Below are 57671 nucleotides of genomic sequence, written 5' to 3'. Positions count from 1 at the left end.
CAACCAGGCGCAGCCACTGGCTGCGTTGGTCGGCCGGTGGCGCGATAGCCGCCAGCGTGGCGGCTGCTGCATTGATGATTGCGCAGCCCGCAGGCGATGTGGAGCGCATGACCGCATCGACCACCCGACAAGCCAGCGCGATAGCCAGCGCGCCGCCGGCAATCAGGTCGGTCGCGCCTGCCGCCGTGCCGCCGTGGTTGAGCGGCAATTCCGCCGGGTTGCTCAGCCAGCAGGCTTCCGCGACCCTGGGTGCGCCGTTCGGCGGTAACCAGGCGATGTATCCGCGGCGCCTGTCTGCCTATCCGTCGATGCAGCGGTACCGAACCCTCGACAACAATGATGGCAGCTATCTGCTGCTGCTCGATCCCCGGCAGGGTGCGCCTGATACCTCGCGTGAGAACGCTGCCGCGCAATAACGCGGGGTTGGGCCGATTTCCCGTTCTTGCCGTCCGCCGATTGCACTCATCGACCGGGCCTGTGCCCGTGGCCGGCGTATGCCAGACAGAAGCCGATATTTCCGCCGCGTTCCGGCTGAAGTCAAAACCCCAAGGAGGAGTCCATGAATCGTTCCATCTTGCGCACCTTGGCGTGCGCGGCCGTACTCGCCTTCGCCGCGATCGGCACGGTGCAGGCGCAGGCACCCACGGCGACCGCGGCGCTGCCGGATTTCACCGGCATCGTTCAGAAAAACGCACCCGCCGTGGTGCACGTGGAAGCCAAGTACAGCGGCGAGAACCCGTCGCTGCAGCAATCCATGGGCGGCCAGGCCATGCCAGGCATGCCGGACGACCAGCAGGCCGAGATTCTGCGTCGTTTTTTCGGCATGCCGATGATGCCGTCGCCGCAAGAACAGAAACACACCTCGCTCGGTTCGGGTTTCATCATTTCCCCGGACGGCTACATCCTCACCAACAACCACGTGGTCGACCATGCGGACAAGGTCACCGTGCGTCTGCAGGATCGACGCACCCTGACGGCCAAAGTGGTCGGCACCGACCCCACCTATGACATCGCCTTGCTCAAGGTCGACGCCGGCAGCAGCCTGCCGGCCGTCCACATCGGTGATTCGCGCACGCTGAAGCCGGGTCAATGGGTGCTGGCGATCGGCTCGCCGTTCGGCTTCGACTACACCGTGACCCAGGGCATCGTCAGCGCGGTGGGGCGCAATCTCGGCGGACAGGATCAGCCCTACACCTCGTTCATCCAGACCGACGTGCCGATCAACCGCGGCAATTCCGGCGGCCCGCTGTTCGACTTGCAGGGGCGCGTGGTCGGCATCAATTCGCAGATCTATTCCAACACTGGCGACTATCTCGGCGTGTCGTTCTCGATCCCGATCGACGTGGCGATGAACGCGGTGCAGCAGCTCAAGAGCAAGGGTTACGTGTCGCGTGGCCAACTCGGCGTGACCATGACCACCGTCAGCGAAGACATCGTCAAGGCGTTCAAGCTGGACAATGGTGCCGGTGCCGCCGTCGTCGACGTGACCCCGGACAGCGGCGCGGCCAAGGCCGGCATCCAGCCCGGCGACATCATCCTGTCCTACAACGGCCAGGTGCTGCATCAGGCTTCGGATCTCCCGCCGCTGGTCGGCCTGACCAAGCCGGGCAGCAAGGTGCCGGTGGAAATTCTGCGCAACGGCAAGAAGCAGACCTTGCAGGTGACCATCAGCGAAGCCAAGCGTGACCAGAACGCGGTGAACAATCAGAGTGCTTCCTCATCGGAACACAGCGGCTCGGCCGCGCTGGGCCTCACCGTGGAGTCGCTCGACAGCGACACTCGCAAGCAGCTCGGCCTGAAGGCAGGGCAGGGTGTGGTGATCAGCGATATCACCGGTCCGGTGGCGGCGCAGGCTGGCCTGCGTCCGGGCGACGTGATCACCATGGTCAACCAGCAGAAGATCGGCAGCGTGGCCGAGTTCAAGGCAGCGACGAAAGACGTGAAACCCGGCAGCACGGTGCTGTTGCTGGTGCACCGCGACGATCGGAGCAACTTCATCGGCCTGACCGTGCCGGACAGCAAATAGTCCCTTGCCAGCCAGCGCGTCACGATGGCAAAGCGGGCGTTCATCCATGCCGGATGGCGCCCGCTTTGCATTGGCTCGTGCATGGCAACGGCGGGTTCCATGCGATAATGCGGGGTTAGCGTCGCCCAATGGCGATGCGCTGTCACGCATGGTGCGTGGTGGCAAGCTCCCAGCTCGACAGGCCGCCAGCGCTCCATGGAATTGATCCGCAACTTCTCCATCATCGCCCACATCGACCACGGCAAATCGACCCTGGCCGATCGCATCATCCATCTGTGCGGCGGCCTGGCCACGCGCGAGATGGAAGCGCAGGTGCTGGACAACAATCCGATCGAGCGCGAGCGCGGCATCACCATCAAGGCGCAGTCGGTGTCGTTGCCGTACACCGCGCGCAATGGCAAGACCTACCAGCTCAATTTCATCGACACGCCCGGTCACGTCGACTTCTCCTACGAAGTCAGCCGCTCGCTGGCCGCCTGCGAGGGCGCGCTGCTGGTGGTGGATGCGGCACAGGGCGTCGAGGCGCAGTCCGTCGCCAACTGCTACACCGCCGTGGAGATGGGCCTGGAAGTGGTGCCGGTGCTGAACAAGATCGACCTGCCCACTGCCGACATCGAGAAAGTGAAAGGCGAGATCGAGGCGGTGATCGGCATCGACGCCACCGATGCGGTGGCGATCAGTGCGAAGACCGGCCTCAACGTGGTCGAGGTGCTGGAGGCGATCGTCGCGCGCATCCCGCCGCCCAAGCCGCGCGATACCGATCGGCTGCAGGCGCTGATCATCGATTCCTGGTTCGACAACTACCTCGGCGTGGTATCGCTGGTGCGCGTGATGCAGGGCGAGATCAAGCCCGGCGACAAGCTGCTGGTGATGTCTACCGGGCGCACCCACGAGGTGGACGACGTCGGTGTGTTCACGCCCAAGCGCAAGAAGCTGGACAAGCTCGGCGCCGGCGAAGTGGGCTGGATCAACGCCTCGATCAAGGACGTGCACGGCGCACCGGTGGGCGACACGCTGACCCACGCCGGCAAGCCCGCCGACAAGGCGCTGCCCGGCTTCCAGACCATGCAGCCGCGCGTGTTCGCCGGCCTGTTTCCGGTGTCGTCGGACGACTTCCCGGCGATGCGCGAGGCGCTGGACAAACTGCGCCTCAACGACGCCGCGCTGTTCTTCGAGCCGGAGTCGTCCGAGGCGATGGGCTTCGGCTTCCGCTGCGGCTTCCTCGGCATGCTGCACATGGAGATCGTGCAGGAGCGGCTGGAGCGCGAATACGACCTGAACCTGATCACCACCGCGCCCACCGTGGTGTACGAGGTGCTCAAGACCGACGGCTCGATCCTGATGCTGGACAACCCGGCCAAGCTGCCGACCAACTCCAGCCTGGTGCAGGAAATCCGCGAGCCGATCATCGTCGCCAATATCCTCACGCCGCCGGACTACATCGGCAACGTGATCACCCTGTGCGAGGAGAAGCGCGGCGTGCAGCGTTCGATCCAGTACCTGGCGACCCAGGTGCAGATCAGCTACGAGATGCCGCTGGCCGAGGTGGTGATGGATTTCTTCGACCGGCTGAAATCCGTGTCGCGCGGCTACGCCTCGATGGATTATCACTTCGAGCGCTTCGAGGCCGGCCCGTTCGTGCGGGTGGACGTGCTGATCAACGGCGAGCGCGTCGACGCGCTGAGCCTGATCCTGCATCGCAGCCACGCCGACCGCAAAGGTCGCGAACTGGTCGAGCGGATGAAGGACCTGATCCCGCGCCAGCAGTTCGACGTGGCGATCCAGGCGGCGATCGGCGCGCAGATCGTGGCGCGATCCACCGTGAAAGCGTTGCGCAAGAATGTGCTGGCCAAATGCTATGGCGGCGATGTCAGCCGCAAGAAGAAATTGCTGGAGAAGCAGAAGGAAGGCAAGAAGCGCATGAAGCAAGTGGGTCGGGTGGAGATCCCGCAGGAAGCCTTCCTGGCCGTTTTGAGAGTCGATAAATAGTTTGTCCGCAGGAGCAACACATGGATTTTGATTTTTCGGCGATTCTGCTTGGCCTCACCGTGCTGTTCGGCGTGGTGTGGGGTCTGGACAGACTGTTCCTGTACCGCAGGCGCAAGACCCGCCTCGACGCAGCCGGCGAGGAATATCGCGACCCGATGCCGGTGGACTGGGCGCGCTCGCTGTTCCCGGTGGTGCTGGTGGTGTTGCTGCTGCGTTCGTTCGTGGCCGAGCCGTTTCGCATTCCATCCGGTTCGATGATGCCGACGCTGGACGTGGGCGATTTCATCCTGGTCAACAAGTTCGCCTACGGCCTGCGCCTGCCGGCGTTCAACAACAAGTTCGTCGACCTGGGCGAGCCCAAGCGTGGCGACGTGGTCGTGTTCCGTTTTCCCGGCTACCTGTGCCATGACGGCGACAAACTGGTACGCAGCGGCGACATGAGCTGTAACGATCCGCATGCCCCGGTGCAGCAGCAGAACTGGATCAAGCGGGTGATCGGCCTGCCCGGCGACAGCATCGAAGTGCATGGCGCCGATCTTTGGGTCAACGGCCAGCCGGTGACCGCCGACGAAATCGGTCCGTACGAGGGCAATCCGCAGCGCAGCGTGGATCAAACCATGCTGGGCATGGGTGCCACGGTCTGGAACGAGCACCTGAAGCGTGAGGACGGCAGCGCCGTCAATCACCTGATCGCACGGATGCCCGCCTACACCACGCCCAATTCGATCCCGAACGACCGCGTGCCCTCGAAGGTGCCTGCAGGTTGCTACCTGGTGATGGGCGACAACCGCAACGACAGCCTCGACAGCCGCTGGTGGGGCTGCATGCCGGAGAAAAATCTCGCCGGCAAGGCTTTCCTGATCTGGATGAGCTGGAAGGGTTGGGGCACCGGCGGGGTGGACTTCTCGCGGATCGGCACGGTCATCCATTGACCGGATGCCGCTCCAGTCGACCAGGTCCGGACACGTCAGGCTCAACAGTGCGAGAATCCGCTGGCACAATCGGCGCATCGACCCGTACGGGCGCCCTTTGATGCGAAGGGGAATCACTTTGGAGGCATGGCCGTTTGCGGCCATGTTTCACGTAATCGACAGATCGGCACGCCGCGCAGGCGGCCTAGCGAGGGGACTATGAAATCCAAGCAGTCGGGTGTCACCTTGATCGGGTTTCTGATCATCATGGCCATCGTGGCCTTCCTGGCCTACATGGCCATGAAACTGTTGCCGTCGTACTCCGAGTTTCTCGGCGTAACCAAGGCGATGAACCAGATCGCGACCGAGGGCACCAATGGCAAGTCGCTGGACGCAATCCGCCACGAGCTGATGTTCAAGATGAACTTCCAGTACGTCGACGACGCCACCATCAAGCCGGCGAACATCACCATCGTGCGCCAATCCGGGGGCGCCAATGAGTTGCGCGTGGCCTACCAGAAGCAGATTCCGTTCATGTACAACATCGACTTCCTGCTCCACTTCGAGAAGAACGTGCCGCTGCAGGGCAATGTAGGGCAGTAACTTTTGGAACTGAATTACCGCTTTCGCGATCCGGCGCTGACCGAGCTGGCGCTGACCCACCGCAGCATCGGCAAGCCGAACAACGAGCGGCTGGAGTTTCTCGGCGACGCCCTGCTCGGCGCGATCATCGCCGAGATGTTGTACGAGGCGCATCCGAAGGCCAGCGAAGGCGAGCTGTCGCGGCTGCGGGCGCAACTGGTCAACGGCCAGGCGCTGGCCGTGGTGGCGCGTGAGCTGGATCTGGGCGACGGGCTGAAACTCGGGCCGGGCGAACTGAAGAGCGGCGGGTTCCGGCGCGATTCGATCCTGGCCGACGCGTTCGAGGCACTGGTGGCCGCGGTCTACCTGGACGGCGGTTTCGATGCCTGCCGCGACACCGTGCGCGGGCTGTTCAACGAACGCATCGTCGCGTTGCGCCGATCCTCCAAGGACGCCAAGACGCGACTGCAGGAATGGCTGCAGGCCAAGGGCCTGCCGCTGCCGCAGTACGAGCTGGTCGCCAGCCATGGCGAGGATCACGCCAAGACGTTCGATGTCAGCTGCACCATCGTCGAGCCGCTGCCGCTCACCGCAGCGGCCCAGGCCGGCAACCGCCGCGCAGCCGAGCAGGACGCCGCCGAGAGCGTGCTCAACCAGTTGCTGGAACAGCAGCGCAATCCCTGATTTTCACCTTTTGCCGAAGCGCCCGCCGGACCGGCGGGACGTGGCGTGGCGGACCGTCCGCCGCAGCCGCTTTCGGCGAAGCACTACACTTGTCATCCGACCCGCCGAGCACTTCACGTCATGAACCACGAACTGGACACCGCCGCCGGCACCCTGCCGCATGAGAATTTCCGATGCGGCATGGTCGCGCTGGCCGGACGACCGAACGTGGGCAAGTCGACTCTGCTCAACGCCCTGATCGGTTTTCGCCTGTCGATCATCAGCCCGCGGCCGCAGACCACCCGCCATCGCATCCTCGGCATCAATACCAGCGAGGCCGGGCAGATCATGTATGTCGATACACCCGGCCTGCATCGCGGCGCCAAGAAGGCGATGAACCGCAGCCTCAACCGTGCCGCGCGTTCGGCGATCAGCGACGTCGACCTGGTGGTGCAGGTGATCGAGGCCGGCCGCTTCACCGACGAGGACGAGGCGCTGTACGCCGCGCTGGTCGAGCAGTCGTCGCCGCGCCTGCTGGTGATCAACAAGGTCGACCTCAACAAGGACAAGACGGTGATGCTGCCGTTCGTGGCCGAGCTGGTGGCCAGACACAGCTACGACGAAATCCACTACGTCAGCGCGCTCAAGGGGCAAGGGCTGAAGGAGCTGGAACAGGCGATCCTGAAGCGCCTGCCGGTGCAGCCGCCGGTATACGGCGAAGACGAAGTCACCGACCGCAGCGAGCGCTTCCTCGCCGCCGAGATGGTGCGCGAGCAGCTGATGCTGCGGCTCGACCAGGAGCTGCCGTACGCCACCACGGTCGAGATCGAGCAGTTCAACGACCGTCCCGACGGCATCGCCGAGATCCACGCGATCATCTGGGTCGAGCGCGACGGCCAGAAGGCCATCGTGATCGGCAACGGCGGCGCCCAGCTCAAGGCCATCGGCACCAGCGCCCGCCGCCACATGGAGCGCATGTTCGAGCGTAAAGTGTTCCTCAAGCTGTGGGTGAAGGTGCGCGAGGGCTGGGTCGACGACGAGAACATGCTGAAGAAATTCGGCTATACGGATTGAGAGCGGGAAACAGGGAACAGGGAACGGGTAAGAGCAAGCTGCCGCGCGCTATCGTGTTTTCCATTCCCCATTCCCCATTCCCCGTTCCCCGTTCCCCGCCCCTGACCCATGCGCCTCGAACAGCAACCCGGCTACGTCCTGCATGCGCGCCCCTATCGCGAGACGTCGCTGCTGCTCGAATGCCTGACTCGTGAGCATGGCCGGCTCGGCGTGGTGGCGCGCGGCGTGCGCGGCGAACGCTCGCGCCTGCGCCGGGCCCAGCTGGAGCCGTTCCAGCCGTTGGCAATGGACCTGCTGCTGCGCGGCGAGATGGCCACGCTGACCGGAGTCGAAACGGTAGGCACGCCATCGCGCCTGCCCGGCGATGCCGGCCTGGCCGGGCTGTATCTCAACGAGCTGGTGGTGCGTCTGACCGGCCGGCAGGATCCGGTTTCCGCGTTGTTCGATGCCTACGCACAGACCCTGACGCGGCTGGCCGCTGGTGAATCGCTGGCGTGGAGCCTGCGCCGTTTCGAGCGCGATCTGCTGGAGGCGATCGGCTACGGCCTGCAGTTGCACCACGATTCGAACGATGGCGAGGCGCTGGTGCCGGAGGCATCCTATCGTTATCTGGTCGAACAGGGCGCCGTGCGCTGCGCCGCCAGTCATCCGCAGGCATTGCGCGGCAGCGATCTGCTCGCGCTGGCGCAGGACCGGATGCCCGACAACGCCGGGCTGAAAAGCCTCCGCGACATGATGCGCGAGATCATCCGTTTTCATCTCGGTGGCGGCGAGTTGCGCGCCTGGCGGGTGCTGGCCATGGCGGTGTCGCGTCGTCCGGACACCGAACGCTAGGTTCGGCGACCCACGCGCTTCTCCGCCGCGCGGACCCTAGCCGTCCAGCGCCTGCAGTGTGGCCCGCAACGCCTTGCGAAAACGCGCCAGTACGCCGGTGGTCACGGCGCGGTGCGGCAGCCGCTTCTGCAGCAGAACGACCTGGACCGACAACGTCGTGGCACCGCAGAAGCCGCAGGACGAGCGCAGCCGATGCAGGCGCTCGCCGAACCGGTCCGGCTCGCGGCTCACCGCCTCGAGTTCCCGATCGAGCAGGATCAGCTCCTCACGCAGCAGCAGCCGCAGTGCGCGCATCGTGACGGGGTCGCCCGAGGTGGCCAGCGCGGCGTGATCATCCAGCATGCCGGCGTCGCTGCGGTCCGGTTGCGCCAGCGCCAAGGTGCGTTGCAGGTCGGCCAGGCTGCAAGGCTTCAGCAGCAACTCGCTGAAGCCGGCGGCAAGCAGCGCCGAGCGCTCGGCCGGTTCCAGCTCGGCACTGGTGGCGACGGCGATGCCATCGGCCGAACGGGCCTGGCCATCGTTGCGCAGCGCGGTGAGAATCTGCAGCGCGCCGGCCCCCGGCATGCGGCAATCCAGCAGCAGCAGGTCGAACGCCTGCTCGCGGGCAAATTGCAGTGCTGCGCTGCCTTCGGTGCAGATCTCCACCTGCGCCCCCAGCGAACGCATGCCGTCACCGAGGAAACGGCAGCTGGCCGGATCGTCGTCCGCCACCAGGACCCTGGGGCAGGCCGATTCGGCGGAATGGAAACGGTCGCAAAGCGGGCTGGTCATGACGAAATCCTTGTCGTTCAGCTTAATTTGGCAGAATGGCCCGACATGCGTCCGACATCAAGCCACCTTTTTCTGTGTTGCTGCCTGCTGCTGGCGATCGGCTGGAGCCTGCCCGCGCGCGCGGATGTGCTGCTGACGGCGAAGTCGGTCAGCATGCCCGGGGTACGCTTGCAGGCGGTTACCGTCAGCCTCGCCGAAGATCCCGCCGGCGGGCTTCATCTGCAATTGCATGCCGACCGGGCGGATGTTCCGGCGATGGGATGGCGGCGGCTGGGGCTGACCCTCGATGGCAACCTGCGGCGGGACGATCGCCTGCGCTGGATCCTCGACGGCAACGTGCAACTGGCCGGTGCGCCGGGTGGTGCGCTCAGCGATGCCCAGGCGAACATCGTGCTCAGCCAGGCGGCCAACACCTTGTTGGTCGATCTCGTCCAGAACAAGGCGCACGCAAGTACCGCGTTGCCGCTGGACCAGCCCACGCATGCGCAGATCAAGCTGGACAATCTCCCCGCCGGCTGGCTGCAGGGACTGCTCGGCACGGTCTGGTCGGGCCGAACCACCGGGGGGCGGGTGGACGCCGAACTGGCACTGGATCTGCGCGACAACGGCGTGCAGTCCTCCGGCCAGTTCACGCTCGACGACGTCGGTTTCGATACGCCCAGCGGCACGCTCGCCGGGCAACAACTGAACGGCTCGGGCCGGTTCAGCCTCGATACCACGAACGGTCCGGCCCGGATGGATCTGGACGCCAGCCTGCGTGGCGGTGAGCTTCTGCTGGGCCCGCTTTATGCCAGCCTGCCGGATCATCCGGTGCAGATCGGCCTGCGTGCCAGCGCGGAGAAGGGCGCTTTGGAATTGAGCCGGTTGCGTGTGACCGATGCCGATGCCCTGCAGCTCGACGGCGCGCTGGCATTCGATGCGAAAGGCACGTTGAAGACACTGAAGCTCGATCGACTGCATGCCAGTTTTCCGGCCGCCTACCAGCGTTACGGCAAGGCCTGGCTGAGCACGCTCGGCCTGCGCGACATGCGCATCGAAGGCCAGCTCAACGGCAGTCTGGATTTGCGTGCGGACGGGCCGCGCAGCTTTGCGTTCAGCACCGACGGGCTGGACCTGGCCGACGCCGATGGCCGGCTGGCCATCGCCGGTCTGCACGGCGGGTTGGACTGGTCGATCACCGATGACCGGCCGGCGACCACCTTGGGTTGGCGCAGCCTGCAGTTCTACAAGATACCCAGCGGCGCCGCGCAGGCGTCATGGCAAAGCCGAGGCGGCACGCTCAGCCTGCAGCAGCCGCTGCCGATGCCGCTGCTGGGAGGCCAATTGCGCGTCGGCGAGCTGGACTGGCGCCCGGGCGCGGCCAAGGGGCAACGGCTGGAAACCTCACTGGTGCTGACCGGGGTCGACATGGCCGCCTTCAGCAAGGCGATAGGCTGGCCAGCCTTCCCGGGTACGCTCGCGGGCGCGATCCCGTCGCTGCGCTGGGTCGACGATCGCTTCGAGTTGCAGGGCGGCCTTTCCGCCAGCCTGTTCGACGGTTACATGGACATCACCCGACTTTCGCTGCAGCAGCCGTTCGGACCCAATCCGGTGCTGAGCGGCGACATTGCGTTGAAGCAGCTCGACCTGGCGCAGATCACCAGCGTATTCGACTTCGGCAGCATCACCGGCCGGCTCGACGGCTCCATCAACGACCTGCGGCTGGTCGGCTGGAGCCCGGTCGCATTCAAGGCCAGCCTGCTCGCCGGCAGCGGCGGGCGGATCAGCCAGCGCGCAGTGAACAACCTCACTGCGGTCGGTGGCGGCGGGATTGCCGCTGGCCTGCAGGGTGCCGTGCTGAAATTGTTCAAGACCTTCGGCTACAAGCAGATCGGCCTCAATTGCACATTGCAGGGCACGGTCTGCCAGATGAGTGGTCTGGAGCCGACCGACGACGGCTACACTATCGTCGAAGGCAGTGGCTTGCCGCGACTGCAGGTGATCGGCCACCAGACCCAGGTCGACTGGCCCACCCTGGTTCAACGATTGCATGACGCCATCAACGGGGCGGGTCCGCAGGTCCGTTGACGGCATGCCGCCGCAGTCTTTTCCCTTTCAATCGCTGGAGTCCATCATGCGCAAGCTCGTCTACGTCATCCTGACCTCGCTGGCCGTGGCGTTGGCCGGCTGCGTCACCATCAACGTGTATTTCCCCGAGGCCGCAGCGCAGAAGGCGGCGGACCAGTTCATCGGCAACGTGCTGGAGGGAACCGCGCCCTATGCCACTCCCGCACCGAAAGAACCGACCCCGGCCGTGCAGAACGACGGCCAGCACCCTTCGGCGATGCTGCTCGATCTGCTGATCCCGTCCGCCTACGCCGCCGATGTGCCGAACATCCGCATCCAGACCAGCGCCACCGAGGCGATTCGTGGCCGCATGCATGCGCGCTTCCAGGGCGCGCTGGGCGATCTGCTGGACAGCGGTGCCGTCGGCTTCACCCGTGACGGCATGGTCGCCATGCGCGACGCCGCCAAGGTGCCGCTGAGCCAGCGCGCCCAGGCGAACGCCACGGTAGCCGACGAAAACCGCGATCGCGCCGCGCTCTACCGCGAAATCGCCCATGCCAACAACCATCCGGAGTGGGAGTCGCAGATCCGCGCCACCTTCGCCAAGAGCTGGATCGAAAAGGCTCGTGCCGGCTGGTATTACCAGGACGCTTCCGGCGCCTGGCAAAAGAAGTAGGTCCCTGTGTGGGAGCGGCTTCAGCCGCGATGCCTTTGACATCATTAGCAGAAGCATCGCGACTGAAGTCGCTCCCACAAGGCGCAAGCCTGCGGCCGATCTGGGATAATCGGCGGCCAGCCCTTGCGGCATCAACCGTCCGAGCCTCATGTCCCGATCCAACTCCGTTTCGCCCATCCCTTTCGAAGCCCACATCACCGACCTCAGCCATGATGGCCGCGGCGTGGCGCGGGTGGATGGCAAGACGGTATTCGTCAGCGGCGCGTTGCTGGGCGAACAGGTCATGGCGCGCCTGCGCAAGCGTCATCGCCATTTCGACGAGGCCGAAGTCGTCGAGCTGATCACCCGCTCGCCGCATCGGGTGGAGCCGCGCTGCCGCCACTTCGCCGAGTGCAGCGGCTGTTCGCTGCAACACCTGGACGCCGCCTCGCAGATCGCCGCCAAGCAGCGCGTGCTGGCGGAGAATTTCGAGCGCATCGGCAAGGTCACACCGCAGCAGTGGTTGCCGCCGCTCACCGGCGAGCCGTGGGGTTATCGGCGCAAGGGCAGGCTGTCGGTGCGCAACGTGATGAAGAAAGGCCGCGTGCTGGTGGGTTTCCGCGAAGAGCAGAACCCGCGCTTCGTTGCCGAGATCCAGCAGTGCGAAGTCATGCATCCCGCGCTGGGTCCGAAGGTCGGCCTGCTGGCCGATCTGCTCAGCGAGATGGATGCGGTCGACACGATTCCGCAAATCGAATTTGCCGCCGGCGACGACCTGATGGCGTTGGTGTTCCGCCACATGCAGCCGCTCAGCGAACGCGACCTGGCGGCGTTGACCGCGTTCGGCCAGGCGCACGATCTGGCCATCTACCTGCAGCCTGGCAGCAACAGCAGCGTGCATCCGCTATGGCCGGAAAACCCGCGGCTGGCGTTCCGCATTGCCAGCGGCGATGCCGCGATCGCCGACGTGGAGCTGGAGTTCCAGCCGCTCGACTTCGTGCAGGTCAATGCGGACATGAACCAGCGGATGATGGCGCGCACGCTGGAACTGCTCGACCCGCAGCCGACCGATCGCGTGCTGGACCTGTTCTGCGGTCTCGGCAACTTCACGCTGCCGATCGCGCGCCGGGTGGCCGAAGTGGTCGGTGTGGAAGGCGAGCATGGCCTGGTCGAACGCGCGGCACAGAATGCCGCGCGTAACGGGATCGACAATGCTCGCTTCCACGTGGCGGACCTGTTCGCGGATCAGCGCGGCGCCGACTGGGCGCGCCAGCCGTGGGACAAGCTGCTGCTCGACCCGCCGCGCGCCGGCGCCGACAAGGTGCTCGAGTACCTGCCGCACAAGCAGACCCGGCGCATCGTCTACGTCTCCTGCCATCCGGCCTCACTGGCGCGTGACGCCGGCATCCTGGTCAACCAGCATGGCTTCAAGTTGACGTCGGCGGGCGTGATGGACATGTTCCCGCATACCGCGCACGTCGAGTCGATCGCGCTGTTCGAGCGGTAACTTATGCATTCGTCCCTGAATGCGAGAATCAAAAAGCGGCCATCCGTGGCCGCACTCATCGAAAAAGCATGGCAATAGAGATCGAACGCAAATTCCTGTTGGCCGACGATAGCTGGCGCGCCGGCATCGAACGCAGCGAACCGATCGCGCAGGGCTACCTGGTCGGTGCGCAGGCGCTGCGCGCTGGCCATGCACGCGCCTCGGTGCGGGCGCGCCTCGCCGGCGAGCTGGCATGGCTGAACATCAAGGCGGCCACGCCGGGCATTGCCCGCACCGAATTCGACTACCCGATACCGGTGGCCGATGCGCGGATATTGCTGGCCGATCTGTGCGACGGCGTGCTGGAAAAAATCCGCCACCACGTGCGGGTCGATGGCGTGTTGTTCGAGATTGACGAATTCAACGGCGACAACCACGGGCTCATCGTCGCCGAGGTCGAACTGCCCGCGGTCGACGCGCCGTTCCCGCGGCCGCCATGGCTGGGCCGCGAAGTCAGCACGCTGACCCGCTACTACAACGTCAACCTGATCGCGCATCCGTACCGGGAGTGGTCGCCGGCCGAGCGCGCTGCCGAGGATGCCGCATGCTGATGATCGGCGTGGCCGCGCTGGAACTGGCCGAACACGAGAAGCGCTGGCTCACCGCGCCGGGGGTGGCCGGCGTACTGCTGTTCGCACGCAATTACCACTCGCGCGAGCAGCTGATCGCCTTGTGCGATTCGATCCGCGAGGCCGGCGGTGAGCACCTGCTGATCGCCGTCGACCAGGAAGGCGGTCCGGTGCAGCGTTTCCGCGACGGCTTCACCCGCCTGCCGCCGCTGGCGGCGATCGGCGCGGTCTACGACCATGACCCAGGCGAGGCGGTGCGGCTGGCCGAGGAACACGCCTGGGTGATGGCCAGCGAGCTGCGCGCCAGCGGCGTCGATTTCAGTTTCGCGCCGGTGGTGGACCTGGCCCGCGGCAACGCCGCGATCGGGCTGCGCGCCTTTCATGCCGTTCCGGCGGTGACCGCCGAGCTGGCACAGGCCTACGTGCGCGGCATGCACCTGGGCGGCATGGCCGCAGTACTCAAGCACTTTCCCGGGCATGGCTCGGTCGCCACCGATACGCACAAGGCGCAGGCGATCGACCCGCGCCCCCTCGACGAGATCCGCCGCGACGACCTGCTGCCGTTCGCCGAGTGCATCGAGGCACGGGTCGAGGCGGTCATGATGGCGCACGTGATCTATCCGGCGGTGGACAGCCAGCCGGCCGGCTATTCGAAGGTATGGATCGAGCAGATCCTGCGTGGCGAGCTGGGTTTCGCCGGCGCCGTGATCAGCGACGACATCAGCATGGCCGCCGCCGGTACGGCCGGCAGCGTCGGCGGACGGGTGCGCGCGCACCTGGCTGCCGGTTGCGATCTGGTGCTGGCCTGCTTTCCCGACGTGGTGGACGAGGCGATCGCCGCGATGCAGGGCGAAGCCACCGGGCTGCCGCCGCAACTGGCCAACCTGCGCGGCGCATTGGGCGCAAGCTGGGACAGCCTCACCAACAATCCGCAGCGCGACCGCTTCGTCGCGCGCATCATGGCGTTGCATGCCGACCAGGGAGCCGCATGAATACTCCAATCCCACCGCTGGCCGATGCGCTGGCGCAGGCCGAACTGCTGTTCGAGCGCAGCACGCTGGAAAGCGTGATCGCCGACATGGGGCGGCAGATCGACGCCGCGCTGGACGGCGAGCGCGCGGTCTTCCTCCCCGTGATGAACGGCGCGCTGATCTTCGCCGGCCAGCTGGCGCTGGCGATCCGCACCGACCTGGAATTCGACTACGTGCACGCCACGCGCTACCGCGGCGCCACCTCCGGCAGTGAGCTGCACTGGTTGCGCGAGCCGGCGGTGTCGCTGGTCGATCGCGTGGTGTTGCTGGTCGACGACATCCTCGACGAGGGCCACACATTGAAAGCGGTGCGCGAGGACTGCTATCGGCGCGGCGCAAAACGTGTGTTGATCGCCAGCCTGTGCACCAAGCGGCATGATCGCCTGGTCGAAGGCATCGCCTCCGATTTCAACGGCGTCGAATTGCCGGACCGCTACGTGTTTGGCTACGGCCTGGATTATTACGAGCAGGGCCGCAACCTGCCGGCAATCTATGCGTTGAAGGAGACGGCCGCATGAGTGCCATTGACCTTGCCGTCATCGGCGGCAGCGGCCTGTACAACTTTCCGGGTCTCGAAAACACCACGCGCCATGCCGTGGACACGCCTTACGGGCCGGCTTCCGGCGACGTCGTGCTCGGCGATTTCGCCGGCAAGCGCATCGCCTTCCTCGCGCGCCACGGCGAGAGCCATACCTTGCCGCCGCACCGCGTCAACTACCGCGCAAACCTGTGGGCGTTGCACAGCCTCGGCGCGCGCCGGGTGATCGGGGTCAATGCGGTGGGCGGCATCCGCGGCGACATGGGGCCGCGGGTGATCGTGGTGCCCGACCAGCTGATCGACTATACCCACGGCCGCGTCACCAGCTTCTGCGACATGGACGGCGCTGAAGTGAAGCACATCGACTTCAGCGAGCCGTATACCGAATCGCTGCGTGTGTCGTTGCTGGCGGCGGCGCGCGCGGCCGGCATCGCGGCGATCGGCGGCGGTTGCTACGGCGCGACGCAGGGACCGCGGCTGGAAACCCGTGCCGAGATCGCGCGCATGAAGCGCGACGGCTGCGACCTGGTCGGCATGACCGGCATGCCCGAAGCGGCGCTGGCGCGCGAGCTGGAGCTGGAATACGCCTGCCTCGCCCTGGTCGCGAACTTCGCCGCCGGCTGCGGCGACGAGGCGGAAATCAGCATCGAGGAAATCTTCGCGCATCTGGCGGCGGCCACCGCCGAGGTGCCGCGCATCCTCGCGGCGATGCTGGAAAGCTGAGGGTCGCCGGCGGCTTTGCGTGACCCGGGTACTTTTTCATATTGCGCTGGGCCTTCACATATTGGTACTTTTCGCCGGCCAGGGCGGAGAACCAGGGGAATTCCGCGCAGAGCCTGGCGCACCCAATCCATGGATCCAGAGGTTCGCGCAATGAGTTTTGGTACGGTCAAATGGTTCAACGACGCCAAGGGTTTCGGTTTCATCGCACCGGAGGACGGCGGGGCGGACGTGTTCGTCCATTTTTCGGCGATCACCAGCAAGGGCTTCCGCAGCCTGCAGGAAGGTCAGCGGGTCAAGTTCGAAGTGACCCAGGGTCCGAAAGGCGCCCAGGCTTCCGACGTCGAAGCCGCCGCCTGATCCGTCAGGCAAGCGTTGCACGGCAACAATGAAACCCCGCATCCTGTGCGGGGTTTTTTGTTTTCATGAAGGGAGCACGCAATGACTGATCGCAGGCGTTTCCTCAAGGCCTCGCTGCTGGGGGCTTCGGCGTCGATGCTGGCCTGGGGCGGCAAGCTGGCCGCCGGACCGATGGGCCGAAGCGGCAAGCTGGCCGCCGCAACGGCAACCCGCAGCACGACGACAGCGGGCGCCCGGGTCGTCTCGACCTGGGACTTCGGCGTCGCGGCGAACCAGGCCGCATGGTCCATCCTCGGCAAGGGCGGCCCCGCGCTGGACGCGGTCGAAGCCGGCGCGCGGGTACCCGAGTCCGACCTGAAAAACCACAGCGTCGGCAAGGGCGGCTATCCCGATCGCGACGGCCACGTCACCCTCGACGCCAGCATCATGAACTTCGACGGCAGCTGCGGCGCGGTCGCCGCGCTGGAGCACATCGAGCACCCCATCTCGGTCGCACGCCGGGTGATGGAGCGCACGCCGCACGTGCTGCTGGTCGGCGAAGGCGCGCTGCAGTTCGCGCTGGAGCAGGGTTTCAAGAAGGAACGACTGCTGACGCCGGAAGCCGAGAAGGCCTGGCACGAATGGCTGAAGACGGCGAAATACAACCCGTCGATCAACAGCGAAGTGCACGACTACGGCAAGGGCGGCGTCACCGGCATGCCCGGCGGCGCGCTCAACCACGACACCATAGGCATGCTGGCGATCGACGCGCACGGCCGCCTGGCCGGCGCGTGCACCACCAGCGGCATGGCGTGGAAAATGCGCGGCCGCGTCGGCGACAGCCCGATCATCGGCGCCGGCCTGTATGTCGACGGCGAGGTCGGCGGCGCCACCTCCACCGGCGTCGGCGAGGAAGTGATCCGCAACGCCGGCAGCTTCCTGGTCGTCGAGCTGATGCGCCAGGGCCGCTCGCCGCACGAAGCCTGCAAGGAGGCGGTGATGCGCATCGTCAAGAAACGCCGCGAAGCTTCCAAGACCCTGCAGGTCGGCTTCCTCGCGATGAACCGCCATGGCGAGGTCGGCGCCTACGCGATCCAGCACGGCTTCTCCTACGCCGTGTGCGATGCGAAGAAACAGGACACCCTGATCCCGTCGCAAAGCGTCTACACCACGAGCTATTCGTGATACTGGAAATCGCCGCCAACTCGGTCGCCTCCGCGCTCGCCGCGCAGGAAGGCGGGGCAGGGCGGGTCGAGCTCTGCACCGCGCTGGAACTGGGCGGCCTCACGCCGTCGCATGCGCAGATCGCGCTGGCCCGCGAGCGCCTGCGCATCCCGCTGTACGTGCTGATCCGCCCGCGCGCCGGCGACTTCCTCTACGGCGAGCTGGAATGCGAAACGATGCTGCGCGACATCGAAACCTGCGCATCGCTGGGCTGCGACGGCGTGGTTCTCGGCGTGCTCGACGCCGAAGGCAGGGTGGACACCGCGCGCTGCCGCCCGCTGATCGCCGCCGCCGGCAAACTCGGCGTCACCTTCCATCGCGCCTTCGACCTCAGCCGCGACCCGGCACAGGCGCTGGAGGACATCGTCACGCTCGGCTGCGAGCGCATCCTGACCTCGGGCATGCAAGGCAGCGCCGCCGATGGCAGCACGCTGATCCGCGAACTCGTCGAACAAGCCGGGGATCGCATCGTCGTGATGCCCGGCGCCGGCATCACCGCACAGAACATCGCCGCGCTGGCCACCGCCACCGGCGCGCACGAATTCCACGCCTCCGCCAAACACCAGCTGCCTTCGGGCATGCACTATCGCCGACCGCTGTTGAGTGACATGGAGGGCGGCGAACTGTGCAGCGACGTCGAGCAGGTACGTGCGCTGGTCACCGCCTTGGCAACGACGGCGCAAAATCCGGCCGGGACCTGAGCGCGTCAGCCGGAAGCGGTTCCCCGGAGCACCTCGTTCCCGCATGTCGTCGTTCCTGCGAAGGCAGGGGAAGTTTTTCAACGGCGAGCTCGTCATCGCACTTCAGCTTTTCAACGACGGAGCCGCCCCCCTCCGGCCTTCCGCCACCGTCATAGGCGATCCCTGCCTTCGCAGGGATGACGAATAAGAAAACCTCCCCCTGTCGTCATTCCTGCGAAGGCAGGAATCGCTCTTCAACGGCGAAGCCGGTCACCCCGTCGGCCCTTCGCCATGGCAACACGCGATCCCGGCTTTCGCCGGGATGACGAATAAAAAAGCCTCCCCCTATCGTCATTCCTGCGAAGGCAGGAATCGCTCTTCAACGACGAAGCCGGTCATCCCTTCGGCCCTTCGCCATGGCAACACGCGATCCCGGCCTTCGCCGGGATGACGAATAAAAAAGCCTCCCCTATCGTCATTCCTGCGAAGGCAGGAATCGCTCTTCAACGGCGAAGCCGGTCATCCCGTCGGCCCTTCGACATGGCAACATGCGATCCCGGCCTTCGCCGGGATGACGAATAAAAAAGCCTCCCCTATCGTCATTCCTGCGAAGGCAGGAATCGCTCTTCAACGGCGAAGCCGGTCATCCCGTCGGCCCTTCGACATGGCAACGCGCGATCCCGGCCTTCGTCGGGATGACGAGTACAACCGGGTCATTCGAAGTTCCCTACGGCAGCGCATGGCCCCCGCCTTGGTTAAGATGGCGAATTGCCGAACAGCAGCAGGAGCTACCCGAGTGATCATCAAGCCCAAAGTCCGCGGTTTCATCTGCATCACCGCCCACCCGGTCGGTTGCGAGCGCAACGTGCTCGACCAGATCAAGGTCACCCAGGCCGCGGGCCACGACAAGGCCAAGGGCCCGAAGCGCGTGCTGGTGATCGGCGCGTCCACCGGCTACGGCCTGGCCTCGCGCATCACCGCCGCGTTCGGCTACGGCGCCGCCACGCTCGGCGTGTTCTTCGAGAAGCCCAGCAGCCACGAGAAAACCGGCACCGCCGGCTGGTACAACTCCGCCGCGTTCGACAAGGCGGCCAAAGCCGCCGGCCTGTACAGCAAGTCGATCAACGCCGACGCATTCGCCCACGAAACCCGTGCCAAGGCCATCGAGATCATCAAGAACGAAATGGGCGGTCCGATCGACCTGGTGGTCTATTCGCTGGCATCCCCGGTGCGCAAGCTGCCGGACACCGGCGACGTGGTGCGCTCGGCGCTCAAGACCATCGGCGCGCCGTTCCACAACACCTCGGTCGACACCAACAAGGACACCGTGATCGAGGCCACCGTCGAGCCGGCCACCGAGCAGGAGATCAAGGACACCGTCACCGTGATGGGCGGCGAGGACTGGGCGCTGTGGATCGACGCGCTGAGCGCCGCCGGCGTGCTGGCCGAGCACGCCAAAACCGTCGCCTACAGCTACATCGGCACCGAGATCACCTGGCCGATGTACTGGCACGGCACCCTGGGCCGGGCCAAGCAGCACCTGGACAACACCGCCAAGCAACTGCGCAGCCGCCACCCCGGCCTCGACGCCTACGTCGGCGTGATGAAGTCCGTCGTCACCCAGGCCAGCGCCGCCATCCCCGTGATCCCGCTGTACGTCTCCATCGCCTTCAAGATCATGAAAGAGAAGGGCATCCACGAAAACCCGATCGAACAGGCCAACCGCCTGTTCCACGACCGCCTCTACCGTGCTGATGGTGCCCCCGCACCCACCGACGACGAAGGCCGCCTGCGCCTGGACGACTGGGAACTGCGCGACGACGTGCAGATCCCCTGCAAGACGATCTGGCCCACCGTCACCACCGAGAACCTCAAGCAGATCACCGACTACGCGGGCTACAAGCACGAGTTTTTGCAGTTGTTCGGGTTTGATCGGGGGGATGTGGACTATGAGGCCGAGGTGGAGGCGGATCGGCGGTTTGATTGTGTTGACGGGTGAGTTATCTCCATGGACTGCAGACCGCCCAAGATATGCCTGCTCGCGCCTTATTCCGCGTAGCGCTCGACCGAAGATTCCCGGTACTGCCGGAACCATAGCCTTAAATGGCTCTAACCCAGCTATCTATATTGGCAAGCGTGGCGAACCGGCGACCATAGCTGGTAGCCCGTGAAAAAGGGCTTTTAAGTGTGGCGATCATGGCCCAGTCGCTTTCCGCGTGCACAGAGCTAAATCCATCCATAAGCCTGCCAAGATCGAACTAGTACAGGAGATCAAATAGATCATGGCAGAGCTAACCCGGATTCACACGGCGGATTCGCCCAGTGCCATCAGCGTCGTGTTTATCCACGGCCTCGGTGGTGATGCGCATCAAACCTGGATGTGCAAACCAAAGGACCCTGCGACGCTGTGGCCAAAATGGGTCGGTGAGGATGCCGATTGCAACGTCTGGATTTTGGGGTATGACGCTGCATTCTCCGGTTGGACAGAACACGCGATGCATCTCGCGGATCAAGGCAACGCTTTCATGTCGGAGCTGCTCTCCGAGCCCTCGCTGCTTGGCCGACCCTTGGTCCTAGTCGGACACAGCTTGGGCGGGTTGGTCATCAAGTCGGGAATGGTACATGCCGAAACGCTTGACGATCCGCGCTTCCAGCCTTTACTCGAAGCAATTTCCGGCGTCGTCTTCGTGGGGACACCTCATCAAGGCTCAAATCTCGCATCCGTCGCGGCCGTGCTGTCCGGCTTGCTGCGGACGAATCCGCAAGTCGTCAATATGGCATCGGATGATGCTTGGTTGAAAATAATTAATGGGCAATTTCGCAAACTCCAGGCCAATCGCGAGTTTTATGTCTCCGCGTTCTCCGAGACGAAAGGTGTCTTTCTTGGCTGGAAATTCTTAGGCATGTCGATAGGTTCGCGCGTGATTATCGTGAACCGAAATAGCAGTGACCCTCAGATTCCACAAGTCGTACCCACGCAAATCGACGCTGATCATATTCAGATCGCTAAACCGGCGAATCGTAATGCCACGATCCATAAGACGATGCTCGCGCTAATTGCGAACCTCAAAGGCAAATCGCTTTCGCTACCGACAAAGGAAGCCGAACTCGGACCGGTGCCCGGCATTGGCGACTTGCGGCTTAAGTTGTACGAAGCATCCACGCCCCTATTGACCTGGCCTTGCACATTGCCTGGTGGTGAGTGGTTAGAGCGACCGGAGCTGGAGCAGCTTGTACAGCGCATTGATGGCGCATCGTCTAGCCTCACCTTGGTACTGGGCGAACCGGGTAGCGGAAAATCCGCCCTGTTGGCCAGGGTGGCAAAGATGAAACACGCCGAGGGGTGGTCGGTGCTCGCAATCAAGGCGGATCGGCTACCGGAGGACATCTTGAACAGCGAGGGGCTCGCTCGCTACCTGAACATCGGGACTGCTCCCGCAAACGCGTTGCGCGGTCTTGCCCAGGCGGGCCCAGTACTCGTAGTCATCGATCAGCTCGATGCATTGGCCGACCTGGTCGTGCAGCACTCCGCGCGCCTCCGGGTTTTAATTGATCTGATCCGCGATCTCTCGGAAGTGCCGAACGTCCACACTCTTTCGTCTTGCAGATCCTTCGAGCAACGCCACGATCCGAGCCTACGCAACCTCGACGCTACGGTAGTCACACTGAACCTGCCGGAGTGGAGTGTAGTTCAGGCAGTCCTCACTACGCGTGGTATTAAGGCCGAAGGCTGGAACGACGATCTCAAACAAATTTTGCGCTCGCCGCACGCACTGGATGTATTCCTTGGACTGCTGCAAACCACTACCGAGGTGGGGGTATTGCGAAGCTTTCAAGGCATGCTGCAACTGCAATGGGAGCAGCGGGTCCTCAGTGATCCTACTGGCCGGCGCAAACGCGCCATGCTTGAGCTCGCCTGCACGATGGCGGAACGCGAAGTACTCGGGCTGCCGCTCGCGGCCGCTGAGGATTGGTTTAGCGAGATCCAAGAGCTTTCGGCCGCTGGGTTGCTCCGCTTCGACGAGGGGGCAGGTAGAGTCGAATTTCGGCATCAGACCCTCTACGAGTTTGTTCGCGCACGGAGTTTCCTTGACGAAGCCGGCAGCCTGACGGACACAGTACTGCGGCATCAAAAAAGCCTGCGGATTCGTCCTCAGCTTTGGCATGCGCTGGCATTCTTTCGCAAGACGAGCCCGGAGGACTACAGCGCTGAACTGGTGCGCCTGTGGAGTGCAGGCATCAGGCCGCATCTAAAAATGCTTGTGATCGAGTTTTTGGGGCGACAGGTCTCTCCGTTGCCTGCAGAACTTCAACTCGTCTACCAGTCGCTCGATGATCGATGGTTCAGGCCCCGATTTCTTGGCGCTGCCATCGGTAGTCCGGGTTGGCTGTCAGCCCTAGCAGAGAGGCACTTGCCAATATGGATGGCGCTGCCAGTCGAGGAAGCACTCGGACTTGTCCCTTTGCTTGAAACGGCCTTGAGTGTCGATCCACAACTCGTGACAGATCTTGTCAGGAAAATCTGGCTCTCGGAGCGTTCCAAAGACGAACTAAGCTGGCGCGTCCTGGGCATGGGTAGCGTGGCACCACAGTCGCCTGAATGGGTGGGTGATCTGGAAGCAATCGCTTTACGAGCGCCACTGGACGAGTGGACGATCGGCCACGTGGCAGGCGTGGTCAGCGAGGTACTTCCAAACGAAGCGCCTCGACTCGTTGCGGCGTGGCTGAGGCGAAAGTTGCAGCAGGCCGAGGCGGACCTCACGCGGATTCAAGAGAGTGATGCGGATCAGCCTACCGCTGTCCGCGACAGGGTCGAAGCCCTCATCAAAGCAAGCCAATTCCATGGGCTGCCTGCAATCGCTGAGGCCGCTCCACAGGCATTCGTGAACACCGTTTGGCCCATCTACTCTGAAATTTTGACTATGTGTGCTGGCGATGAGCATGCCATCGTCGTCGGTTTCCGGCACAGTGCCGGTTTGACTGTGGACGACATGGATGATGAGGATGAGAGAACCGATCGGCCTCTGCTTGAGGCAATGCGGATAGCTGTGCAGGGTTGGGCCAAAGCCGACTCTGGTGGTTTCTTCGAATTCGTCGACTCTCACTCAGCATCGGAACTCATGGTGGCCGAGCGCTTGCTCGCTAAGGGAGTTACGGAGTGCGCTGCCGCTTTACCCGCCAAGGTCTTGGCCTATTTAAAGGGCGACCCTCGTCGCTTGGTACTCGGTACCTATTCAAATGTGCACAAAGAGAGCGTCGCTCTTATAAGCGCTCTAAGCCCGCATCTAGACGCCCAGCAGTTCGCGGAGTTGGAGGAATTCATCACAAGCTGGCAGCGGTACAGGGAGCAGCCTGAAGGCGAGGACGCCTCGATAAGAATGCATCGATTGCGTTGGACCCGGCAGCACCGCCTTCGTTTGCTTCGTGCGCTGCCAAAGGAAAGGTGCGCTGCGGCACTACAGAGACAAATTGAAGAGGAAGAGCGCGCTTTTCCTGATCTAGGTAACGAAGATGTACGCTCTTCGGGTTGTCAATTCATTGGCAGCCCTGTCACGGCCAATCAAATGGCAAATAGCAAAGACGAAGACGTCCTGAACTTGTTCAATGAGCTCAGCGACGAGTCCGCTTGGGATCATCCAAGGCACTGGATGAAGGGTGGTGCGATCCAGGCTGGTCGCGGGCTTGCTGCTCTTGCCAAGAGGGACATCGATAAAGTGCTGCGAGTCATCAGGGCGTTGAAGCCGGGTATTAATGAGATTCCGGTGGCGATCGTTCTTCGGGAATTGGAGCCATCAGGCTATCGCGCGACAGACCTCTTTGCCCTCATTGAAGAACTGGACGGGAAAGGGTTCGAAAGTGAAGGTTTTCGTCAGAGCGCCGCCCACGCAGTGGAATCCGCGATCACTTCGAAGAGTCCGGCGCCGGAATTTCTAATGACGCGTTTGGAGGCCTGGCTCACGGCGGTCGGATCATGGGAAGAGCAAGCCGCTGAGACTGCTGACGCTTCCAAAAATGAATCCGTCCTTTGGGGTTACGGAGGTTTCAACGCTTTACCGAGCGGTAACTTCCCCATCTTGGCGGCACTTACCAAGGCATGCCTCATAACAGAACCAGCGCAAACGGATCGCTGGCTTGAGATTCTGGAGAAGAATAATAAGAAAGCGGAATCTCCCAAGGTCTGGCAGGCCATGATGGGGCACTACTTGCCTCATCTTCACTTAGCTAATCGGGCGCGCGCAGAGGTTTTCCTTGAAACTCTTTTTGATGCCCATCCCACACTCATCAGCACGCGTGAAGCAGTGCACTTGATAGCCAACGCTTATCGCTGGGCCTCCGCCGTTTACGTACAGCGCTGGCTTCAACGCTTGGAGCAGTCCGCCCAGAACGAACAAGCCTTCGGCGAGCTCGCTCTTTTGCGTCACTCGATGTTTCCTGCTGAAGCTTGGGCGCGTGACATAGTGGTAACCGCGTTGTCGTCGAAAGATGAACGGATGCGGGTGCGCCGCACAGGCATTGCCCACGCTGTAGCTCATTTATGGGCTAATTCGATGGTGCGACCTGTCGTTCACCCCTATCTCTTGCATCTGACAACGAGTGCAGAAGACGCGGTACTCAAAGCAGTCGATGCGATCTTCCTAGGAAATGGTTTCGTTCCCGATTTGGAAACCCGCCAACTCCTTGATGCGCTTGTCGCAAACAATCGCCTGCTAACACAACCGCACGCGGAACGATTCCCAGAAACATTAGAAGGATTGGTTGCCTTCGAACCGGAGCGCGTTTGTTTGGTAGCAAACACTATCCTGGATGCATTGGGCGAACAGATGGGTAACATCTCGACCTCTTGGTACCAAGGTACCGAATGGTTGCTGGCTATCGCACTCAGTTTGCAAGACTTGGGAGAAGCCCACCGCGACTCTGGGTCTGCACTTTTCGAGCGAATGCTTGAATTCAATCTGCCTCAAGCACGAAATATGACATTGGATCTCGATAAGCGAACACCGACCGAAGGGTGGTCACGTCCTCCGGTTCGTCGCCGAAGCGCAAGGAAGACCATCAAACAGTAGTTGCAACGCCCCATCGCGAAGCGTCGAAACCGCGGTCAGAGTGCACTTTTCGCAAGCCCGTTCCTTGTCGAAAGCCTTCCTCCGTCCCGATATCCGGCAAGCCTGCATCCCGGAAATGCGAGTCGGAGTGCACCTTTCAGCGCCCGCGCCACGCTGCCGGCCGTGCCCGCGCCCGCCGGTCAGGAACCTGCACTCTGCCTCGCGGCCTGGTCCGACACGATCAAACCGTCGGCCAGTGTCAGTGTGCGGTCGCAGGCGTCGGACAGGCGCGAGTCGTGGGTGACCAGCAAGACCGCGCAGCCGAACTTGCGGTTGAACCGCCGGAACAGCGCGAACACGTCGGCGGCGGTGCGGCTGTCCAGGTTGCCGGTGGGTTCGTCGGCGAGCAGCAGGGCCGGGCGCGTGATCAGCGCGCGCGCGATGGCCACGCGCTGCTGCTGCCCACCGGAGAGCTGGTCGGGCTTGCGATCTGCGAGCTTGTCCAGGCCGACCTCGGCCATCAGTGCCTGCGCCGTGTCGATGTCCTCCCGCCGCGGCTTGCCGCGCGCGGCCATCAACGGCATCAGCACGTTCTCCAGCGCGGTGAACGCCTGGATCAGGTGGTGGAACTGGAACACGAAGCCGATGGCGCCACCGCGCAGCGCGGTGCGACTGGCGTCGTCCATGCCGCGGGTTGGCTCCCCAAGCAGGTACAGCTCGCCGGCGGTCGGCGGGTCGAGCAGGCCGATCACGTTGAGCAGGGTGCTCTTGCCCGATCCCGAAGCGCCGACCAACGCCGTGAAATCGTTGCGTGCCAGGCGCAGGTCGATGCCGTGCAACACCTCCACCTCGGTGGGCATGCCAACGTTGTAGGACTTGCGCAGGCCCTGCAGGCGCAGCACTTCCTGGCTGGGCTCAGACATGGCGGATCGCCACCACCGGATCCAGCCGCGCGGCGCGACGCGCCGGGATCGCCGCGGAAATCACCCCGGTAACGGTGGCCAGGATGGTGGCGGCAAGCAGCAACAGCGGCGATACCGGGATTTGAAACAGCCTCGGTCCGAACGCGTTGAACAACCACACCAGGCCATAGCCGGCTGTGCCGCCGACCACCGAGCCGGCCAGTCCGAACAGCGCCCCCTGCAGCAGGAACACCCGCAGCATCTGCGCGCGGGTGGCACCCATCGCGCGCAGGATGCCGATCTCGCGGGTGCGCTGCACCACGCTGACGGACAGCACGCTGGCGATGCCGAACGCCACCGACACCGCCACGAACAGGCTGATCATGCGCGTGGACAGGCTCTGTGACTTCAGCGCATTCATCAGCTGGCCATTGGTCTGCATCCAGCTTTCGGCTTTCTGTCCCGTCAGTCGCGTGATGCGTTGCGCCACCGTATCGGCGGCGAAGATGTCCTTCACGGTTACGTCGATCACCGTCGCGGCCCCGGGCAGGCCGAGCAGCGACTGGGCCTGCTTCATGTCCAGGTAGACGTAGCGGGAATCCAGTTCGCGCACACCCAGTTCGAAGATGCCGGCAACGTTGACCACGCTGTCGCCGCCCTGGCCGGCATCCAGTCTCAGCTTGTCGCCCACGCGCAGACCGAGGTCCCAGGCAAGCCGGCTGCCGATCACCGCGTCGCCGGCGCCGACGCGGAATTGTCCGGCCACCATATCGTTCCGGATCGGGATGATTTTCTGGTAGCGCACCTCATCGATGCCCATCAGCGCCACGGATTCCAGCGTACTTCCGCGACGGGCGAAGGCGGGGCCGGAGATCAGCGGCGACACCGCCGTCACCTCCGGCAGCGCATCCAGCGTGTCGCGCACCTGTTGCCAGTTGTTGATCGAACGCAGCCGTTGGGCACGCTTGTCTTCCAGCACCAGCTGCATGGTGCCGCCGGCCAGCGGCACGACCTGGTTCACCTCGTCCGGCGCCTCGACCTTGATGTGCGCCTGGGTGCCGAGCGTGCGCTCGATGATGTTGTCCTGCAGGCCGTCGATCAGCGCCGAGAGAAACACGATCACCGACACGCCCACCGCGATGCCGACCATGATCAGCGCGGTCTGCGTGCGACCCTCGCGCAGGAACTTGGTTGCAATGGTCCATTCCAGCCACATCGGCATCAGTCCAGCTTGATCGGCAGTTCGTTGCCGTGCGCCGCATCGCCACCTGTCCGGGGTGGCGCCTGCGGGGCTATCCGCACGCGCGTGCCATCGCGCAGGTCGCCGGGGGCGTTGGCCAGCACCCAGTCGCCGGGCTTCAGGCCACCGAGGATCTCGGTCATGGCAAGCCCGCGCAGGCCCAGTTGCACCTGCGCATGGCGTGCCTTGCCGTCGCGGACCTGCCAGACCCAGGCCTCGTGTCCGTCGATGGGCTCCAGCGCATCGTTGGGCAGCACCAGCGCCTGCGTGCGTCGGCCGGTCTCCACGTTGACCGAAACGGTCATGTCCTGCTTCAGGAAGTCCGGCACCGGGTTCACCTTCAGGCGGATCTCCACCGAGCCGCGCTGGGGATCCACGCTTGGCGCGATGAAGCTGACCCGTGCGGGAAATGCACGCGTCGGGTAGGCATCGGCAACGCATTGCGCCTGCTGGCCAAGCGCCAGCACGGCGAGGTTCTTCTCGTCCAGCGGCACCAACAGTTCGGTATCGCCCTGGCGCGCGATCTCGAACAGCACGCGGCCGGGCTGGATCAGGTCGCCGGGTTCGGCGTTGCGGGTAAGCACGGTGCCGGCGACCTGCGCGCGGATGAAGGTTTTCGCCAGCGCGGCGCGCGCCGAGGCCAGGCGTTCGAGTACCAGTGCTTCGTCGGGGTTGCCCGCGGCCAGCGATTGTGCGGTCAGGCGCGCGCGTTCGGCCGCGGTGCGCGCCACCGTTTCGGCCTGCTCGGCCTGCTCGAGGGTTTCGCGGGCGATCAGCTGGCGCTGGAACAACTGGCGCCGGCGCTGCGCCTCGCGGCTGGCCTGGTCCAACTGGGCCTCGGCCTGGCGCACCGCAGCCAGGGCCTGCGGGCGCACGGATTTTTGCAGCTGTGCCAGCGCGGCCTCGGCTTCGTGAACGCCGGCGGTGAGATCGTCGGCGCGCAACACGGCCAGGATGTCGCCGGCCTGCACGTGATCACCTTCCTGCACGCGTCGCTCCAGCAGCACGCCGGTGATCTCGCTGCCCACCTGGGCCCGCGATACGGACACCACGCGACCGGTGGCCACCACGGTCTGCACCAGCGGTCGCGATTCAACCTGATACCCGGCCAGTCGGGGCCCCTGCCAATAGCGCAACGCGGCTGCGCCAAACGCCAGCAGGAGCAGTGCACCCAACACCGCCGTCACCGAACGCTTCATGGCCCGCACCTGCAGGCGGACAGGGCGGCGTCCCAGTCATCCGACCGGCGCATCGGGCGAACCGGCCTGCTTCGAGTCATGGCGTCGATGCCTTGGCGGGGTGGTTCCTGCGCTGGGGAGAATAGTCGAACGCCCGGCGCGCCGACGTGAACCTGCGAGGCGATGCCTCGCCTCCACCACCGTGTCCTCCACCACGAGGGGAAAAAGGTGTCAGGGACAATTTCTGATATCTCTCACGGCTTCCTTCGCAAGCAGACTTTGCCTGACAACATCGATGAACGTCGTGAATCCTGCATTGCGCCTGCATGGTTCGGCACGGGGTGCGCACGCAACATGAGCCAGCTGGCTGAAGCTGCCGGCTGCGATCTGCGCGAAATCGGCACAGAGGAAGTGAAATCGAATGGATTTCCTCCGTCCTCTTTCCGATTGGCAGGAAATGCACGTTCCATGTCCTTCCTGCCGCGAGGCGTTCTCTGACAATGGCTCCCGGGCATCCGCCCTTTGCCATGGGAATCGTCATGAACGTTACCGTTCGATCCTTGCTCGTCGCTGCGGCTGCAGCGCTCCTTGTGCCGGCCATGTCAGCGGCGTTTGCGGCCGATCAGCCGGCATCCTCGCCAACGCGTGGCGCCGCGACAGCTGCGGTCGCGGCGCAGGCCGGGAAGATCGCGCCGTACCACGCCAGATTCGGCCGTACACAGCCGGTGATCGCCATCATCGGCGAGAACAGCGGCACCGAGCTCACCGACTACGTGATTCCTTACGGCGTCCTGCAACAGTCCAGTGTCGCCAGGGTGATCACCGTGGCGACGCAACCTGGCCCGATCACCATGCGGCCCGCGTTGCGCATCCAGCCGCAAGCCACCATCGCGGAGTTCGATGCGGACTTTCCCGAGGGCGCCGACTACGTGATCGTGCCCGCGGTGGTCAGGCGCAACGACCCGGCGCTGCTGGCATGGATCGTGGCGCAGGGCGCCAAGGGCGGCACCATCGTCAGCATCTGCGATGGGGCGCTGGTGGTGGCGAACACGGGGCTGCTGAAGGGGCATCGCGCCACTGCGCACTGGGCCACCCAGGCGCTGCGGGCCAAGGCCTATCCCGACGTCGACTGGGTGAAAAACGTCCGCTACGTGGCGGACGGCAGGATCGTCTCCAGCGCCGGCATCAGCGCATCCATGCCTGTTTCGATCGCGCTGGTCGAAGCCATCGCCGGCCACGACCATGCCGCCGCGCTGGCGCACGAACTCGGCGTTTCCGATTGGAGCACGGCCCATAATAGCGACGTGTTCCGGCCACGTTTCGGGGTCAACCTGATGGCATTTGTACATACGACCTACAGCAACGCGCACCTGCATGCGATGCAGCGCATCGGCGTGCCGGTCGCCGCGGGCGTGGACGAGATCGCGCTTGCGCTCACCGCCGACGCGTACTCGCGCACCGGTCGCAGCCATGCCTATGCGTTGTCCGCCTCGGCTGCACCGGTGCAGACGCGGCACGGACTGACGCTGTTGCCGGACCGTGTGGTTGGTGGCGCGAACCCGGTCGACCGGGTGCTGCCCGCGTTCGACGCCACGCCATCGGCGCGCATGCTGGACCAGGCGCTGGCCGGCATCGCGCAGCGCTACGGTCGTTCCACCGCCTATGGCGTCGCGCTCGATTTCGAATACCCGGGTTTCAGGAAATGACCTCGATGGCCACCCGGAAAACGCGCCGGGTCGTCCTGCTGGCGCATGAGCAGATGAACCTGCTTGACCTGGCCGGTCCGCTGCAGGCGTTGTTCACCGCGAGCAAGCTGTTTTCCGGCAACGGGCCGGCCTTGTACGAAACGATCGTCGCCTCCGTCGATGGCGGGCTCGTCGCCACCAGCGCGGGACTGCCGATCATGACGGTGCCGCTGTCCGCGCTGAACGACATCGCGATCGACACGCTCATCGCGCCGGGCGGCAGCAAGGACGACCGGATGCGCGCGCCGCCGCAGCTGGTGGCATGGATCGCGCTGCGCGCTCCGCACGTGCACCGGCTGTGCTCGGTGTGCACCGGCGCGTTTCTGCTCGCCGCGGCCGGCACGCTGGACGGGCGACGCGTGGCCACGCATTGGGAGTGGGTCGAGCGACTGGCGAAGCTGCATCCCGCCATCCAGGTCGATGGCGACCGCATCTTCATCCAGGACAGATCGGTCTGGACATCGGCTGGGGTCAGTGCAGGCATCGACCTCACGCTGGCGCTGATCGAGGAAGACTATGGCCACCGCGTCGCCATTGAAACCGCACGGCAGCTCGTGATGTTCATCAAGCGCTCGGGCGGGCAGTCGCAATTCAGCGTTCCGCTGGCAGCGCAGTCGGACGCAACCGGCAAGTTCGCCGACCTGCATGCCTGGATCGCCGCGCACATCGCCGACGACCTCAGCATCGGCCGCCTTGCCGAGCAGGCCGGCATGGCGCCGCGCACGTTCGCTCGCGCCTACGCCGCCGCGCACGGCCGCACGCCAGCCAGGACGGTGGAAGCCATGCGCATGGAAGTCGCCTGCCGTGCACTGGAAGAAACCGCGCTGCCGCTGAAAACCCTGGCTTTGCGCGCCGGTTACGCGAACGAGCAGAGCTTGCGCCGCGCGTTTCAACGCCGGCTCGGCATCGGTCCGAGGCAGTACCGGGAGCGGTTTTCGGTGCATGGCCATGCACCGGGCAAGGACACCGCGCGCGACGCTTTCCGGGGCGGCCGCGAGAGTTTTCAGTCGCGCGCGACGGTTTGACCCTCGCGCTCGGCGTTGAGGACCTTCGCACTCCGATGTTTTCAACCTTGCGCTTCGGAGTTCGCTTGCGGCTATCGGCGGATCGGGTGCGCGCGAAGGTCGCAGGGTCACATACGAAAGGGAAACCGTTGCGGAAAAGGTGTCAGGGACAATTTCCGATATCTCTCACGGCGTCCGCCGAAGACAGATTTTGCCTGACAACGGTTCCCGGCATCATGGGCTTGGCGAGCAGCGGATCACTCGTTGCGCAGATGCCGCACGTGCCGCCACACATACAGGCCGAAGGCGAGTAGCAGCACGGCGAGAATGACGGCATCGAAGCGATGGAACCAGCCGCCCAGGGTGCCCCAGTGTTGCCCCAGCTTCATCCCGATCCACGCCAGCAGCGCGCACCAGATGAGCGAGCCCAGGAAGGTGTAGACGCAGAAGCGCCAGATCGGCATGCGGGCCACGCCGGCGGGAAAGGCGATGAAGGTGCGCACCACCGGCAGCAAGCGCCCCACGAAAATGATGATGCCGCCGTGCTCGCGAAACCAGCGGTCGGCCAGGTCCAGATCCCTGCGCGAAACCAGTACGTACTTGCCGTAGCGTTCCACCAGCCGGCGCCCGCCCCACGCGCCGACCGCGTAGGCCAGCAACGAGCCCAGCACGCAGCCGATGGCGCCGGCCAGCACGACGAGCCACAGCACCAGGGTGCCCTTGAAAACGAGATAGCCGGAGAACGGCATGATCACTTCGGACGGCAACGGGATGCAGGCGCTCTCGATCCCCATCAGCAGCACGATGCCCAGATAGCCGCCGCGCGTGATCAGGTCGATGATGGCGGCGGCAAGCAGGCTGAACAGTTTCGCGACCATGGGTTTCCGTGAGTGCGGGGAAGTGCGGTGTGCGGGGAGTGGGATACGCCGTGGCTCACGGGTTGCGGTTGCCGCGTCTGCGCGGCGATGACCCGTGGTTCCGCGCGCAGCGGGCACGTCGACATGCCGACGCGCACCCGATCCAGCGTGACATGTTACTTCCTCAGGCGTTTTACATTGCTGCGCACGGTCTTCTGGTAGGGCGCGAGGCCGGCGCCCAGCACCCGCGTGGTGGCGCGCTGCAGTTGCGTGGTGGTGGGTGAGCGCCCGCCCCACAGCGAGGCCAGCCAGAGCGATTGGCACGCTGCCGCGGCGGTGAACGCCATCCCGGTCAACGACGCGGCGGAGGCATCGACCTTCTCGTCCACCATGCGTTTCATCTCGCGATCGTGCGCGGCGGAAGGATGGGTGCCGGCTTTCGCCATGGCCGCGGTGCGGGTGGCGATCACGGTCGCCGAGCCCTGCATCATTTCCATGGAGCGTTGTGCGAGGTCGAACCAGGCGGTGGCGAGTGAAGCTGTGCGTCGTTTGATGATCGTGCTCCGTAAGGGGGCGGTTGTTTTGCATTTCATTGCGGCGGGCGCGCGATGGAAGCGTGCGGCGTTCGCCATGAAGGGCACGTGCAGTGGACCTGGTGTTGCCTCAACCGATGTGCGCCGCGCCAGGCGGACGGTCCATGCGCAGATGGAATGGTGAGCGCAGGGAGTCCGCCTCAACGTGGGGTTTCGTGCCTGCGTGCACGCCAGCCGCAGGGCGAAGGAACGGATTCCGGCTACCGTCCCGCACGTGCAATCTGCACGATGGTCTTTGCGATGTCTTCGGGCGAGAGTACGAAGTCGACGAAGCCACTGGCGATGGCGCTTTCAGGCATGTCGGGCTGCTGTGCCGTGTCGAGGCGCTGTGCGATCGTGGTGCCCCCGACTTCCTTGATGGCGCGAAGCGCCTTGGCGCCGTCTCCGTCGTAGCCGGAGACGATCACGGCAATAAGCTTGCCGTTCCAGTGTTTCGCCAGGGAGCCCAAGAACACGGTGATGACATCGGGCCATCCCCGGGGCTTCGAGATCGGCTCCAGCTGAAAGTTGCCGCGAATCACGTGCAGGTCCCGATCCGCAGGGATGATGAAGACCCGATTGGGTTCAACCCGCAGGCTATCCGAGATCAGTTCCACCGGCATCGTGGTGAAGCTCGGCAGGATCTCGTGCAGCCGGGTGGCGAACGTTCTCATGTGGTTGACGATGACGATCGCGACACCCATGTCGTTCGGCAGATGCTTCAGCAACCGGATATAGGCGTCGAGACCGCCGGCCGATCCTCCTACGCAGACGATCGGGAAATCCCGTGCCGTGCGACTGTCTTCCATTTGTCCACCTCTTTTGCCAGCGGGGTCCAAAGCATGGACGTAGTGACCTGGCGATCTGGTCGACCGACGCGGGTCTGGTGATACATCCAGAGCAAACCGACTGGAGTCCTCGCACACTGGACCATGCCATGCGTCGGTAACGTGATCATGCGAAAAGGGTCAGGTTCATTCCATCGCGCTGGACGGGCGGTCTACTCCACGGGCGTGGGTGCTCGATACGCTCCGCGGAGCCGGCCTGCACAACGATCGATCCAGCAGGAGCGTCGCAGCTCAGGTGTCCGAACGCACGAAGCCGTCGTGTCCAGGTTTGGCATGGCGGTATCCCCGGCCCGCGGGTCTGTTCGGCCCGGCGAGGTTTGCCGGGTCGGTGCGGTCGCGCCTGCCTGCCAGCGGGCTGGCCGGATCCGTCCGCTCGTGGTCCGCCATGGTGCTCGCTGACCGTTCGCGCGCTGCCTACAGTGGCGACTCCTTTACCGATGGAGTTACCCATGTCCAAGCTGCCTGCCGTACTGGTCATCGATGTCCAGCAGTCGTTCCTGCATGCGCCGTACTGGCGCGAGGACGATGTACCCGTTTTTCGCGAAAACCTGGTGAAACTGCTCGATGCGGCGGCGGCGCGTGGCTGGCCGATCGTACGGATCCTGCACGAAGACGACGACGCGCATTTCAGCGCGGCATCCGGCCTGGTGCGGCCGATGGCGTGGGTGCCCGACGCGCATGACGTGGTGTTCCACAAGCGCGTCCACAACGCCTTCACCGATACAGGCCTGCAGGCCTGGTTGAAGGAGCGCGGCATCGAGCGGGTCATCGTCAGCGGCATCCGCTCGGAACAGTGTTGCGAGACCACGGCGCGTGTGGCTTCGGATCTCGGCTTCGCCGTCGACTACGTGACCGAGGCGACGCTGACCTTTCCGATGATCCACGCCGGCAGCGGAACTCGCTACGATGCGCAGGATATCAAGCAGCGTACCGAGCTGGTTCTGGATGGCCGTTTTGCCCGCATTCGCACCGTCGATGACGTCCTCGCCGATCACTGAGGTGTGCTTCGTGCTGCCGCCGGCGCTGATCCTGCTGGATCTCGCCGGCGCGGCCGATGCGTTCAGGATCGCCGCGTCGATGGGGCTGCCGGTGCGCCTGCGGATGGTGGCGCCCATACAGAGCGGCGAGGCCGCGTCGACCGCGCTGGGCGTGGGCCTCACCGGCATCGAGCCGCTGCCGACCCAGCTGGGCGAGCACACGCTGATCGTGGTTTGCGGCGCCACCGGCAGCGGCGAGGCGGTGTTGTCGTCGCCCGCCAGCAAGGCGCTGGTCGAATGGCTGCGGCAGCATGGCGGCCACGGCCGATCGCTGGCCTGCGTTTGCTCCGGCGCCCTGCTGGCCGGCGCCGCCGGCTTGCTGGATGGTCGGCGCTGCACCACCCACCACAGCCTGCTCGACACGCTGCGCCGGCTGGTGCCCAGCGCCGAGGTGCTGGACAGCCGCGTGTTCGTCGAGGACGGCGAGGTATGCACCAGCGCCGGCATCACGGCGGGTATCGACCTGGCCTTGTACCTGATCGCCCGGCTCGGCTCGCCATGGCTGGCCGCCGCCGTCGCGCGCGAGATGGCCGTCTATATGCGGCGTGCCTCCGGCGATCCGGCGCTGTCGCCGTGGCTGGAAGGACGCAACCACATGAGCATGGCCATCCATCGCGTGCAGGATGCGCTGGCCAAGGCGCCCGATCAGGACTGGCCGCTGGCGCGCCTGGCCGACATCGGGCACATGAGCGTGCGCAGCCTCACCCGTCATTTTCGCGAGGCCAGCGGCATGTCGATCAACCGCTACCACGCCAGCCTGCGACTGGCACTCGCGCGCCAGGCACTGGCCAGCGGCGACAGCGTGGAACGCGCCGCCGAACGCGCCGGGCTGGGTTCGGCACGCCAGCTGCGTCGATTGTGGTCGGTTCACGCCGGCGACAGCCCCGCGTCGGCCCGCAGGCGGCACTGAAGGCCCCACGATTTTTCGGTCGCATGGGCGAAGCGGATCGACGCAACCGGCGACCCTGCAAAAGTCGAAGCGCGCTGAGGATGCCGGGACCTGATCGAACCGACAATGTCCTTTCTCGGCATCGGTATTGCCGGTAACAAGTCGTCGCTGCGCACAAGACCTTGCCCGACCGATCACCCGGGCATAACGGGGCCTGAGTAGAATCCCGCGCGAGGACAAGCTGGTCCGGGTGGCAAAGCCCGCATGATCCAGCGATTCAAGCTGGCATCGGCGATGCCGGACGCTGATCGACAAGTAGCGCGAGCGCTCCTCGAATTCATTGCCGGTCGAGCCCCGTTCGATCATTCGCTTGCCGCGTGGACCCCGGATGCTGGAGGGCTTCGGGCAGGAGCGCGTTCGTGTGCCTGCATCGTGGCGTTCCACCCGGGACAGGGCACGCAAACCTTGACGAAGCCGCGGGTTTGTCGCGCCGGCGGCCTCATGCATCGCCGGCGCGCTGCGGCGTGCCGGTGGTCGGATCGCCTCGATGCTGTCGGACGGTCTGCCATTGCTAGGCGACGCGGCACCGCCCGATCTGCCGCATCCTCCCTGGAGGGGATCCCAATGATTCATCGAAAGCTTCTCGTCGCCAGTGCCTTGGCGCTCGCTCTCAACGTTGTGGTGTTGCCGACCCTTGCCGCCGCCGAGCGGGCAGCGACGCCCAACGCGAACGATATCGCCAGCCTGGTCCAGACGAATACCGGCTATCCGGTCAAGGTGTCGGTCTACGCCACAGGCCTCGATAACCCGCGTGGCTTGAAGTTCGGCCCCGACGGTTACCTCTACGTCGCCGAAGGCGGCCGCGGCGGTACCCTCTCGACCACGCCGATGCAATGCAAGCAGGTGCCGAACGTCGGCCCGTACACGGGAAGCCGCACGGGCGGACGCATCTCCCGGATCGATCATCACGGCCACCGACACACGGTCACCAACAAGTTCCCGTCCAGCCAGACGAATGCGGCGCAGGGTTCGCTGGTCAGCGGCGTGGCGGATGTCGCCTTCATCGGCGATGACTTGTACGCGATTACCGCCGGAGCCGGCTGCTCGCACGGTGTTGCCGGCACGTTCAATGGGGTGGCGCGGATCGGCCACGATGGCTCGATCCACTGGATCGCCAACCTCAGCGCGTACCAGAAACATCACCCTGTGCAGAATCCTGAAGCGGACGATTTCGAGCCGGACGGAACGTGGTATTCCATGGTGGCCCTGCGCGGCAATCTGTACGCGCTGGAGCCAAATCACGGCGAGTTGGTGAAGATCACGCCCCACGGCAAGATCCGCCGCATCGTGGATGTCTCGGCGACGCAGGGGCACATCGTGCCGACCGCGCTGGCGTATCACCACCATTTCTTCATCGGCAATCTCCACACGTTCCCGATCGTGACCGGATCCTCCAAGGTGCTCAAGCTCACCGCGAACCGGCAACTCTGGCCGGTGGCGGGGCAGTTGACCACGGTGGTCGGCATCACCTTCGACAAGTGGGGGCGGATGTATGTGCTGGAGAACACCACCGGCAAGGGCAACCTGTTCCCGACGCCTGGCACGGGTACCGTGGTGCGCATCGATCCGTCCGGTGCGCGCAAGACCGTCATCAGCGGGCTGGTGCTGCCGACCGCGATGACCTTCGGGCCGGACTGCGCGCTGTATGTCTCCAACGCCGGGTTCGGCTTGCCGCCCGGCATGGGGCAGGTGTTGCGGTTCGACCTTGACGGCGGGCGCCATGCGCCTTAGCCGATGACACCGGAACGACCCGCGGTCCGCTGCGGGTCGTCCTCTGAAGCGCGCGCAGCGCTGGCCGGTTGCACACGCCTGAGTCGAGGTTTTTCGCGTTCTTCAGGCGTTGCGCTTCGCGATGAAATCCATCGTGCCGTGTTTATAATCGGCCGCGCGGCACGTCGGCCGCCTGGTTGAAGGGGATAGTTTCATGTTGCATTCGCGAATCCGCACGATGTGGCGGCCGTTGCTGTTGGCGCCGATCCTGTTGTTGCTGATGGCATCCCGTACGGCGCCACTGGTCGACCCGCCACCGATTCCGTTGCCTGCCAGCATCAGCCAGGACACCGTCGTGCATGTGATCGGGCAGGCGCTGAGCAGATACGGCTGGCGAATGGTCAAGAGCGTGCCCGGCGAGATCGATGCCGTCTACGATCCACGCGAGTTCAGCGTGACCATCGCGGTGCACTACGACGCCAGGCAAATCCAGATCAACTACGTCACCAGCGAGAACCTCAAGTACAAAGTCAGGCATGGCCGGCCTTACATCCACACCAGCTATGACCGCTGGGTCAGGAACCTGGCCACCGACATTCATAACGAAGTGATGGTCGGGACGCAGGAAGCGGGCGGGGTGGACTGACCCGGTCCAGTGCCTTTCCGGTCGCTGGCCTTGGCGGGGCGGCTGCGCAACGACCGGTTCTTGATGCGATTGTTTTACCCCGGGGCTCCTGCGTGGTAGCGCATGGCTACGTCGCACCTTTCATAGCGTGCTCCATATCGGGCCATGATTCCCGCATCGTGTCGGAAGCCAAGCTTCTCGTACAGATGGATGGCAGCGGCGCATTTGGCGTTGGTGAGCAGGTACAGCGGCTCGGCTCCCAGCAAGCTTGCCCGGTCGATGATCGCGGAGAGCAGAAACTCCCCGGCCTTCATGCCGCGTGCCGACTCGCGCACACCCATCTTGGTGAGTTCGTAGCTGGCCGCCCCCGTCTTCTGAAGGGCACACGCACCGACGATACCCAGTCCGCTTGCCTCGACAAAGAGAATGACGCCACCCGCGTCGATGATCCTCGCTCGCGGGTTCTCCAGCACGTCCCGATCGGTTTGTTCGAGGCGGAACATGGCATTGATCCATTCCGCATTGATGTCTCGGAAGTGCACCGCGAGATCATCGCTGAACTCATGGATGGCAAGGACGTCACTCATGACAAACACGGCTTTGTGGGGTGGGAGATATCCTAACCGTTGCCGGTGCGAAGTGACCGGCGGGCATTTCGGCAGACGTGCGGGCAGGTCGATCTTGGCCGGGTCGCGCACCTGGTTAGACGCCAGGATGTCGCTGATGCCGCCGCGCGCGAATACCTGGGCTTCGGACACTTCTGGCAGCAGTCGCCGACCACACCGCCCAGGCGTTCCTGCAGCTTCTGCACATCGACCGACTTGTGCATCTTGCCGTGGCCGCGGTGGCGCATGCCGTGCGCTTTCGCGTAGTCGCCCATCTTGACGATGTTGCGTTCCAGCGCGTCGAGGTCGAGCACCAGGCACGGCGTCTGGACATCCGCCTCGTCCATGCCCGGCAGGGCGATGATGACATCGATGCGCTTGCCATCGGCAACAGGCAGGGCGCTAGACTGAACTTCCCGATGTCGCTTCCTGCCCTGAGGTATGTGATGAACCTGCGCCACTGGTCTTCGCTGTTTGCCTGTGTGCTTGTGTTTGGCTTGGCCGGTACGGGTGCGGCGGCGGAGGCGCCGCTGCGGGTGATGACGTTCAATGTCCGGGTGCCGGTGGACACCGGCATGAATGCCTGGGAGAACCGGCGCGACCTGATGGTCGAGGTGATCAAGGCGGAGCATCCGGATCTTCTCGGCACGCAGGAGCTGACCGAGGAGCAGGGCGAGTACCTGGCCGCGCATCTGCCGGGCTACGCCTGGTTCGGACAGGGCCGCGAAGGCGGTACCAAGGGCGAGCACATGGGCGTGTTCTATCGCACGGATCGCCTGAAGGTGGAACGCTCCGGCGATTTCTGGCTTTCCGATACCCCGGACGTCCCCGGCAGCAAGACCTGGGGCCAGCCCTATCCGCGCATGGTCACCTGGGCGCGGTTCGGCCTGCGCGATGGCGGCGGCAGCTTCGACTACCTCAATACGCATTTCCCGTATCGGGCGGAGGATGTCCGCGCGCGCATGCTCAGTGCGGACGAGATCCTGCGATGGATCGGCAAGCTGCCGTCCGGAGACAAGGTGATCCTCGCCGGGGATTTCAATTGCGCGCCCGATACACCGGTGCACGCCAAGCTGACCCAGGACCTGCAAGATGCCTGGATCACGGCATCGTCGCGCTCCGGCCCGGCCAGGACGTTCCACAACTTCACCGGCAACCCCGACCAGCGCATCGACTGGATACTGAGCCGCGGCTTCAGGCCGATCGCCGTCCACACGATCACCACGCACGAGGGCGCGCGCTATCCGTCCGACCACTTCCCGGTCGTGGCCGAGTTCGGCCGGTAACGCTCACAAGCGCTTTTCACCATCTGCACACAACGCGTGGCGCCTTGTCGCGCTTGCGTTCCGGTCGTCGTGCGTGGACGGATCGCGTGAAAATCATGAACAGTCTCTGACGCCCGAGCCAAACGACGATGGGTTCGATTGTTGGTGGGTCGAAAAGTGAACTCCCCCCTGTTCCGCGGCAGAGGGCAAGCGCAAGATCTGTTCCACGGGGCTAGACAAACTTCAAGCCAGGGGCAATAGGGAGATCTGCATGAACCATCGTTGCGTGTTGCAAGGCGCCGTCGCGCCAATCCATTTTCACCGTCGTCCGTTGGCCGCCGCCTGCGCGGTGGCATTGATCGCCATCGCGGGTTTCGGGCCTGCCTTTGCGCAGGAGGCGGCGAGCCAGCCGCAACAGCTGCCAGCGGCCGTGTCGGCGACATCGCAAGATGCCGGTGCCGCGAAAGCCGACGACACGGCCCGGAAGGGCAAGAGGAAGTCCGCAAAACCGGTGACGGATTTGAGCCGCGTGGTGGTGACCGGGATCAGCAGCAGCATCGCCAGTTCGATGAAAACCAAGGAAGACTCCAACAACATCGTCGAGGCGATATCCGCCGAGGACATCGGCAAGCTGCCGGATGTCAGCATTGCCGACAGCCTTTCGCGCGTGTCGGGCCTGGCCACGCAGCGCGCGGATGGCCACGCCAATGCCATCGCCATCCGTGGCCTGTCGCCGGACTTTGCCGGCACCACCCTCGACGGACGCGAGCAGGCGACGATCGGCGAGAACCGCGGCGTGGAGTACGACCAGTACCCGGCCGAGCTGGTCAACGGCGTGACCATCTACAAGACACCCGATGCCAGCCTGATCGGACAGGGCCTGTCCGGCACCGTGGATCTGCACACGATCAATCCGCTGGATCTGTCCAGGCGGACGTTCGTGTTCAACCTGCGTGGCGAGCACAACAGCAACGGTTCGCTCAATCCGGGCACAGGCACGGGAACCAATGGCCATCGCGCCAGTTTTTCGTACGTCGACCAGTTCCTCGATCACACCCTTGGCGTGGCGGTGGGCGTGGCCACGATCGACGAACCGATCCAGGAGAAGCAATACCAGGCCTGGTGGTGGAGCGCGGACAACGGCAGCGCCGGCATCGACCAGAACTGGGGCGGCCCGCACACGCCGGGCATGCCGGACAATGTGATTTCGCAGGAAGGCATGCAACTGCGCGCGCAGTCGCAGAACCAGAAGCGCAATGGCCTGATGGCCGTGCTCGAGTGGGCACCGAACGACGTCTACTATTCGAAGCTGGACATGTACTACTCCACCTTCACCAAGCGCAAGTTCACCAATGGCGCGCAATGGTCGAGCAGCCCGTACGACAACGTCGGCTACGACAATGTGCAAACCGTGCCCGGCCAGCCGCTGCCGATCGTCACGTCCGGCACCATCCTTGGCATCGCGCCGATCCTGCAGAACGAGTACACCAAGGAGCACGACAAGCTCTACTCGATCGGCTGGAACAACAAGCTGTACCTCGGCGACTGGACGATGATGGCCGACCTGTCCTCGTCGAGCGCACGGGTGAAGCTGCACGACGCCTACCTGTTCAGTGGCCTGGCGAACGGGGCCTTCACCAACGTCGACTTCAACACGCCGAGTGGGTTTGGTTATCCTGACTTCCGGCCGGCGGTCGATCTGCGCGATCCCGGCACGGTGGTGTTCACCGATCCGGACAACTACGGCTACAACGGGCGCGAGGAGCTCGACCGCCAGGACGACACCATCCACGCATTGCGCCTGCAGGCAAGCCATCCGGTCGGCTGGATCTTCAGCGACATGGATGTCGGGCTGGCCTGGTCGGACCGCACCAAGACCAAGCATGCCGACGTGCTGTTCGCCTATCTGAATGGCAACGGTTCCACCCAGGACACCTACCAGAACCACTTCAGCGCACCGATCGACCCGTCGCTGCTGTACAACCCGACGTCGCTCGGCTACGGCGGCATTCCCGGCATCCTCAACTACAACGTGCTGGGCGCGATGCTCGGCAACCAGTTCTACCTGGTCCCGAAGAACGGGCAGGGCGACTGGAGCCGCAACTACACCGTCGAGGAGAAGGTGCCGCTCGCGTACGTGAAGTTCAACATCGACACGCAACTGGGCAATATTCCGCTGCGCGGCAACGTGGGCGTGCAGTTCGTGCACACCGACCAGTCGTCGCAGGCACTGCAGACCAATGGCGATTCGCTGGTCGGCAAGATCAACGACGGGGCGACCTACAACAACGTGCTGCCCAGCCTGAACCTGGTGGCCGAGATCGGGCAGCGGCAGTACTTGCGCTTCGGCCTGGCCAAGACCATGGCGCGTGGCCGCATCGATGACGAGAAGGTGTCCACGTCGGCCAACGTATCGCAGATCACCAATGGCCCGGGCGCGGGCCAGGTGCTGTGGTCGGGCAGCGGCGGCAACCCGCAGCTGCGGCCGTATGTGGCGGTTGGCACCGACATCTCGTGGGAGAAATATTTCGGCGAGGCCAGCTATGTGGCAGCGGCGGTGTTCCACAAGAACCTGCTCAACTACATCTACAACCAGACCGTGCTCGACTACGATTTCTCCAACTACACCAACGACACGCCGACCCTGGTGCCGACCAGCAACATCGGTTCGTTCACCACGCCGGAAAACGGCACCGGCGGCAAGATGGATGGCCTGGAACTGTCCGGGGCACTGGAGGGCGGTTTGCTTTCCAGCGCGCTGGAAGGGTTCGGCGCGCAGGCCAACTTCTCGCTGACCAACAGCTCGATTCCGCTCAGCTCGATCTCGTCGGTGCCCGGTGGTCCGAAGACCTTGCCGGGCCTGTCGCGCAAGGTGGCGAACCTGGCGCTGTTCTACGAACGCTACGGCTTCTCCATCCGCGTGGCCGAACGTTATCGCTCGTCGTTCACCGGCGAAGCGGTGGCCCTGTTCGACCAGCTCGGCTACACCAGGATCCTGGCCAACCGGCAGACCGACCTGCAACTCGGTTACGCGTTCACCGGCGGACGCTGGGATGGACTGTCGCTGCTCTTGCAGGTCAACAACCTCACCAATTCCTCGGATTCGTCGGTGCAGGTCTCCACCTTGCCCAACAACGTGCCGCTCACCCGGCCGCTGGAATACGACACCTGGGGCCGCACCATTCTGTTCGGCGTCAATTACAAGTTGTAGGCTGGGTCAGGGGAGTCTTGCCCCCTCGATGGCGTCATTCCCGCTTCGAGGGAATGACGCCGCTGGGTTTTCGAGGTTCCCATCAGGTAGGGCGCACGGCAATTGCCACCGTACGCAAGTTCGACGATTCGAAATGAGAGTTTTTAATGATCGGTATCAGGTATGCGAGTCTGGCTTGCGCCAGCATGTTGATGGTGGTTGCAAGCAGCGTCGTGGCGGCAGCGGATGCGGCTTCGCCCGGGATGACGAAACAGGCGCTCGCGCCGACCCATTACACCGACTGGCCGCGGATCCATCCCCGCACGAAAACGGACCCGCAACTGGACGCCAGGGTGCACGACATCGTCGCGCAGATGAGCCTGGCGCAGAAGATCGGCCAGATGACCCAGGCGGAGATCAAGTCGATCACGCCCGATCAGGTCCGGCAGTTCTACATCGGTTCGGTGCTCAACGGCGGCGGCTCCTGGCCGCAGGGCAACAAGCACGCCAGCGTGGCGGATTGGCTCGCCCTGGCCGATCGCTACTACGACGCCTCGATGGCGGTCGATTCGCCGGTGAAGGTACCGGTCATCTGGGGCACGGACGCGGTGCACGGCGACAGCAACGTGTTCGGCGCCACGCTGTTTCCGCACAACATCGGTCTGGGCGCGGCACATGACCCGGACTTGATCCGGCAGATCGGCGCGGCCACCGCGCGCGCCGTGCGAGCCACCGGCGTCGACTGGGCCTTCGCACCCACGCTGGCCGTGGCACAGAACGTGCGCTGGGGGCGCAGTTACGAGAGTTTTTCCAACTACGGGCCGCTGGTGCGCGCCTATGCGCGTGCCTACGTCACCGGCCTGCAGGGGAATTTCGGCGACGCCAACGTGATGGCCACGGCCAAGCACTTCATCGGCGATGGCGCGACCGCCAACGGCACCGACCAGGGCGTTGCCAAGGTGAGCCGGCTGGACATGATCAACGTGCACGGCGCGGGCTACTACGGCGCGCTGGAAGCCGGCGTGCTCAGCGTGATGGCGTCCTATAACAGCTGGGATGATGCGGCCGATGGGGTCGATTATCACAAGATGAGTGGCGCTCGCGCGCTCCTGACCGGCGCGCTGAAGGACAAGATGGGCTTCCCCGGTTTCATCGTGTCCGACTGGAATGCCATCGGCCAGTTGCCCGGCTGCAGCAATGCCAGTTGCCCGCAGGCGATCAACGCCGGCATCGACATGGTGATGGTGCCCGACGATTGGCAGGCGTTCATTGCCAACACCACACGCCAGGTGAAGGATGGCGTAATTCCGATGACGCGCATCGATGATGCGGTAAGCCGCATCGTGCGGGCGAAGCTGGTGATGGGGGCATTCGCCAAGCGGCCGTCGCAGCGTGCTGGAGCGGGTGATGCAAACCTGTTGCAGGACCGTGCGCTTGCGCGCCGCGCGGTACGCGAATCGCTGGTGTTGCTGAAGAACAACCATGACGTGCTTCCGCTCAAGCGCGGCAGCAGGGTGCTGGTGGTCGGCAAGAGCGCCGACGCCATCGCCAACCAGGTCGGTGGCTGGTCGCTGACCTGGCAGGGTACCGACAACGGCAATGCCGATTTTCCGCACGCGACCAGCGTGCTCGCCGGCATCCGCAAGGCGGATGGCACAGCCCAGGTTACTTATCGCGCGACGACCGAGGGTGTGGATCCCAAGAGCTTCGACGCCATCATCGCGGTCATCGGCGAAACGCCTTACGCCGAGACCATGGGCGACATCATCCCGTCGGCCACGCTGCGCCACAGCGACCGATACCCCGAAGACCTCGCGGTGCTGAAGGCCGCCGCCGCGTCCGGCAAGCCGGTGGTGACGGTGTTCCTGTCCGGACGTCCGCTGTTCGTCAATGATCTGCTCAACCTGTCCGATGCGTTTGTCGCGGCATGGCTGCCAGGAAGCGAAGGCGACGGCATCGCCGATCTTCTGTTTGCGGGCAAGGACGGCAAACCGGCGTTCGACTTCACCGGCACGCTGGCCATGCCGTGGCCGGGTGCGCCGTGCCCGTATGCCGCAAGCGACGACAAGGCGGCCAGCTGGCTGTTCGCGCGCGGCTACGGGTTGCGTTATGCCGACCAGCACAGCGTGCCGATGCTGCCGACGCATGCGGAGGTGACGACCTGCGCCAGCACGTCGACGCTGCCGATCTTCCACACGCTGGCGCAGTCGCCGTTTGCCTTGTACCTGGGCGCGGGCAGCGGCGGCCACGATGTCCACGCGGTAGGCGCGGATCTGAATGCGGCCATCGAGTGGCCGGCGGTCCATCCGGTCATCAGCCTGCGCACGGTGCAGGTCAACACGCAGCAGGATGCCAAGGCCGTCACCTGGCACGAGCCAGGCCGGTTCTTCGCGCAGAGCCCGCAGCCGACCAACTTGATGCCGCTGGTGGCCACGCATGCCGCGCTGCAGTTCGATGTGGTGATCGGTACACCGGCGCGCAGCCCGGTGAAAATCTACATGGGCTGCGGCGACGACTGCGTCCGTGCGGTGGACGTCACCGGCCTGTTCGCCGCGTATGCGCCGGGCAAGCGGCGCAGCGTATCGCTCCCGTTGCAATGCTTCATCAAGCCCGGCGCAGATCTCGCGCATGTCGACGTGCCGTTCGGGGTGCTTGCCTCGCCGCCGTTTTCAGCAGCCTTTGCGAATGTGAGGATTGTCGCGGGGGCCGGAAACGGCGCGGATGCGGCGTGCCCCGAGACGGCCCATCGATGATCGCGGGAACGAGGTTGCGTGAAACCGTAGCCGTCCGCGGCAAGCACGCCCGCCATGGATGAAGGGCAGGGGGTTGGCCGCTGGACGGCGATCGCATTGGTGGCCCTGCTGACGCTGTTGGCGTTGTCGGCGATGTACTGGCCGCGCCCGCAGCCGATCACGGAAATCATTGCCAAGGTGCTTGCGCCGACCGGCCCCCGGGTCAAGGTCTGGTTGAGCACCGCAGATCGAAGCCTGCGCCTCGCCGAACAGGCCGACGTTGTCGCTGACGGCCACGACGCCGGCACCAGAGCGTCCGATGTAGTCATTGACCTCGACCGGAAGTATCAGACCATGACCGGTTTCGGTGCGGCGCTGACCGACTCGTCGGCGTGGCTGGTCCGGAACAAGTTGAATCCATTGCAGCGTGCCGCGCTGCTGCGGGAGCTGTTCGGCCCGCCGCCCGGGCTCAACTTCAACATGCTGCGCATCAGCATCGGCGCATCGGATTTCTCGCTGCAGCATTACACGCTGGACGACATGCCCGCCGGCCAGGTCGATCCCGACTTGCAGCACTTCAACATTGCCGTGGCCGAGCGCGATGTCATACCGATGCTGCACGACATCCTGGCCATCCAGCCTGGCGTGCGCATCATTGCCTCGGCATGGAGCGCGCCGGCCTGGATGAAGACCAGCGCCAACGTGATCGGCGGCACCCTGTTCGAGCAATACGAGCCAACCTACGCGAATTACCTGGTGCGCTTCGTCGATGCGTTCCGCAGCGACGGCATTCCGATCTTCGCGCTGACCGTGCAGAACGAGCCGGACTTCGAGCCGCTGACCTATCCGGGAATGAACCTGCCGGTGGATGCGCGCGCCCGCATCATCGGCAAGTACCTTGGGCCGGCGCTGGCCGGGCGCAAGCCGGGCATCGCGATACTGGGCTGGGACCACAATTGGGACGAGTCGAATCAACCTCTGGGCGTGCTTGCCGACCCCGATGCGCGACGCTACGTCGCCGGTATCGCCTGGCATTGCTATCGCGGCGATCCGACCGCGCAGACCACGGTCCATCGCGCCTTTCCAAAGAAGGACGTGTACCTCACCGAATGTTCCGGCGGTGACTGGCCGTCTGCCAGGAACGGCGAATTGCTGCTGTTCGCACGCAACATCATCATGGGCGCGATCAGCAACTGGGCGCGCGGCGTGGTGTACTGGAACCTGGCGCTGGACGAAAACCACGGCCCGCATGCAGGTGGTTGCGACGAGTGCAAGGGTGTGGTCACGATCGACTCCGCCACGGGCTCGATCAGCCGCAATGACGAGTATTACGCGTTCGCCCATTTCAGCCGCTTCGTGTTGCCCGGTGCCGCGCGCGTGAAATCCGGCAACACGAACGCGGGTATCCACGAGGTGGCCTTCCAGAACTTGCCCGATCAGGGCCGGCACGACGGCTCGGTGGTGCTGGTGGCCGTCAACGGCAACACGACGACCAACCGGCTGTCGGTCAAGCAAGGTTCCCTCCGCTTCCAGTACGACCTGCCGGCGAGCAGCGTGGCGACGTTCGTGTGGTCACCCGCTGCAGCGAGTGCACCTGCGCCGGCGGCAAGCTCTGCCCGATAGCGGCGTCGAAGGCGATGGACTGCAGCAGGTTTGCCCGAAGAAATCCACGGAGGCGGCTGGCGCTGGTTTGATGCTGCGGATTCCCGCGGCGAATCGACGTGATGGAGGAAATTGAAATCCTTCAGTGGCCGATGGCTTTTGGACCAGCCGGACTTTCCTTCAACAGCCCCAGCCGCAGCAGGCTTTCGGCGGTGGCGACGATGGCTTCCTCGCTCGAACGCGGTGCCCAGCCGAGCAAGCGCCGGGCTTTTTCGCCGGTGGCGTTCTTCGGCTTGCCGAGTTCGGGAAGGATCTGCTTGACCGCCGGGTCGCGCAGCGCTGCAAGGCGCACCAGCCAGTTCGGCAGTTGCCGGGTCGGCACCCGTTTGGCCGCTGCGCCCATGCGGTTCTTCAGGATCCGTGCGATGTCGCGGATCGAAAGGAAATCACCCGCCACGGCGAGGAACCGCTCGCCCTTCGCGGCGGGATCGGTCATGGCGCGGATGTGCAGGTCGGCGACGTCGCGCACGTCGACGGCCCCGAAATCGAGCTGCGGGCAGCCGGGCATGGCGCCGTCCATCAGCCGCTGCACCAGCAGGATCGAGGTCGAATAATCCGGCCCCAGCACCGGGCCGAACACTCCCACCGGATTGACCACGGCAAGTTCGAGCGCGCCGCCTTCGCGGGCGATGAAATCCCAGGCAGCGCGCTCGGCCAGGGTTTTCGATTTCGCGTAGGGTTGCACGTCGGCGGCAGCGGGGTCGGTCCAGTTGTTTTCGTCGAATGGTGCCTGTTGCACCGGGTGTCCGTAGCCGATCGCGGCGAACGATGAGGTCAGCACCACGCGCTTCACGCCCGCATCGCGCGCGGCCCGCAGGACGCGCAGGGCACCTTCGCGCGCGGGCACGATCAATTCGTCCTCGTGCCTGGGAAGGGTGGCAGGAAACGGCGACGCGACATGCAGCACGTAGTCGCTTCCGGCGACGGCTTGCGGCCATCCGGCGTCGCTCTCGAGATCAGCGACCACGAAAGACAATGGGTCGCCCGGCTCGGCACCGCCTTGCTTCAGCATGGTGCGAACGTCGCCTTCGCGCTTCAGGCTACGTACCGTGGTGCGTACCTGATGGCCTGCGGCCAACAGCTGCAGGATCGCGTGGCTGCCGATGAAGCCTGATCCGCCGGTTACCAGAACGGTGCTCATGGTTATTCCTGTGGTTGGATGCTTGGGAGACAAAGCAGCGGTGACGCCGAACTTCACTTTGAGGCCATCCAGCGCCTCATCGTTCCCGCTGGGCGTAGCCCGCGCCATGGACGGAGTCGAAGCGCCGCGTCGCCGGCCCAGCGCCGGCATATCTTGCGACTTCCGCGTTTCCTGGCGTCGCCCCGATATCATAGTGCTCCCGCATCCACCCATTCGGACGTCCACATGTTCCCAGCCGTCTGCGTTCGCCTGTTGAGCACCGCACTCTGCCTGGCCGTCGCGTTGCCGCTGGCCGCCAGCGAGCAGCACGCCCCGACCGTTGGCCAGCAACGCGAGGGCGTGCTGTTCTGGCCGCAGGCGCAGCGCGAGGCGCAGTTCCGGCGGATGTACGAGCTGTTTCCCAGCGACCGTGCCGCGCATGGCACGCATGTGCACGCGCTGCCGGAAGGCAAGCCGCTGGCGCTGGGGCAGGGCGTGCTGGCTCGCTACATGGACGAGCACCACCTCGCCGGCGTGATGGTGCTGCAGCACGGCCGCGTGCGCATGCAGCGCTTTGCGCTGGGGTTCGGGCCGGCGCAGCGCTGGGAGTCGTTCTCGGTAGCCAAGTCGGTCACCTCGACTTTGCTGGGGATCGCATTGCAGCGCGGCGACATCCACAGCCTGGACGACACGCTGGGCACCTACATCCCGGAGTTGCGCGACAGCGCCTATGCCAAGGTCACGGTGCAACAGCTGTTGACGATGACCTCCGGCGTGCATTGGAACGAGGACTATGCCGACGCGAAGTCCGACGTGGCGCAGATGTATCTGCACCCCTGCGTCGACGGTCAGGCGCACATCCTGTCGTACCTGAAGAAACAGCCGCGGCAATGGCCGGCCGGCACGCACTGGAACTACAACACCGCGGAAACCGACCTGCTCGGCATCCTGGTGCAGCGGGCCACGCACCGCTCGCTGGCCGCCTACCTGTCGCAGACGATCTGGAAGCCGTACGGCATGGCCGCCGATGCGTACTGGATCAAGGACGAATGCGACGGCAGCGATACCGGTGGCAGCGGCCTGTCGGCCACGCTGGGCGACTACGCGCGGCTGGGCCAGTTCATGCTCGACGGCGGCCGCATCGCCGGCAAGCCGGTGGTCGCCAGGGCGTGGCTCGATGGCGCGCTTCATCGTCAGGAAAACGTCGACGATCCGGACCGTGGCTATGGCTATCTGTGGTGGACGGATAACGACGGCAGTTATGCCGCGATCGGCATCTTCGGCCAGATGGTCTACGTCGACCCTGCGCGCCGGCTGGTGATCGCCCAGGTGGGTGCATGGCCGCACGCGACGTCCGACGAACTGGTGGCTGCGCGGCGCGCGTTCGTGGCCAGCGTCAAGCGCGCGGTGGATGCAGAGCAGAAGCAGCCGACGCACTGAACAGGAAACAGTGTCGGGTCGATTCCCGGTGTGTCGACAGCAAACGTCAGGCTTGTCTTCACCGGCAGCGCCCGCATCGCCCCTTCTCGCCATCCAGGACGCGAAGCACGGCAAGGTGGTCGAATGGATGGAGAAGGTGAGCAATGGGGAATATCTTGTAGGACCGACAGCCTGACCCCATTACTTCAATCCCCAACAAGGAAAACGCCATGACCACCAAAGCCTACGGCGCACACGCCGCCGACAAGCCACTGCAAGCACTCGACATCGAACGCCGCGCACCTGGCCCGCAGGATGTGCAGATCGAGATCGCTTATTGCGGCGTCTGCCATTCCGACCTGCACACCGTGCGTTCCGAATGGGGAGGCACCTTGTATCCCTGCGTGCCCGGCCACGAGATCGTCGGTCACGTCAGCGCCGTGGGTAGCGAGGTGACCGGCTTCAAGGTCGGTGACACCGTAGGCGTGGGTTGCCTGGTCGGCAGCTGCCAGCATTGCTCGGCCTGCGACGAAGGGCTTGAGCAATATTGCGAGAACGGCTTCGTCGGCACCTACAACGGCCCGACCGCGGATGCACCCGGGCACACGTTGGGCGGCTATTCGCAGCGCATCGTGGTGGACCGGAAGTTCGTGCTGAAGATCCGCCACCCCGAAGAACAACTGGCCGCGGTCGCACCGCTGCTGTGCGCGGGCATCACCACCTACTCGCCGCTGCGGCATTGGAAGGTCGGCCCCGGCAGCAAGGTCGGCGTGGTCGGTATCGGCGGATTGGGCCACATGGGCGTGAAGCTCGCGCATGCGATGGGCGCGCACGTGGTGGCGTTCACTACCTCCGAGGGCAAGCGCCAGGCGGCGCTGGACCTGGGTGCGGACGAGGTGGTGGTCTCGCGCAACGAAGGCGAGATGAAGGCGCACGCCAACAGCTTCGACTTCATCCTCAACACCGTGGCCGCCAGTCACTCGCTGGACGCCTTCACCGGTCTGCTCAAGCGCGACGGCACCATGGTGCTGGTCGGCGTGCCGGAACATCCGCATCCGTCGCCGAGCGTCGCCAACCTGATCTTCAAGCGTCGTGCGATCGCCGGTTCGCTGATCGGCGGCATCGCCGAAACGCAGGAAATGCTGGATTTCTGCGCGGAGAAAGGCATCGTCTCCGACATCGAGATGATCCAGGTGCAGCAGATCGACGAAGCCTACGACCGCATGGTCAAGGGCGACGTGAAATACCGCTTCGTGATCGACAACAAGTCACTGGCCAGCTGATCAGGCACAACCCCATGTACGCGTAGGAGCCCGCTCGCGGGCGATGCTGTTGCCGGGATTCCGGATTCGCAAGAGCACCGCCCGCGGGCGGGCTCCTGCGCGTATTGGTTCGCATGGGGCGGTGACGGCATCGGTGAAGCCCGCGAGCTGCACGCGGGTGGCTCTTCAAGGCGTCGCGGATCTGCTCAGTCGAGCGGCCAGGGGACGGAATCGGCGAGACGATCGGCGCCGGATGGGTCGACGGGATCGGACTCGACATCCTGTTTCCGCGTGGCTCTTTCACCACCGCGCCACCAGGGCGTCACCGGTCGTCGTTCCACTGGCTCGACCGCCTGGCCGAGCTGCGGCAACAGCAAAGGCGACCGGTCCGGATCGGCCAGCGAGAGCAGGGTTTCCACCGGCTCGTCCCAGGCGTGCGTGGACAGCGCGAAGGTGCCCCAGTGCACCGGCATCAGCACGCCGCCGCCGAGCATCTGGTGCGCCGCCAACGCATTGGCCGGACCCAGGTGGATGTCGCCCCACGAGGGGTGGAACGCGCCGACTTCCAGCATCACCAGGTCGAACGGGCCGAGCCGGTCGCGAATGACCTGATACTCGCTGGTGAGCCCGGTGTCGCCGCTGAAGAATACGCTGTGCCGTTCGCCCTGCATCACCAGCGACGACCACAGCGTGAGGTTGCGATCCTTAAGGCCGCGTCCGGAGAAATGCTGCGACGGCGCGGCGGTGATGCTCAGGCCGGTGCCGGGCACGCGATGGGTCTGCCACCAGCTCAGCTCGGTGATGCGCGCCGGCGCGATGCCCCAGGCTTCCAGGTGCGCGCCGACGCCGAGCGAGGTGACGAAGGGGACATCCGATTTCGCCAGCGCGCGGATGGTCGGGTAGTCCAGGTGATCGTAGTGATCGTGCGAGATCACCACCGCATCGATGGGCGGCAGCTCGCGCAGGCTGACCGGCACCGGCTGGAAACGCTTGGGGCCGAGCAGGGTGAACGGCGAGGCGCGCTGGCCCCACACCGGATCGGTCAGCACGCGCCAGCCGTCGATCTCCAGCAACACGGTGGAGTGGCCCAGCCAGGTGGCACGCAGTCCGCTGGCTGGCGGTTTCAGCCATGCGCCGCGCGGATCCTCGGCGGGCAGCGGCGCCGGCGGCGTGCGGTCGGCATCGCCGAAGATGAAGTCGCGCAGGGTGGGCCGTGCTGCCGAGCTGTCGCGCAGACCGGGCAGCACCGGATGGATGTTGCGCAGCCGCTCGCCGTCCCACAGCGGCAGGTCGTGCAGACGTTCGAGACGTTCGCCCTGGGCGGGCTTGCCGAAAGATCGCATGAGGTGGCCCCGGTGGCGTTGCGACACGGATCAGGGATGCGTGCCGCGCCTGCACAAATCAAGGGCAAGCTTCAACCGCGCCAGTTCGCGTGCCGCTCCCAGAACGCCACGGCGCGCCGATATGCGGCGCGATCCAGCGGCACGCCCGAACCGCCTTCGGTCACACCCAGCGCGTTGCGCAGCATGGTGATCGGCACCATCGGAATTTCTTCCGGCTCGGCGGTGTAGAGGCAGCCGACCACGCCCCAGTCGGCATCGATCGGCGCGCCTTCCTTCGCCAGCTGCTCGCGGCTGTAGAGGATCGGCAGCAGGTAGTTGGCCACCGGCGGGTCGATGCCCTCGAACCAGCGCACCAGCACCGGCAGTTCTTCCGTGCTGCGGGCTTCATAGGCCGAGCGCAGCAGATGACGGTTGGCGTCGGTAATGGGTGTGGCGGTGCAGCGGGTGGAAGTCCAGTTGCGGTGCACGTGCAGACGGCAGAACGGGGCGTAGCCAGTCAGTACATCAAGCGGCGCCTCGGTGTTGAGGCGCCGCTCGAATTCCTCGGCGCTGCAATCCTGGATGGCGCTGCGGCGGCGGTCGCGCGGGAACAGGCGGGTGCGGGCGAAGGGGGTGAGGACGATGGACATGATGGTCGATGGACTTACGTGTAGGTGCAAAAGATTGACGCACGCGAGGGCCTTGCCGATCCGCCACGATTCTCAAGCCACAAACTGCAACCGTGCCAGCTCCGCGTACAGGCCGCCCTCGGCCAGCAGGCTCTCATGCGTGCCTTGCGCCACGATGCGACCACCGTCCATCACCACGATGCGGTCGGCGCGTTGCACGGTGGCGAGGCGGTGGGCGATGACGAGGGTGGTGCGGCCTTTTTCGAGGCGTTCGAGCGCTTGCTGGATTGCGGCTTCGGATTGCGCGTCGAGTGCGGAGGTGGCTTCGTCGAGCAGGAGCAGCGGGGCATCGCGCAGGATGGCGCGGGCGATCGCGATGCGCTGGCGCTGGCCGCCGGACAGGCGCACGCCGCGTTCGCCCAGTTCGGCGTCGTAACCGTTGTCCAGCGCGCTGATGAAATCGTGCGCTTCGGCGGCCCGTGCGGCGGCGCGAACTTCATCGTCGCTGGCGTCCTGCCGGCCGAAGCGGATGTTGTCGGCGGCGCTGCCGGCAAAGATCACGGTCTCCTGCGGCACCAGTGCGATCGTTCCGCGCAGGTCGGCCAGGGTGGCAGCGCGCAGGTCGATGCCGTCGATGCTGATGCGGCCCGACTGCGGATCGTAGAAGCGCAGCAGCATCGCGAACACCGTGCTCTTGCCGGCTCCGGACGGGCCGACCAGGGCGACGGTTTCGCCGGGCTGGATATTCAGCGTGAAATCGTTGAGTGCGGCGGTATCGGGCCGGGTCGGGTAATGGAAGCTCACGCTGTCGAAGCGCAGCGAGCCACGCATCGGTCGTGGCAGGGCGGTCGGCTGGGCCGGGTCGACGATCTCGGCGCGCTCGGCCAGCAGTTCGCTGATGCGTTCCATCGCACCGGCCGCGCGCAGCACGTCGCCCCACACTTCGGACAGGCCAGCCACCGAGCCGGCGGCGAATACCGCGTACAGCACGAACTGGCCGAGCACGCCGGCATCCAGCGTACCGGCCAGCACGTGGCGTGCGCCGGCCCACAGCACCAGGGTGATCGCACCGAACACCAGCACGATCACCGCCAAGGTCAGCAGCGCGCGCATGCCGATGCGCCGGCGCGCGGTGGCGAGCGCACGGAAGATGGCGCTGCTGTAGCGGATGCTTTCGATGTCCTCGCGCGCATAGGCCTTGACGGCGGTGGATGCGTTCAAGGTTTCGTTGGCGATGGCCGCGGCATCGGCCAGGCGGTCCTGGCTGGCGCGCGACAGTTTCTGCACGCGTCGGCCGAACAGCAGGATCGGCAGCATTACGGCCGGGATCACCAGCGCGGTGAGGCCGGCCAGCGATGGTGCGGTCCAGACCATCATGGCGCTGGCACCGATCAGCATCACCACACTGCGCAGTGCCACCGACACGCCGGAGCCGATCAGCGCCTGCACCACTTCGGTATCGGCGCTCAGGCGCGACAGCAGTTCGCCGACGCGGCTGCGTTCGAAGAAGCCGACGTCGAGCCGGATTACCCGCGCATAGAGGGTTTGCCGCAAGGTCGCGAGCGCGCGTTCGCTCAGCAGGGTGATGCAGAAATAGCGTGCGGCGGTGGCGAAGGCGAGCACCAGGGCCACGCCGAACAGCGCGATGAACGTCTCGTTGATGACCGCCTGGCTGGAGTGGCCAAAGCCCTGGTCGATGATGTGCCGGAACGCCATCGGCAACACCAGCGATGCCCCGGACGACACGCCGAGGAACAGCAGCCAGCCGAGGGCGAGCGCGCGATGCGGTTTCAGGAACGGCCACAGTTCGCGCAGTGCACCGATACGGCGGGAAGGGCGGGGCGTATCGGTGGTGACGTTGCTCATGGGTTCTCGCAGGATGGGTCGGAACGACGCAGTCGGTGCCATTCAAGGTGGGGCGTGACGCAGTCGATTCAATCCTTGTACCGCGAAGGAACAGTCCGGGGGCAGGCGAAGGCTTTTCGCACGCCGCCCCGGCGAAGGGCGGAATCGTGCGTTGTTGTCGCGAAGAGCCATGTGCGAGCGGCCTTCGCCTGGATGACGATGAAAAGACGCGGGCGATTCGCGATTCCCGAAAGCGGAGATGACGAATTCAGCGAGATCGACGCATCAGTCGAGGCGCTTGGCGGAGATGCGGCCGCGGCTGATGTCGCTGATTCGCCGCTGAGCTTCGGCGACCTGGTTGTCGGGCAGGCACAGCTGCAGTTCCACGCCGTCGGTGTCGAATGCCTCGTGTTCGACTTCGGCCTGCAGTTCCTTCAGCCGGACCTTGAGCAGGGCGAGTTCGGTGAAGTCGCAGTGCAGTTGCAGTCGCGCCGTCGCCACGATCGGCACGCGCTCGGCGCGGCGCAGACACTCGGCCGCGGTGCCGCCGTAGGCACGTACCAGGCCGCCGGCGCCGAGCTTGATGCCGCCGTACCAGCGTGTCACCACCACGGCGACGCGATCCATCTGCTGCCCATCGATCGCCTGCAGGATCGGCCGGCCTGCAGTGCCGCCGGGTTCGCCATCGTCGTTGAAGCGGTAGGCCTGGCCGATCCGGTAGGCCCAGCAATTGTGCGTGGCGGTGGGCTCGGCGACCTCGCGCAGGAAGCTCATGGCCTGCTCGGCCGAGGCCACCGGCGCGGCGATGGCGAGGAAACGGCTCTTCCTGATCTCTTCCTGATGACGGCATTGCTGGACCAGGGTAGACAGCGTGTTGCTCATGGCTTGCGCAGGTGAACCCGCAAATCCTCCGCCAGTTCCCATTGCGGGTAGCTGCGGTGGAAGTTCTCCAGTCGCTGCCGCGCCTCGTCGTCGTGGTGTTCGGCGAACAGCTTGCGGATGGCGTCCAGCTCGCGCCGTTGCTCGGGGGTGGCCTTTTGTGCGACCGATGGTGCTTCGTGGCGCATTGGCATCATCGTGGCGGGCTCAGCTTCGGCCGGCGGAGATGATGCTGGCGGAACGGAAGCAGGCTGCGCCGACGTCTGGGCGAGAGGCGGAGGTGACGGCGAGGCGATGGTTGCGTCAGCGCCTGCCGCGGCACGCTGGTTGTACGCGGCATCGCGTTCCGACGTGTCGCTCTCGGCTTTCATCGGACGCGCTGCCAACAGCAGCGACGCGGCTGGTTTCGCCGCCATCGCGCCGATGGTGGCACCTGCTTGTCGATCCGGTGCAGGCGTTGCGGGCAACGCGGTGGCGGCAGGCGCATTCGTGGGAGCGGGCGGGGCGACGTCTGTCGGGACAGCGGCAGTCGGCTGGCCACGCATATGCCAGGCCAGGCCTGCCACCAGCATCAGGCTGGCGGCGCTGCCCAGCGCCAGCAACCAGGGTGGCAACCGGCGGCGACGTGCGCGCGGTGCCACGCCGATGGAGTCGACATCGCGCAGCGGGAAATCTTTCGGGCGCACCCAGTCGCCGCGCTCGCGCGGGTTGCGGCGGCGCTCGACGGCCAGCGGGTTTTTGCTGGCGACCAGCGCTTGCGCTGCTGCACGCAGCACGGCGGCATCCAGTGCCGGGCCTGGCTCGCTGTGCGGCAATTGCCGGTACAGCGCGGCCAGTTCGGCTTCGCCGAGGAGCTGGTCGTCCGGTGCGGGCGGATCGGTCGGTGGCAGGGGCGTGGTCATTCGGACAGCACTTCGCGGAGTCGATTCATGGCATAGCGCAGGCGCGATTTCACCGTCTCGCGGCCGCTGCCGGTGACCATGGCGATCTGCTCGAGGCTCAATTCCTGTTCCAGGCGCAGCAGGACGGCGATGCGCTGCTCGTCGGGCAATTGCTCGATGGCGCGCTGCAGGTTGCGCCGGCGTTCGAACTCGGACAAGGCATGCTCGGGCTGCCCGCTCTCGGGCGTGGTGGCGTTCGCCAGCGCCATCTCGGCTTCGTCGCCGTCGGCCATCGGCCGCTGTCGGCGGATACCATCGATCATCAGGTTGTGCGCGATCTGCAGCAGCCAGGTGCTGAACTTCGCTTGCGGCTGGTAGCGTTCGCGCGCGCTGATCACCCGGCTCCAGGTTTCCTGGAACAACTCGTCGGTACGGTGCGGGTCGCGCGCGCTGCGCAGCAGGAAGCGGTACAGCATGCCGCGGTGCTTTGCATACAGGGCTTCGAACGCAGCGAGATCGCCACGCGCGTAGGCAAGCATCAGCATCGCATCGGGATCGACCGCGGCATCCATGGAGTGCGAGCGTAAGGCAAATCGCCGCAGAGCGGGTAGGCCGCGGCGCTTTCCGCGAAAAGCGTCATGCCCGGTGGTTGCAAGCTCCGGCCCCACCGCGCGACGTCGGTTGGGGAAGGACATGGGAGAGCGCATGCCCATGACCGCTGTCGGCGCAGCAGGGCCGGAAAACTCAGCGCGCCGCGGTGTCGCTGACGTCGTCGTGGCCGCGCGTGGCCAGCCCGTCGGCCAGCTTCACCAGTTGCACGAAGCCAGCGCGGTAGCCGCCGACATCGTCGCCGCGCGCACCGTCGGCCAGTTTCGCGATCTGCCCGTAGCCGTAGCCATCCAGGTATTGGCCGCCGCGCAGGGCATCGGCGAACGCAGCCACGGCGGCGGCG

The 57671-nt window shown here is 65.1% G+C and carries 49 protein-coding genes (2 of these 49 running past the window's edge); 32 read left to right on the top strand and 17 right to left on the bottom strand.

Annotated features, from left to right (window positions below; genetic code table 11):
- The 8 genes from CIW53_RS13075 to recO form a co-directional block, all read left to right on the top strand.
- On the top strand, window positions 1–416 hold the 3' portion of the coding sequence (locus tag CIW53_RS13075; RefSeq protein ID WP_242451905.1) for a sigma-E factor negative regulatory protein. Its footprint begins 232 nt before the window's first position; 416 of the gene's 648 nt are visible here — the last part of the coding sequence; its start codon lies off the left edge, out of view; its stop codon occupies window positions 414–416.
- 143 nt (window positions 417–559) lie between these two features.
- Entirely contained in the window at window positions 560–2026 is a 1467-nt protein-coding gene (locus CIW53_RS13070) for a DegQ family serine endoprotease (RefSeq protein ID WP_149365170.1), read from the top strand.
- A 195-nt stretch (window positions 2027–2221) separates the two neighbouring features.
- Window positions 2222–4015 (top strand): translation elongation factor 4, encoded by a 1794-nt coding sequence (lepA, locus tag CIW53_RS13065; RefSeq protein ID WP_149365169.1) that lies wholly within the window; start codon window positions 2222–2224, stop codon window positions 4013–4015.
- Window positions 4016–4035: 20 nt separating this feature from the next.
- Window positions 4036–4947 (top strand): signal peptidase I, encoded by a 912-nt coding sequence (gene lepB / locus CIW53_RS13060; RefSeq protein WP_149365168.1) that lies wholly within the window; start codon window positions 4036–4038, stop codon window positions 4945–4947.
- A 198-nt stretch (window positions 4948–5145) separates the two neighbouring features.
- Window positions 5146–5529 carry a DUF4845 domain-containing protein gene (locus CIW53_RS13055; protein WP_149365167.1) on the top strand — a complete coding sequence of 128 codons (384 nt, stop codon included), beginning with the start codon at window positions 5146–5148 and terminating at the stop codon, window positions 5527–5529.
- A gap of 3 nt (window positions 5530–5532) precedes the next feature.
- Window positions 5533–6192, top strand: coding sequence for a ribonuclease III (gene rnc, locus CIW53_RS13050; RefSeq protein WP_149365166.1), 660 nt, complete (start codon window positions 5533–5535; stop codon window positions 6190–6192).
- A 120-nt stretch (window positions 6193–6312) separates the two neighbouring features.
- Window positions 6313–7245: a GTPase Era gene (gene era, locus CIW53_RS13045; RefSeq protein ID WP_149365165.1), complete on the top strand. Its 933-nt coding sequence runs from the start codon at window positions 6313–6315 to the stop codon at window positions 7243–7245.
- A 108-nt stretch (window positions 7246–7353) separates the two neighbouring features.
- Complete coding sequence (gene recO / locus CIW53_RS13040; protein WP_149365164.1) at window positions 7354–8079, top strand: DNA repair protein RecO; 726 nt, start codon at window positions 7354–7356, stop codon at window positions 8077–8079.
- A gap of 36 nt (window positions 8080–8115) precedes the next feature.
- Here the strand turns inward: recO and CIW53_RS13035 are convergent, their stop codons facing one another.
- Window positions 8116–8850, bottom strand: coding sequence for a response regulator (locus tag CIW53_RS13035; protein WP_149365163.1), 735 nt, complete (start codon window positions 8848–8850; stop codon window positions 8116–8118).
- A gap of 45 nt (window positions 8851–8895) precedes the next feature.
- Between CIW53_RS13035 and CIW53_RS13030 the strand changes: the two genes are divergently transcribed.
- The 12 genes from CIW53_RS13030 to CIW53_RS12975 all read left to right on the top strand — a co-directional run bounded on the left by CIW53_RS13030 (window position 8896) and on the right by CIW53_RS12975 (window position 25262).
- Window positions 8896–10917, top strand: a complete 2022-nt coding sequence (locus CIW53_RS13030; RefSeq protein WP_149365162.1) for a hypothetical protein — start codon at window positions 8896–8898, stop codon at window positions 10915–10917.
- Between the two features lie 46 nt (window positions 10918–10963).
- Complete coding sequence (locus tag CIW53_RS13025) at window positions 10964–11572, top strand: YdbL family protein (RefSeq protein WP_149365161.1); 609 nt, start codon at window positions 10964–10966, stop codon at window positions 11570–11572.
- Window positions 11573–11720: 148 nt separating this feature from the next.
- Window positions 11721–13058 (top strand): 23S rRNA (uracil(1939)-C(5))-methyltransferase RlmD, encoded by a 1338-nt coding sequence (gene rlmD / locus CIW53_RS13020; RefSeq protein WP_149365160.1) that lies wholly within the window; start codon window positions 11721–11723, stop codon window positions 13056–13058.
- Window positions 13059–13126: 68 nt separating this feature from the next.
- The gene (locus CIW53_RS13015) at window positions 13127–13648 is read left to right on the top strand and encodes a CYTH domain-containing protein (RefSeq protein ID WP_149365159.1); all 522 of its coding nucleotides are present in this window, start codon (window positions 13127–13129) and stop codon (window positions 13646–13648) included.
- On the top strand, window positions 13642–14658 hold the full coding sequence (gene nagZ / locus CIW53_RS13010) for a beta-N-acetylhexosaminidase (protein WP_149365158.1): 1017 nt from the start codon (window positions 13642–13644) through the stop codon (window positions 14656–14658). The genes CIW53_RS13015 and nagZ overlap by 7 nt, the downstream gene beginning before the upstream one ends.
- Complete coding sequence (locus CIW53_RS13005) at window positions 14655–15215, top strand: hypoxanthine-guanine phosphoribosyltransferase (RefSeq protein ID WP_149365157.1); 561 nt, start codon at window positions 14655–14657, stop codon at window positions 15213–15215. The genes nagZ and CIW53_RS13005 overlap by 4 nt, the downstream gene beginning before the upstream one ends.
- Window positions 15212–15958, top strand: coding sequence for an S-methyl-5'-thioinosine phosphorylase (locus CIW53_RS13000; protein ID WP_149365156.1), 747 nt, complete (start codon window positions 15212–15214; stop codon window positions 15956–15958). The genes CIW53_RS13005 and CIW53_RS13000 overlap by 4 nt, the downstream gene beginning before the upstream one ends.
- Window positions 15959–16108: 150 nt before the next feature.
- Window positions 16109–16315, top strand: a complete 207-nt coding sequence (locus tag CIW53_RS12995) for a cold-shock protein (RefSeq protein ID WP_149365155.1) — start codon at window positions 16109–16111, stop codon at window positions 16313–16315.
- An 81-nt stretch (window positions 16316–16396) separates the two neighbouring features.
- Window positions 16397–17479 carry a N(4)-(beta-N-acetylglucosaminyl)-L-asparaginase gene (locus CIW53_RS12990; protein ID WP_149365154.1) on the top strand — a complete coding sequence of 361 codons (1083 nt, stop codon included), beginning with the start codon at window positions 16397–16399 and terminating at the stop codon, window positions 17477–17479.
- On the top strand, window positions 17476–18219 hold the full coding sequence (locus CIW53_RS12985; RefSeq protein WP_149365153.1) for a copper homeostasis protein CutC: 744 nt from the start codon (window positions 17476–17478) through the stop codon (window positions 18217–18219). Before CIW53_RS12990 ends, CIW53_RS12985 begins: the two co-directional genes overlap by 4 nt.
- Before the next feature lie 775 nt (window positions 18220–18994).
- Complete coding sequence (fabV, locus tag CIW53_RS12980; RefSeq protein ID WP_149365152.1) at window positions 18995–20197, top strand: enoyl-ACP reductase FabV; 1203 nt, start codon at window positions 18995–18997, stop codon at window positions 20195–20197.
- A 283-nt stretch (window positions 20198–20480) separates the two neighbouring features.
- Window positions 20481–25262, top strand: a complete 4782-nt coding sequence (locus CIW53_RS12975) for a hypothetical protein (RefSeq protein WP_149365151.1) — start codon at window positions 20481–20483, stop codon at window positions 25260–25262.
- Between the two features lie 179 nt (window positions 25263–25441).
- Here CIW53_RS12975 and CIW53_RS12970 read toward each other — a convergent pair whose 3' ends face one another.
- The 3 genes from CIW53_RS12970 to CIW53_RS12960 are packed head-to-tail and all read right to left on the bottom strand — an operon-like array spanning window position 25442 to window position 28582.
- Window positions 25442–26164: an ABC transporter ATP-binding protein gene (locus CIW53_RS12970; RefSeq protein ID WP_149365150.1), complete on the bottom strand. Its 723-nt coding sequence runs from the start codon at window positions 26162–26164 to the stop codon at window positions 25442–25444.
- On the bottom strand, window positions 26157–27365 hold the full coding sequence (locus CIW53_RS12965) for an ABC transporter permease (protein WP_242451904.1): 1209 nt from the start codon (window positions 27363–27365) through the stop codon (window positions 26157–26159). Before CIW53_RS12965 ends, CIW53_RS12970 begins: the two co-directional genes overlap by 8 nt.
- Window positions 27365–28582: an efflux RND transporter periplasmic adaptor subunit gene (locus CIW53_RS12960; RefSeq protein WP_149365148.1), complete on the bottom strand. Its 1218-nt coding sequence runs from the start codon at window positions 28580–28582 to the stop codon at window positions 27365–27367. The genes CIW53_RS12965 and CIW53_RS12960 overlap by 1 nt, the downstream gene beginning before the upstream one ends.
- 578 nt (window positions 28583–29160) lie before the next feature.
- Here CIW53_RS12960 and CIW53_RS12955 point away from each other — a divergent pair.
- Window positions 29161–30267 (top strand): DJ-1/PfpI family protein, encoded by a 1107-nt coding sequence (locus CIW53_RS12955; protein WP_242451903.1) that lies wholly within the window; start codon window positions 29161–29163, stop codon window positions 30265–30267.
- A gap of 5 nt (window positions 30268–30272) precedes the next feature.
- The gene (locus tag CIW53_RS12950; protein ID WP_149365146.1) at window positions 30273–31331 is read left to right on the top strand and encodes a helix-turn-helix domain-containing protein; all 1059 of its coding nucleotides are present in this window, start codon (window positions 30273–30275) and stop codon (window positions 31329–31331) included.
- Between the two features lie 236 nt (window positions 31332–31567).
- Here the strand turns inward: CIW53_RS12950 and CIW53_RS12945 are convergent, their stop codons facing one another.
- The 3 genes from CIW53_RS12945 to CIW53_RS12935 all read right to left on the bottom strand — a co-directional run bounded on the left by CIW53_RS12945 (window position 31568) and on the right by CIW53_RS12935 (window position 33548).
- On the bottom strand, window positions 31568–32188 hold the full coding sequence (locus CIW53_RS12945) for a DedA family protein (RefSeq protein WP_149365145.1): 621 nt from the start codon (window positions 32186–32188) through the stop codon (window positions 31568–31570).
- A 155-nt stretch (window positions 32189–32343) separates the two neighbouring features.
- The gene (locus CIW53_RS12940; RefSeq protein ID WP_149365144.1) at window positions 32344–32799 is read right to left on the bottom strand and encodes a hypothetical protein; all 456 of its coding nucleotides are present in this window, start codon (window positions 32797–32799) and stop codon (window positions 32344–32346) included.
- A 161-nt stretch (window positions 32800–32960) separates the two neighbouring features.
- Entirely contained in the window at window positions 32961–33548 is a 588-nt protein-coding gene (locus tag CIW53_RS12935) for a chemotaxis protein CheB (protein WP_149365143.1), read from the bottom strand.
- 488 nt (window positions 33549–34036) lie between these two features.
- Here CIW53_RS12935 and CIW53_RS12930 point away from each other — a divergent pair, with 488 nt between their 5' ends.
- The 4 genes from CIW53_RS12930 to CIW53_RS12915 all read left to right on the top strand — a co-directional run bounded on the left by CIW53_RS12930 (window position 34037) and on the right by CIW53_RS12915 (window position 37929).
- On the top strand, window positions 34037–34585 hold the full coding sequence (locus CIW53_RS12930; RefSeq protein WP_149365142.1) for an isochorismatase family protein: 549 nt from the start codon (window positions 34037–34039) through the stop codon (window positions 34583–34585).
- Complete coding sequence (locus tag CIW53_RS12925; RefSeq protein ID WP_242451902.1) at window positions 34533–35534, top strand: helix-turn-helix domain-containing protein; 1002 nt, start codon at window positions 34533–34535, stop codon at window positions 35532–35534. The genes CIW53_RS12930 and CIW53_RS12925 overlap by 53 nt, the downstream gene beginning before the upstream one ends.
- A 603-nt stretch (window positions 35535–36137) precedes the next feature.
- Window positions 36138–37304 carry a ScyD/ScyE family protein gene (locus tag CIW53_RS12920; RefSeq protein WP_149365140.1) on the top strand — a complete coding sequence of 389 codons (1167 nt, stop codon included), beginning with the start codon at window positions 36138–36140 and terminating at the stop codon, window positions 37302–37304.
- A gap of 193 nt (window positions 37305–37497) precedes the next feature.
- On the top strand, window positions 37498–37929 hold the full coding sequence (locus CIW53_RS12915; protein WP_149365139.1) for a hypothetical protein: 432 nt from the start codon (window positions 37498–37500) through the stop codon (window positions 37927–37929).
- A 74-nt stretch (window positions 37930–38003) separates the two neighbouring features.
- Here the strand turns inward: CIW53_RS12915 and CIW53_RS12910 are convergent, their stop codons facing one another.
- A complete protein-coding gene (locus CIW53_RS12910) occupies window positions 38004–38666 on the bottom strand; it encodes a GNAT family N-acetyltransferase (protein ID WP_242451901.1) in 663 nt (220 codons plus the stop codon).
- A 65-nt stretch (window positions 38667–38731) separates the two neighbouring features.
- Between CIW53_RS12910 and CIW53_RS12900 the strand changes: the two genes are divergently transcribed.
- Window positions 38732–39799: an endonuclease/exonuclease/phosphatase family protein gene (locus CIW53_RS12900; protein ID WP_242451900.1), complete on the top strand. Its 1068-nt coding sequence runs from the start codon at window positions 38732–38734 to the stop codon at window positions 39797–39799.
- A 297-nt stretch (window positions 39800–40096) separates the two neighbouring features.
- Here CIW53_RS12900 and CIW53_RS17965 read toward each other — a convergent pair whose 3' ends face one another.
- Window positions 40097–40357 carry a hypothetical protein gene (locus CIW53_RS17965; RefSeq protein WP_242451899.1) on the bottom strand — a complete coding sequence of 87 codons (261 nt, stop codon included), beginning with the start codon at window positions 40355–40357 and terminating at the stop codon, window positions 40097–40099.
- Between CIW53_RS17965 and CIW53_RS12895 the strand changes: the two genes are divergently transcribed.
- From CIW53_RS12895 to CIW53_RS12885, 3 genes are all read left to right on the top strand, one after another.
- Window positions 40347–42989 carry a TonB-dependent receptor gene (locus CIW53_RS12895; RefSeq protein ID WP_242451898.1) on the top strand — a complete coding sequence of 881 codons (2643 nt, stop codon included), beginning with the start codon at window positions 40347–40349 and terminating at the stop codon, window positions 42987–42989. The two genes, CIW53_RS17965 and CIW53_RS12895, sit on opposite strands and share 11 nt — an antisense overlap.
- 146 nt (window positions 42990–43135) lie before the next feature.
- The gene (locus CIW53_RS12890; protein ID WP_242451897.1) at window positions 43136–45721 is read left to right on the top strand and encodes a glycoside hydrolase family 3 N-terminal domain-containing protein; all 2586 of its coding nucleotides are present in this window, start codon (window positions 43136–43138) and stop codon (window positions 45719–45721) included.
- A gap of 54 nt (window positions 45722–45775) precedes the next feature.
- A complete protein-coding gene (locus CIW53_RS12885) occupies window positions 45776–47323 on the top strand; it encodes a glycoside hydrolase family 30 beta sandwich domain-containing protein (protein ID WP_149365136.1) in 1548 nt (515 codons plus the stop codon).
- A 121-nt stretch (window positions 47324–47444) separates the two neighbouring features.
- Here the strand turns inward: CIW53_RS12885 and CIW53_RS12880 are convergent, their stop codons facing one another.
- Entirely contained in the window at window positions 47445–48503 is a 1059-nt protein-coding gene (locus CIW53_RS12880; RefSeq protein ID WP_149365135.1) for an aldehyde reductase, read from the bottom strand.
- Window positions 48504–48728: 225 nt separating this feature from the next.
- Here CIW53_RS12880 and CIW53_RS12875 point away from each other — a divergent pair, with 225 nt between their 5' ends.
- On the top strand, window positions 48729–49922 hold the full coding sequence (locus tag CIW53_RS12875; protein WP_149365134.1) for a serine hydrolase domain-containing protein: 1194 nt from the start codon (window positions 48729–48731) through the stop codon (window positions 49920–49922).
- 209 nt (window positions 49923–50131) lie between these two features.
- Window positions 50132–51184, top strand: coding sequence for an NAD(P)-dependent alcohol dehydrogenase (locus CIW53_RS12870; RefSeq protein ID WP_149365133.1), 1053 nt, complete (start codon window positions 50132–50134; stop codon window positions 51182–51184).
- A gap of 185 nt (window positions 51185–51369) precedes the next feature.
- Here CIW53_RS12870 and CIW53_RS12865 read toward each other — a convergent pair whose 3' ends face one another.
- The 7 genes from CIW53_RS12865 to CIW53_RS12835 form a co-directional block, all read right to left on the bottom strand.
- Complete coding sequence (locus CIW53_RS12865; protein WP_149365132.1) at window positions 51370–52506, bottom strand: MBL fold metallo-hydrolase; 1137 nt, start codon at window positions 52504–52506, stop codon at window positions 51370–51372.
- 71 nt (window positions 52507–52577) lie between these two features.
- Complete coding sequence (locus CIW53_RS12860; RefSeq protein WP_149365131.1) at window positions 52578–53135, bottom strand: DUF3228 family protein; 558 nt, start codon at window positions 53133–53135, stop codon at window positions 52578–52580.
- A gap of 72 nt (window positions 53136–53207) precedes the next feature.
- The gene (locus CIW53_RS12855; RefSeq protein WP_149365130.1) at window positions 53208–54980 is read right to left on the bottom strand and encodes an ABC transporter transmembrane domain-containing protein; all 1773 of its coding nucleotides are present in this window, start codon (window positions 54978–54980) and stop codon (window positions 53208–53210) included.
- A 264-nt stretch (window positions 54981–55244) separates the two neighbouring features.
- Window positions 55245–55841: a YigZ family protein gene (locus CIW53_RS12850; RefSeq protein ID WP_149365129.1), complete on the bottom strand. Its 597-nt coding sequence runs from the start codon at window positions 55839–55841 to the stop codon at window positions 55245–55247.
- Window positions 55838–56740, bottom strand: a complete 903-nt coding sequence (locus CIW53_RS12845) for a hypothetical protein (protein ID WP_149365128.1) — start codon at window positions 56738–56740, stop codon at window positions 55838–55840. The genes CIW53_RS12850 and CIW53_RS12845 overlap by 4 nt, the downstream gene beginning before the upstream one ends.
- Window positions 56737–57291, bottom strand: coding sequence for an RNA polymerase sigma factor (locus CIW53_RS12840; protein WP_149365127.1), 555 nt, complete (start codon window positions 57289–57291; stop codon window positions 56737–56739). The genes CIW53_RS12845 and CIW53_RS12840 overlap by 4 nt, the downstream gene beginning before the upstream one ends.
- Window positions 57292–57463: 172 nt before the next feature.
- Window positions 57464–57671, bottom strand: the 3' portion of a protein-coding gene (locus tag CIW53_RS12835) for a VWA domain-containing protein (RefSeq protein WP_149365126.1). It continues 1553 nt past the right edge of the window; 208 of the gene's 1761 nt are visible here — the last part of the coding sequence; the start codon falls outside the window, past its right edge; the stop codon is at window positions 57464–57466.

This window comes from Rhodanobacter sp. T12-5 (assembly GCF_008329435.1).
Lineage (GTDB): Bacteria > Pseudomonadota > Gammaproteobacteria > Xanthomonadales > Rhodanobacteraceae > Rhodanobacter.
Note: the sequence above shows the minus strand (reverse complement) of the source record. Positions and strands in the feature narration are given on the sequence as shown.

What these genes read in the sequence shown, in the direction of transcription:
- CIW53_RS13070 (WP_149365170.1), top strand. Translation starts at nt 560, where the DNA reads ATGAATCGTTCCATCTTGCGCACCTTGGCGTGCGCGGCCGTACTCGCC.
- lepA (WP_149365169.1), top strand. Translation starts at nt 2,222, where the DNA reads ATGGAATTGATCCGCAACTTCTCCATCATCGCCCACATCGACCACGGC.
- lepB (WP_149365168.1), top strand. Translation starts at nt 4,036, where the DNA reads ATGGATTTTGATTTTTCGGCGATTCTGCTTGGCCTCACCGTGCTGTTC.
- CIW53_RS13055 (WP_149365167.1), top strand. Translation starts at nt 5,146, where the DNA reads ATGAAATCCAAGCAGTCGGGTGTCACCTTGATCGGGTTTCTGATCATC.
- era (WP_149365165.1), top strand. Translation starts at nt 6,313, where the DNA reads ATGAACCACGAACTGGACACCGCCGCCGGCACCCTGCCGCATGAGAAT.
- recO (WP_149365164.1), top strand. Translation starts at nt 7,354, where the DNA reads ATGCGCCTCGAACAGCAACCCGGCTACGTCCTGCATGCGCGCCCCTAT.
- CIW53_RS13035 (WP_149365163.1), bottom strand. Translation starts at nt 8,850, where the DNA reads ATGACCAGCCCGCTTTGCGACCGTTTCCATTCCGCCGAATCGGCCTGC.
- CIW53_RS13030 (WP_149365162.1), top strand. Translation starts at nt 8,896, where the DNA reads ATGCGTCCGACATCAAGCCACCTTTTTCTGTGTTGCTGCCTGCTGCTG.
- CIW53_RS13025 (WP_149365161.1), top strand. Translation starts at nt 10,964, where the DNA reads ATGCGCAAGCTCGTCTACGTCATCCTGACCTCGCTGGCCGTGGCGTTG.
- rlmD (WP_149365160.1), top strand. Translation starts at nt 11,721, where the DNA reads ATGTCCCGATCCAACTCCGTTTCGCCCATCCCTTTCGAAGCCCACATC.
- CIW53_RS13015 (WP_149365159.1), top strand. Translation starts at nt 13,127, where the DNA reads ATGGCAATAGAGATCGAACGCAAATTCCTGTTGGCCGACGATAGCTGG.
- nagZ (WP_149365158.1), top strand. Translation starts at nt 13,642, where the DNA reads ATGCTGATGATCGGCGTGGCCGCGCTGGAACTGGCCGAACACGAGAAG.
- CIW53_RS13005 (WP_149365157.1), top strand. Translation starts at nt 14,655, where the DNA reads ATGAATACTCCAATCCCACCGCTGGCCGATGCGCTGGCGCAGGCCGAA.
- CIW53_RS13000 (WP_149365156.1), top strand. Translation starts at nt 15,212, where the DNA reads ATGAGTGCCATTGACCTTGCCGTCATCGGCGGCAGCGGCCTGTACAAC.
- CIW53_RS12995 (WP_149365155.1), top strand. Translation starts at nt 16,109, where the DNA reads ATGAGTTTTGGTACGGTCAAATGGTTCAACGACGCCAAGGGTTTCGGT.
- CIW53_RS12990 (WP_149365154.1), top strand. Translation starts at nt 16,397, where the DNA reads ATGACTGATCGCAGGCGTTTCCTCAAGGCCTCGCTGCTGGGGGCTTCG.
- CIW53_RS12975 (WP_149365151.1), top strand. Translation starts at nt 20,481, where the DNA reads ATGGCAGAGCTAACCCGGATTCACACGGCGGATTCGCCCAGTGCCATC.
- CIW53_RS12970 (WP_149365150.1), bottom strand. Translation starts at nt 26,164, where the DNA reads ATGTCTGAGCCCAGCCAGGAAGTGCTGCGCCTGCAGGGCCTGCGCAAG.
- CIW53_RS12965 (WP_242451904.1), bottom strand. Translation starts at nt 27,365, where the DNA reads ATGCCGATGTGGCTGGAATGGACCATTGCAACCAAGTTCCTGCGCGAG.
- CIW53_RS12960 (WP_149365148.1), bottom strand. Translation starts at nt 28,582, where the DNA reads ATGAAGCGTTCGGTGACGGCGGTGTTGGGTGCACTGCTCCTGCTGGCG.
- CIW53_RS12955 (WP_242451903.1), top strand. Translation starts at nt 29,161, where the DNA reads ATGTCAGCGGCGTTTGCGGCCGATCAGCCGGCATCCTCGCCAACGCGT.
- CIW53_RS12950 (WP_149365146.1), top strand. Translation starts at nt 30,273, where the DNA reads ATGGCCACCCGGAAAACGCGCCGGGTCGTCCTGCTGGCGCATGAGCAG.
- CIW53_RS12945 (WP_149365145.1), bottom strand. Translation starts at nt 32,188, where the DNA reads ATGGTCGCGAAACTGTTCAGCCTGCTTGCCGCCGCCATCATCGACCTG.
- CIW53_RS12940 (WP_149365144.1), bottom strand. Translation starts at nt 32,799, where the DNA reads ATGGCGAACGCCGCACGCTTCCATCGCGCGCCCGCCGCAATGAAATGC.
- CIW53_RS12935 (WP_149365143.1), bottom strand. Translation starts at nt 33,548, where the DNA reads ATGGAAGACAGTCGCACGGCACGGGATTTCCCGATCGTCTGCGTAGGA.
- CIW53_RS12930 (WP_149365142.1), top strand. Translation starts at nt 34,037, where the DNA reads ATGTCCAAGCTGCCTGCCGTACTGGTCATCGATGTCCAGCAGTCGTTC.
- CIW53_RS12925 (WP_242451902.1), top strand. Translation starts at nt 34,533, where the DNA reads ATGGCCGTTTTGCCCGCATTCGCACCGTCGATGACGTCCTCGCCGATC.
- CIW53_RS12920 (WP_149365140.1), top strand. Translation starts at nt 36,138, where the DNA reads ATGATTCATCGAAAGCTTCTCGTCGCCAGTGCCTTGGCGCTCGCTCTC.
- CIW53_RS12915 (WP_149365139.1), top strand. Translation starts at nt 37,498, where the DNA reads ATGTTGCATTCGCGAATCCGCACGATGTGGCGGCCGTTGCTGTTGGCG.
- CIW53_RS12895 (WP_242451898.1), top strand. Translation starts at nt 40,347, where the DNA reads ATGAAAACCAAGGAAGACTCCAACAACATCGTCGAGGCGATATCCGCC.
- CIW53_RS12890 (WP_242451897.1), top strand. Translation starts at nt 43,136, where the DNA reads ATGATCGGTATCAGGTATGCGAGTCTGGCTTGCGCCAGCATGTTGATG.
- CIW53_RS12885 (WP_149365136.1), top strand. Translation starts at nt 45,776, where the DNA reads ATGGATGAAGGGCAGGGGGTTGGCCGCTGGACGGCGATCGCATTGGTG.
- CIW53_RS12880 (WP_149365135.1), bottom strand. Translation starts at nt 48,503, where the DNA reads ATGAGCACCGTTCTGGTAACCGGCGGATCAGGCTTCATCGGCAGCCAC.
- CIW53_RS12875 (WP_149365134.1), top strand. Translation starts at nt 48,729, where the DNA reads ATGTTCCCAGCCGTCTGCGTTCGCCTGTTGAGCACCGCACTCTGCCTG.
- CIW53_RS12870 (WP_149365133.1), top strand. Translation starts at nt 50,132, where the DNA reads ATGACCACCAAAGCCTACGGCGCACACGCCGCCGACAAGCCACTGCAA.
- CIW53_RS12865 (WP_149365132.1), bottom strand. Translation starts at nt 52,506, where the DNA reads ATGCGATCTTTCGGCAAGCCCGCCCAGGGCGAACGTCTCGAACGTCTG.
- CIW53_RS12860 (WP_149365131.1), bottom strand. Translation starts at nt 53,135, where the DNA reads ATGTCCATCGTCCTCACCCCCTTCGCCCGCACCCGCCTGTTCCCGCGC.
- CIW53_RS12855 (WP_149365130.1), bottom strand. Translation starts at nt 54,980, where the DNA reads ATGAGCAACGTCACCACCGATACGCCCCGCCCTTCCCGCCGTATCGGT.
- CIW53_RS12850 (WP_149365129.1), bottom strand. Translation starts at nt 55,841, where the DNA reads ATGAGCAACACGCTGTCTACCCTGGTCCAGCAATGCCGTCATCAGGAA.
- CIW53_RS12845 (WP_149365128.1), bottom strand. Translation starts at nt 56,740, where the DNA reads ATGACCACGCCCCTGCCACCGACCGATCCGCCCGCACCGGACGACCAG.
- CIW53_RS12840 (WP_149365127.1), bottom strand. Translation starts at nt 57,291, where the DNA reads ATGGATGCCGCGGTCGATCCCGATGCGATGCTGATGCTTGCCTACGCG.